Source organism: Pseudomonas sp. A25(2017), from assembly GCF_002001065.1.
GTDB lineage: Bacteria > Pseudomonadota > Gammaproteobacteria > Pseudomonadales > Pseudomonadaceae > Aquipseudomonas > Aquipseudomonas kilonensis.
The window spans coordinates 1-44,144 of sequence record NZ_MUOA01000082.1 but is presented as its reverse complement, the minus strand read 5'-3'; the positions used below and the strand labels follow the sequence as shown (position 1 = coordinate 44,144).

Here is a 44,144-nt window from a genome sequence, read left to right as displayed (position 1 = left end):
TTTGAACACTTGAAGGGTTCACCCAGAGGCGCAGGCTTGTTCCTATCGTCGGTCTAGGCCAGATGCATTCTTTATCGGCGCTTGGGTGAAAGGAGGAGGGGTGAAATCTCCCACGGTCTGTACTGCGCGAACAGTCAGAATCGAGCTTTGTCCCTCCTCCTCCCTTCAAGTCCTACCATACAAGCGAGCTTGCGAAGGGGCCTTCATATCCAACATCCATGCAAACTGACCCACCGCTATCGCGAGCAAGCTCGCTCCCACATTAATTGGATCGGGGTACGACCGGGAGAGCCAGGTCGGCTGTCAGGCCGCCTCGCGAGCAAGCTTTGCTCCCACAGATCTGATGGTCCCCACAGATCTGATGAGGTGTACAACCGGGAGAGCCAGGTCGGCTACTAGGCCGCCTCGCGAGCAAGCTTTGCTCCCACAGATCTGATGGTCCCCACAGATCTGATGAGGTGTACAACCGGGAGAGCCAGGTCGGCTACTAGGCCGCCTCGCGAGCAAGCTTTGCTCCCACATATCTGATGGTTCCCACAGATCTGATGAGGTGTACAACCGGGAGAGCCAGGTCGGCTACTAGGCCGCCTCGCGAGCAAGCTTTGCTCCCACATATCTGATGGTTCCCACAGATCTGATGAGGTGTACAACCGGGAGAGCCAGGTCGGCTACTAGGCCGCCTCGCGAGCAAGCTTTGCTCCCACATATCTGATGGTTCCCACAGATCTGATGAGGTGTACAACCGGGAGAGCCAGGTCGGCTACTAGGCCGCCTCGCGGTGGACGTTGATCTCGGGCGCCCCGTTAACCACGATGGCCGAACGCAGGCATTGCGCAGTGGGCATCCCGGCATGGATGCCGGGATAGCCGCGCTGGGCCATGGATGGCCCTTCGCGGCGGGCCCACGGAGCAATGCCGGAGTGAGGGCATGCCGAGCCTAGGCGAGGCACCGAGTGGTGGGGCAGAAGCGTTTTGCTTACTTTTGCGCTTCTCAAAAGTGAGTCGCCGTCAGGGCGAAACCCTAAGCAGCCGTTACCGCAGCAATGGATATGTACTCACTCAACAAAATCCAGGCCCAACAAAATCCAGGCCAACTGTCAGGCCGCCATCGCGAGCAAGCTCGCTCCCACAATGGGACTGGGGGTGAACACAAGACTCATGAACACCCACACTGACCTACATATTCCCGAAAGCCCTGAACACACCGATCATGGCCGGACCAATGGCAACCAGGAAGAAGCTCGGCCACAGGCAGAAAATCAGCGGAAAGATCAGCTTGGTGCCAATCTTGGCGCCCATTTCTTCCGCAGCCTGGGTACGCCGGTCGCGAAACTCATCGGCGTAGATCCGCAGGGTATCGGCCACGCTGGTGCCGAATCGGATACTTTGCGCCAGCAGGCTGACCAGGCCCTGGATATCCTCCAGGCCAGTACGCACGGCCAGTTGCTTGAGGGCCTCGGTGCTGGTGATGCCCGCCCGGATCTGCGCATTGACCAGCGCCAGTTCCTCGGCCAGTTCGACCTGGCTGACCGACATCTCTTCAGCCACCCGTTCAATCGTTGTAGGCAGGGCCAGGCCCGACTCGACGCAAACCACCATCAGGTCCAGCGCATCCGGGAACGCGGCGCGCAGCCGGCCTTGGCGTGCCTGCTTGCGCTTGCCGACGTAGATCGCCGGCAGCAACCAACCGATGCCCGCCACGAGGGTCACCCCCAGCAAGCCGATAGCCACTGACACCTTGACCATCGGCAACAGCAACAACGCAACACCGACCAGCAACAGCGGCAGCATCAGGCGCACGGCCCAATACATCTGCACCGCCGAAGCAGAGCGGTAACCGGCGTGGGTGAGCAAGGTCTGGGTGGCCGACGCGTGGGCCTGGTCGGTCGAGGCAAAGCGCTGGCCGACCCGCTCCAGCAAGAGCTGCAGGTTACCGGGTGCCTCCTGCCCTGCGGTGTTGCCAGCATACCCGCGCTTGATCAGCGCCAGGCGCCGCTGCACCGGATCCTGCAGGCCCAACATCAACAGCAGGAGCGCGACGGCCGCCAACACTGCACTGAGGCCAATCGCGGCGATGAACAACAGGCGGGCCAGTTCTTCGTTGCCGGTAAACCGACTCAACAATCCGAGCAAAAAGTCCATGACTGATACCTCTCGGCGCGACAGCGCTTAAACCTGGATCCGGATGATCTTTCTTATCCAGAAAATCCCGATCAACATGGCGCAGAACGCGCCGATGATCAGCTTGTGCCCTATGGGGTCATTGATCAGCACCGGCATGTAGCTGGGGCTGGTGAGCACGATGGCGATCGCCAGCACGAACGGGATCGCCACCAGCACCCAGGCCGACATGCGCCCTTCGGCCGACAGCGTCCGAATCTTGCGCTGGAAACGAAAACGCCCACGAATCAAGCGGCTCAGGCGCTCCAGCACTTCGGTCAGGTTGCCGCCAGTCTCGCGGTGGATGAGGATCGAGGTCACCAGCATCATCACCGTCATGCTCGGCATGCGCTCCAGCAGGCCGAGCATGGCCCGGCGCACATCGTTGCCATAGTTGATGTCGGAAAACGTCATGCCGAATTCCTGGGCGACCGGCCCCTTATGCTCTTCGGCGACCAGACGCAGGGTTTCGTTGAACGGATGGCCGGCGCGCAGGGCCCGGCACATGGCGTCCAGCGCATCCGGCAAACCCTCCTCGAACGCAGCGAAACGCTTGTTACGGTCACGCAGGATTTTCAGCACCGGCACCCAGGTCACCGCGAATGCCGCCAGCAGCGCCATCCACCAGATGGGCGAGACCATCAGCACCAAGGCACCCGCCGCCACCCCCAGGGCCAGACCGAGCAGCATGACCCGATAAGCCCGGTATTCATGCCCGGCCTGCTCGATCAGTTGGGTCAGGTTGGCCATGAATGGCAGCTGTTCCAGGCGCGCTTCCAGGGGGGACAGGCGCGTCAGGTATTTCTGCCGCAACACGGTCTGCATGTTGGGCAAGTGGTTGGCTTTCTCCAGTACATGCAGGCGCCCGCGAATGCGCTTGCGCATCCTGCCGGCCTCGCCGAACACCGGCACCACCACGCCCTGGGACAGCAGGAATACGGCGATGAACACCATGCCAAGGAACATCAGGATGAATTCACTGGGGATATTGCTCATGACGTCCGGCCCTCCATCCACTCAGGGCGAAACAGAGTCAGCGGCAGTTCGATGCCGCGCTTGGCCAGCACATCGCGGAAGGCCGGGATCATCCCGCTGGGCCGATAATCCCCAAGCACCTCGCCATGCTCGCCGATGCCCTGGCGCACGAAGGAGAAAATCTCGGTCATGGTGATGATGTCCCCTTCCATCCCGTTGATCTCTTGCATGCTCACCACGCGTCGCTTGCCGTCTTCTTGACGCTCCAGTTGGATCACCACATCGATGGCCGAGGCAATTTGTTGACGCATGGCCTTGATCGGAAAAGTCGCCCCGGTCATCGACACCATGTTCTCGACTCGCCCCAACGCATCCCGTGCGGTGTTGGCGTGAATGGTGGTCAGCGAACCGTCGTGGCCGGTGTTCATCGCCGTGAGCATGTCCATCGCCTCGGCGCCACGCACCTCGCCAATGACAATGCGGTCCGGGCGCATCCGCAGGCTGTTGCGCACCAATTCCCGCTGGCCCACCTCGCCGCGCCCCTCGATGTTCGAAGGCCGGGTTTCCAGGCGCACTACGTGGGGCTGTTGCAGTTGCAGCTCGGCCGAATCCTCGATGGTGACGATGCGCTCGTTGTGGGGAATGAAACTGGACAGCACATTGAGCATGGTGGTCTTGCCGCTGCCGGTGCCGCCGGAGATCAGCACGTTCAGGCGTCCGCGAACAATGGCCTTGAGCAGCAAGGCAATGGCCGGGGTCATGGTGCCGACCTGGATCAGGCTGTCGGTGTTGAGCAGGTCCACGGCGAAGCGCCGGATCGACATGCTCGGACCGTCGATGGCCAGCGGTGGAATGATCGCGTTGACCCGCGAACCGTCCTTGAGCCGGGCGTCCACCAAGGGCGAGGACTCGTCGATACGCCGCCCCAGGCTCGAAACGATGCGGTCGATGATGTTCAGCAAATGCTGGTCGTCGCGAAAACGCACGTCGGTGCGTTGCAACTTGCCGAAGCGTTCGACGTAGACCGAGGCAAAGCCGTTGACCAGAATGTCGGACACGCTATGGTCAGCCAACAACGGTTCCAGCGGCCCGAGACCGAGCACTTCATCGGTGATCTGCTTGATGATCAATTGCCGACTGGCCGTACTCACCGGTGCCGAATGTTCCTCGAGCAGGCGCTGGCAGATATCGCGTATCTGCCGAGTGGCCTCGACGTGTTCGAGGGCATCGAGCAACGACAGGTCCATGACCTTGAGCAGTTGCTGGTAGATCTTCTCCCGCCATTCGGCCTCCACCGGCGTGACCTGGCTGCGGGTTTCGTAAAGCACGTCGGGGATGGCCTGCTCCCAGGCCATCAACGCGTCGGTCGGGTCCGGCAGGCCCTCCTCGGGCTGGGTGCCCGCTGAGGCGGCGGATTTGGCGGGCTGTTTGCGCAAGCGGTTACGAAAGTCGCTGATCATGGGTCATCCCCCGAAAAAACGGTTGAAGGCACGTTTAAGCAGGCCCTTGTCTGTGGCCATCTGGTGACCGACCAGGTCTTCGGTCAAATCGCGCAGGGCGGCGGTGATTGCCGCCTTCGGCGCATGCAGCCCCAACGGCACGCCAGTGTTCTGACTCTGGCTGACCAGGTTGAAGTCATTGGGCAATTTCAACAGGTTCGGGCAACGCAGGGCCTCGCCGATGTCCTTGAGGCTGACAGCGGCGTTTTTGTCATAGCGGTTGATCACGATCTGCAATTGATCCCCGCGCACGCCCAGGTCTTCGCGCAAGATCCGCACCAGGGCGCTGGCATCGCGCAGGTGGCTGACGCTCTGTTGCACCACCACGTACACCCGGTCCACCTGTTCCAGCACCGAGCCGGTGAGGTGATCGATCTGCCGCGGCAGGTCCACCACCACCCAGTCATAACTGGCGCGGGCCAGTTGCAACAGGGCGTCGAGCTGTTCGGGCTGGGCATCCTGGGGCAGGCACAACTCACCGGCCCGACCACCCAGCACATGCAGGGTCGGGCTGAAGTGGCTGCAAAAGCCCCGCAGCGCGACGCTGTCCATGTCGTCGACCTGTTGCAGTACTTCCAGATGACTGTGGGACTGCGCGACGTCCAGGTAATGGGTCACGCTGCCAAATTGCAGGTCCATGTCCAGCAGCAAGGTATTGCCTGCCCGGGCGCTGAGTTGCTGGGCCAGGTTGCACGCCACCAGGGTTCCGCCGGAGCCACCCTTGGCGCTGATCACCGCGATCAGCTTCCCTTCGTTGCCGCTGCCGAGGCGGACTTCCGTCACCAGGCGATTCAGGGCCGCCACCAATTCTGTATCGGCGATGGGCTCGGGCAGCACGTCCCGGGCGCCGGCCTGCATCGCCAGGCGCATGCCCTCCTGCTCACCCAAGGGACCACACACCAGCATCGGCGGACGTTCATGGGCCGGACGCTGCAGCAAGGCTGACAATTCTTCGCGCCACAGGTGGCTGACGCGCAGCAGCAACAGGTCGGGCATGCGGTCCAGGCCGTAGAGCGGGTCGACATGCCCGTTGCTGACCAGCCGCGTGCTGACCTCAAGGCCAGGCATGCGCTGGCAGACGCATTGCAGGTCGCGCAGGGACGTGGCATCGCGGCTGCTGATCAGTATCCGCAGCCCGGCTCTGCCAGTCGCGGTCGAAAGCGGAGTTTCCTTAGTGTTCAGCATGGTGTGATCTCCCCGGAATCGGAATGACGCCCAAGGCTTTCGCGTGGCAAGGTTGCCCTGAACGTGGGCAAGGTAATGGGCACGCCTAAGCCGGGAATGAACAGGTTGAAAACGAAGTTCTGCACGCTCAGCCGGACATAGCGGATGGCTCGAAAGCCGGTGGTGCCTGTGGTGTTGGCGGGGTTTGCCACCACGGCACCATTGACGTCCAGGTAGGTCAGGGCCAGGTTAGACGTCGCCAGGTTGCTGATCAGTTGACTGGTGCCGGCATCCGTCGCGGCGTTGAAGATGGCCCGACGCAACACCACCGGGTCGCTGACATTGCACACCGCTGCCAGGCGCGCACCGCGCCGCGCGGCTTCATCCAGCGCATTGACCGTGAAGTACAGCCGGCCCATTTCCACCACGCCGAACAGCAGGACGAACACCAGCAAGCCCACGAACGAGAACTCCACGATGTAGGTGCCGCGCATGTGTTTGTTATTCATCACAGCGCCCTCATGACGGTGGTTGCGACCAACTGGATGCCCAAGGGAATGGCATTGCCGAAAAGTCCTGGAATCGACCCCGTGCAGTTACCCGCACCAATCACCGGGCAGAAGGTGTAGGTAATAGTGACGCGCACATGATCGATGCCCTCCGCGGCGACCTGAACGTGAGTCGTGGTCAACCCTGACACCACGGCGGTGCCGGTAGCACTGGGAACGCCATACACCGCAACGTTTTTTGTCTGGGTCTGGAGCAGTACCTTGTTCACGTTAACGATGCCGTGGGTAGAATCCCACGCCTGGCTGGCGACGAAGCGCCCAGCATCGCGACTGGCCTGCAACAGCACGTTGTACTGGTAAAGCATGCGACCGAACTCGCCGAAGGCCAGCAGCAACAACAGCAGCAATGGCAACACCAGGGTGAATTCCACCAGCGCCACGCCTTGCTGGGCTTGCGCTGGTTTGAAATGAGAAAGTCCCATGACGCCTCCTACGAGTCAGTGCTCGGAGTGCCGCTGCCGTTGAGATAGGTTTTGTAGAGCTGGATGATCTGTGGGCCGGAGTCGGTGGACGGCGTCGGGCCAGGTACGTTGTCGCCCTCGCATTCCTGGACGAACTGGCCAAAGATGATCGACTCCGAACCACCGCCGTTCACCGGCTGCAGGACGAAATAGCAGCCGAACCCCAAGACCGGAATCGACGTCGAGCCGCTCAGCTTCCCGGCGCAATTGCCAATCACGATCTTCAGCATCCGGCGCTCGAAAACCCCGTTGCTTTCACAGCCGCTGGCGCCCCCCGCCACGCAGGCGGCGACCTTGGCCCGCCAGTCGTTATAGTCTTGTACCGCCTCGCCACCCGCCGAGAGATCGCCGTTGCTGGAGGTGATGAGCTGGCCTTTATATTGCGCCTGGGAGAGCGAATCGTTGTAGGTGATCGCCGGGGTGCCTGAGGACGTGACCAGGTCCGGTGGATAGTCTGAAGAACTGACCGGGCCGTTGTAGATACCGAAGCGCGTATTCAAGCCTTGGGAAGTTGGACCCGCTTTATTACCTGGCGCGGTCTGGACGTTGTCGCCGACGCTGCGGCAGACCGAGCCACCTCCGGCCAGGTCCTCCCGGACCGTTTTGCCGCCTGAGCCGAAATCCAGCAATTGGAAGTTGCCCGGGCCGACGGGCGAGGTGTTCCCCGCCGCCGTCTTCAAGACTTCCAGGTCGCCAAATTGATACCCCCAGAAGTTGCCGGCGGCCGGGTTGTATTGAGTGGGATCGCCACAGACCATCAACGGCGCCAGGTCACAAGGAGAGGTGGGGCTGGGACCGGCAGTGGCAATCGCCGCCACGCGCTTGTTGCCCAAGCCGACGCTGCCCATCGTTTGCACGAAGCTCCAGAAAAAACCGTTCAGTTGATAACTGGCCACCGACACCCGCACATATTTGGCATCGGCAGGCCCGGGGTAGGAGAACGGACCGTAGACGCTGCTGGACAGCTCCACCACGGCCAACGCACCCGGGTTGCCGGCGACCGCAGTGGCCAGCTCGGTGTTGCCCAAGGCATTGGCATTTCTGTTGAGCGTGTCCAGGGCCGCCGCGCGGGTGGTGCTGGCCATGTTGACGCCGCCACTCACCTGGCTCAGGGTCTTGGCACCGCCCAAGGCGGCGGCATCCACCGCATTTTGCAGGCGCGTCTTGTTCAGTAGCATGTGCCCGCCGTCGAGGGCCAACGCCGCCATCATGGAGATCGCCACCAGGGCAATCACCATCAGTACACTCACCGCCCCTCCCTGGCGCCGGATATTGGCATTCATCATCGAGCCCTCATTTACAACGTTTGAGGATCGGTATCGCCGCGGCCCGCAAGGGCCTGGCATGGAGGGTATTACTCAGCGGACATTGATCACACTGCTTTCAACTCCGCGGATCAGCGTGATCGCCCCGCCTTGCGGCTTGGCACTGCGCTGCACCGCAGGTTTTGGCGCCGGGGCGGCCGCCATGGCGATGACTGGCGCCGGGGTTGGCGGTGCAACGGCCACGGCCTTTTTTTCCAGGTTCAACGGGTTGCGCAAGGCCAATTGCAGTTTGCCCTCGGTCTGTGCAGTGACCAGCGCTTCCGCTTCGGTGGCCGACATTTCCAGCGTCACCGCCCGCACCACGACCGGCTGGGTCTTGTCGGTGCCCGCCGTCTGGTCCACCGCCAGCACCCGCAGGTTTTCCAGGATGGTCCGGGAGGTCGCGCTGTTGCTGCCGGCGCTGGTGGTCTTGGTGGCCAAGACATCGACCCGGTTGCCCGGCAAGAGGAAGCCGCCCACGCCGACCACATCATCCACGCGTACCGATATGGCGCGTTTGTCCGGCGCAATCAGCGAAGCCAGGGTGCTGCCACCCAAGTGCTCGCTCAGCCGCGCACCCCGCACGATGTCGCCACGCAGGATGTCGAAGGTGGCGATCTTGCCCACGGCCTGTTCGCTGGCATCGAAGGCGTCGTCCGGGATCGTATCCATGGGCATGCGCACGGTCGTGACTTGCTGGGCCTCGACCATTTGCCCGAAGGGGATTTCCACCGTGGCGACCACCACGCTTCGCAAGTGGTCATCGGGGGTCGCGTTGAGTCGCGCGCTCAACCAGGAGTCGGCCATCCATGCGGCACCAAGGCCCATTACCAGGGAAACGCCTATCAGCGGAAGCGTACGAGAGCTCATGTCGGTATCTCCAGATCAAAGGAAGTCGAGCTGAACGAAGTAGTTGTGCCAGGCCCATTCCAGCTCTTGCGCCGACAAGGGCCCGGAACCGCCCAGGTAACGCTGGCGGTCGAGCGCCATGTTCAACAGGTCACGGGGATGGCAAGGCACCAGCGGCATGCCTTCGCCTGCATACAGCCGCTGCAACACATAGCGCACCAGCAGCGGGTCATACGGGATGCCCAGGCGTTCGCACTCCTGGCGCCAGATTTGTTCGTATTCCTCAGGCTTGAGGTAGCCGAACTGCACTTTGTAGCCAATGCGCCGCAGGAAGGCCTCGTCGGCCAATTCGAGGGGATTGAGGTTGGTGGAAAACACCAGCACCAGGTCGAACGGCAGCTCGCAATGCCGCCCGCCGCCCAGGTTGATGAAGTCGCGCTTCTCCTCCATGGGCACGATCCAACGATTGAGCAACTCGGCCGGGGCCATGCGCTGGCGCCCCATGTCATCAATGATGAACAGGCCGTTGCTGGCCTTGAGCTGCAACGCCGCCTGGTATTGCCGGGTGAAGGGGTCGTAGCGCACGTCCAGCTGTTCCATGTTCAGCTCGCCGCCGGTGATGACGATCGGGCGTTTGCAGCACAGCAGCCGGCGGTCGATGCCTTCGTTGAGCATGAGGTTGTTCGATTGGCCGTTGTCATCCAGGCGCTGGTGCACCTGCGGGTCGTAGATCTCGATCACCGACTCGTTGATGACGATGGCATGGGGCACCCAGATCGCCTCGGCGAACAGCCGGATCAATCGGCTGCTGACATAGGTTTTGCCCGTGCCCGCCGGGCCGTAGATCATGATTGCCCGCCCGGAATTCAGAGCGACGCCCAACTGGTCGAGCATGCCTTGGCTCAGTACCAGGCCGGCCAGGGCCTGGTGCATGTCCTTGGCGGTGATGCGACCATGGTGAATGGTCTGGATCTTGATCAGCGAGCGATAGGTGCTCACCGGGAATGGCGCTGCGCCGATGTAGCCACTGCGGGCCAGGGCGTCACGCGCCGAACTGCGGCCGCGCTCGGTCAGGCCATAACGCAGCGTCTGTCCGCCCGGTTGCCCCAACTGGCCCAGCACTTCGACGCGACCGTCCTTGCGCAGGAACGCCAGGACTTCTTCCAGCACCGCGCCGGTCAGGGCCAGGCGCTCTACCAGCCGCGTCATGTCCAGCACACCGGCGTCGTGCAGGTGCTTGCACACCAGCTCACCGAGGAAACTGTCGCTCAGGCCGGTGTCGCGAATGGTGCAGGGCTGTGGCGCCAGGCGTTGTACCGCTTCCCGTTCGCTGGGGTAGGCATCGCTATCGTTGATGACGTGCATGACTAGACTCCCCAGCCGCCGGCAACCAGTTGCCAGTAGACGCTGTTCAAAGTACCGATCAGGATCGCAATCGAATAAGGAAAGGGTTTGCCGGCCACTTCATCGGAAGTCGGCGCCAGATAGGACTGGGCTCGCACAATCAGCCAGTAGCGCCCCAGGGTCTGGAGCAGTTGGCCACGGGCCAGGACGATCAGGAAACCGCACACACCGCCGGCGATCAGGCTGAACAGCGCCGCCCACAGTGCGTAATGAAAAGGCAGGAAGCTGCCGACCATGGTCATCAGCTTGACATCACCGGCAGCCATGCCACCGACCGCATACATGGGCAGGAACAACCCGAAACAGATCAGCATGCCCAACAGGCTGTCGCCCAGGCCGCCGAGCCCACCGGTATAAACCTGGCCGGCCAACCCCAGGGCAAGGCCCAACAGGACCAGCGTGTTGGGGATGCGGTGGCGACGCAGATCGCTCACCACCGCCACACCCAGCAGTCCTACCAGCAGTACCGTCGACACCAGCAATTCCATGGACATGATGCGTCTCCCTAGGGGTGGTTAGGCGCAGGCAGAGCCTTTAACTGCGGCGCAGAGTGCGGTGATCCGAGCGTTCACCTCAGTGCCCAATAGAACGAACATCGCCGCAACCGCCACCGTAATCAGCCCACCGGCCACGGCATATTCCACAATGGTCAGGCCATCTTCATCGTCGATAAACTTAACTATCGAAGTTCTGAGTTTTTGAACTTTCATATCATTTACCTCATTTCAAAGGTGATAAAACAGGCTGATAAAGAACAACGTGAAGCCCATTGAGCAATTACTTCGAAGCGTTATCAGACAATGCTGAAAGCGGCGCCTTGATGGGCTTCATCCCATTCCCAAAAGGGAGCGGTTGTCAGCAGGCGCCGCCCTTGACCGCGGCGCAGAGTGCGGTAATCCGGGTGTTCACAGCGCTACCCAGCAAGACGAACATTGCCGCCACAGCCACCGTGATCAACCCACCGGCCACGGCGTATTCCACAATGGTCAGGCCGTCTTCATCTTTGGCGAACTTCAGTACCGAAGCCTTGATTGTTTGAAGATTCATTTCGCACACCTCATCGGGATTGTTTTCTCAAGGGGCAGTGCATTGCGAACTGCCTGATGCAACCCTAGTCAGCAGGTGGTCATAGCCGTTAGGAGGATTTTGCACATCGCTAGGATTTTTTTGCGGGGATGGAAAAGGCGCCAGGGGGCGGGAAATCCATCCGTGCCGCAGCGCAAACGGGCGCTCGCCGGCATCCCGTGACGAGGGTGGCGCTAAAAGATCGAATTTTTATAAAAAATTATTCGGCGAAGTGATGGCACAGTGACAATACTGCTAGCTAAAGGGCAGTAAGCACCTGTGAGTAGTCGTCCTATGACGTTCAATCCGACTGGAAAGCCAAAGCTGTTATGGTTCGATCTGACCCATGATCGGTCCACCAAGGAACTCGCCTCCCAGTTTCAGGACACGTGCGACTGCACGCTGGCAAAAAACGCCATGCTGCCCAGCGGGGAACAGGTCGACATGATCTGCATCCACTTCGATCGCCCGGACACACCAGGCTTGCGGCGCCTGCTGGAGATCAAGCGAACCGTTCCGACCATCCCCATCACCATGTTCACCGTGCAGCACTCCGAAGAACTGGCGGTGTGGGCCATGCGCTCCAGCGTCTGGGAATACATGGTGCTGCCCCTGACTACCGCCGAGAGAAAGCGCTACCTGACAGCCGTGGTGCAACTGTGCGAGCTGCGCCGCAATACCCATGGCCGGGGAAAGACCTCGCAGATCGACCACTCCCCGACCCTGCCGGACAGCATTCGCCTGACCTCCGGGCACCAGAAGCACCAGGCCCTCAGCCACATCATGCTGTACATCGACCAGCATTTTCGCGAAAGCATCGATCAGCGCGATCTGGCCAAGCGCTGCGGCATGACCACATTTCGCTTCAGCCGGGTGTTCAAGGAAGCCAATGGGCTCGGCTTCACCGACTACGTGCTGAACAAACGCATGAGCTTTGCCAAGGAACTGCTCGACAACAGCCAGATGCCCATCACCAGCATCGGTTATGAGGCTGGCTTCAAGGACCCGTCCTACTTCGCCCGCGCCTTCAAGCAATACGCCAGTTGCACCCCCAGTGAATACCGTCTCGCGTACCAGATGCGCAGCGCAAGTCCTGCACCGGCGCCTGCGGATGAGGCGGCTCTGGAAGCGATTGAAAACCTGGTGCACAGCCTGAGGGGTGAGCGTGTTCAGCAAAGCACGTAGTCAGTGCGCAGCACCCAGGCTCACGGGGCGAGCTTTCTTCTCTCGATAGGAATGGACAGGACAATGCTGGTACGCGTCTCTCCGTACGCGTTGATTTTCGCAATAATGTCTTCGATCTCAGCCATGGATCTGGCGTAGATCCGGATCAGGTAGGAGTCGTTTCCCGTGATGTGCAGGCACTCAACGACTTCGGGTATGTCGGTGAGCGTCGCGATCAGTTTGGATTTCGCCGGCTTGAGGGTGGTGATGCCGACGACAGCCGATATGCCGTACCCCAGTTTGGTGGGATCTAACTGAGCGCAATAGCCCTTGATGACCCCTGAGTCTTCAAGTTTGCGCAACCTGTCATTGGTGGCAGGAATAGAAAGACCCGCGTGCTTGGAAAGCTCTGTGATGGAAATGCGACCACAGTCCTGTACCTTACCCAGGATTTTGACGTCTATACGATCCATGTGCGTTTTCCCCGGTTAAAAGTATAAATTTTAATGAAAAGACCGCGTTTTTCATTAAAAAAAGCATGCACCAAAATAAAGCAGGACGCTAGTCTATTTCCAGCCTGAAAGCCTGAGGGCAATCAATAGCCCTGCTCTTTAGCGTGACGCACTCATAATAAAATATTCTCTCCAGGGATGGTATTCGCATGGAAGATGAAAAGATAAAGTGTGAAAAAAAGTCATACTCTTTCACCCAGCACATTGGCACGCAAGTACTAAATCTTCGCCGCTTCAAGAAGGACCAGATCCTGATGTACTTGACGGGTGTCGGTTTCTTTTCGCTGGGTGCCAAGTGCTTCATCATCAGTCAACTGGGCACCGATCCATTAGACGTCTTGATCATTTCTATCGATAAAATACTTATGCTTGGCATGGGCATTTGTTCGGCTATCGTGTCCCTCTTCTTCCTCACATGGTGGATGCTCTGGAACAAAAAATACCCGCCGATAAGTCCCTTTATTACAACAACACTGACCGGTCTATTGATTGATCTCTGGTCATGGTTGGGGCTCGGAGAGTATTTGATCGCAAGAATGAATGAGTACACGTTATTGGCGACGGGGCTGATGTTATGCGCCTACTCCTCCGCGCTGATCATCATGAGCGGTATTGGAATCAGAATCATGGACCTCGTGGTCCTGACCATGGTCTCCAAGTGGGGCTGGTCATTCACCAAAGCCAAAATGATCATTGAAATCGGCATCTTTTCGAGCGGATGGCTTTTAGGCGGCCCGTTCGGCGTGGGAACGATTGCATTCCTGCTAGTGATCGGCCCGCTTATTCAACCCTTCATGAACATGAATGCCAAGCGCTTTTCTCTCAAGAACTATGGATTGATTCGCGCTTCATCCGCCTACTAATACCCATAAAAATAGTTGCCATCCATGGCAGCCGGATTGTTTCGCCTCGACTTTTTCAACCGATGATATTGATAGCAACTTCCGTGATGAGGAGTGAGAAAGATGGACACTACAAAAAATAAAAACTGGACCTTGGAAAGCAGCCCGGCAAAACTGGAAGAAATACTTCCGGGGGGCGTCGTCAAGTGTCATCTCTCCCCGCGAAATTGTGTCATACAGGAGGGCAAGGTAGGTTTTTGCAAAGTGCGCGGAAACCGCGGCGGCAGACTCGTTACATTGAACTACGGCAAAGGCGTTCACAGCACAGAAGAAACGATAGAAACCGAAGCCGTTTTCCACTTTGCCCCTGGAGAGCGGATCCTGTCCCTGGGCAATATCGGCTGCATGCTCAACTGCGGTTATTGCCACAACTGGAAGACTTCACAAGCCAAGTACGTCACCGACAAAGACGTTTACTACTACACCCCTGAACAAGTTGTGGAAACCGCACTCAAGCACGGAATACGCGTCATTTCCTGGACGTATAACGATCCGGTTGTCTGGCATGAATTCATTCTCGACACGGCAAAGCTGGCCAAGGAAGCGGGCCTGATCAACCTGTATAAATCGGCGTTCTTTATCAGTGAAGAAGCCATTGATGAATTATTGCCGGTCATCGATATTTTCTCGATTTCGCTGAAATCCATTTCCCCGGAATACTACCGCAAGGTCACCACCGGCTGGGTAGAGCCAGTCCTCGCCGGCATCAAGAAAGTCTATGACGCTGGCAAATATGTTGAGGTCAGCACCTTGATGGTGACCGACATCAGCGACGACGAGGAAACGGCCCGGAAAATCAGCCAGTGGGTCTTGGATGAACTGGGCCCGAATGTGCCGCTGCACTTCGTCAGGTTCCACCCCGATTACAAGATGAGCAACAGCATCCGCACCCCTGTGGACCGTCTGCTGAAGGCTCGGGACGTTGCTCGGAGCATGGGCGTTGAGCATGTCTACCTGGGCAACGTGAATGACGTCGAGGGAACCAATACCAGCTGCAACAACTGTAACGCCCTGCTCGTCACCCGTTATGGCTTGAACGCTGAAATCATCGGGCTGGACAGCAAGGGTTGCTGCTCTCAATGCGGGCACGACGCGCATTTCAAATTACTCGGCGAGCATCAGGCGAACGCCCCCGTCGAGCTGCGAGAGGACGCGCTGGCCGCTTACGAGAAACGCAAGTTCGAGTGGCATGGGGATATCGTGTCGCTGCATGCCCAAGTGCTGAATACCGAAGATTTCGAACAGACCGTCTACCTGCGGCGCAATTATACGGACGGGCACAACAGCGATTGGAAATCACTGACGCTGCGGCCGCATGAAAGCTATCGATTCATTATTGCCAAGGCACGCATCGATGAAACCGGTCCTGAGGTCTGGCTTCCCAACGGCGTGAACTCGAACCTTCATGAAGTATTCGACAGGGCTCACTTCCCGACGGAGTCGATTGAAGAGATTGGTATTTCGCAAAATGACATCACCCCGACCATTGGTTATGAGGGCAAGCAGAACATGTATGAACAGGTCATCAAACTGGTCAGCCAAGCATGAAAGTGTCTACTGAAATACTTCATATCAAGGTCGATGACCGGGACGCTCGCCCTTCGGTAACGCCCATTTATCAGTGCAGTGCTTTCAGTGCTGACTCAGCCTTCTTCTACTCAAGGAAGGCCAATCCCAATGTGACTGAACTGGAGCAGGTCGTCGCCTCCCTGGAGGGCAGCGAATATGCCCTGGCCTACAGCACCGGGATGAGCGCCATCTACATGGTGTTGGAACTGTTGAAACCGGGTGCTTCGCTGGTCATCAACAAATACATCTATGGCTGCTCTTATAAACTGTTCCAGCGGTATGCGGCACGCATTGGCGCAGACCTGACGATTCTGGATCTCACCACGGCAGACGGGTTGAAGGCATTGCCGGCGAACGTCGACATGGTCATTTTCGAAACACCGACCAATCCGTTCCTCAAAGACATTGATATTCATGCGGTCAGCCGGGCCGTCAAGCAAATCAACCCGCAGGCGCTGGTGGTCGTTGACAATACCTGGGCCACGCCGATATTCCAGAAGCCGTTGAATTTTGGCGCCGACATTTCCCTATACAGCGCAACCAAATACTTCTCTGGGCATAGCGATGTCATGGGCGGCCTGGTGCTGGTCAACAACGAGAAGATTTATAACCGCCTGCTTGAAGGCCGCTTTTATTCAGGCACGATATTAACCCCCAATAGCGCATGGCTGCTTCGCAGAAGCATGCAGACATTCAACCTGCGCATGGAGAAACACAGCCAGACGACATCCAGCATGCTCAACTATCTGCGCGAGCTGCCTTTTATTGAGCATGTCTATTACCCACGCGTGGATGGCAAACAGCTGACCGGTTATGGCGGCATTGTGTTTGTTGATATTCGGCCCGATCTGGTTCCCTTCTACAAAACGTTCACCAGCGCGCTCAAATGGTTTGGCACAGGCACCGGAATGGCCTGCGTGACGTCGATGGTCGCCCAGCCCTTCAGTGGCAGCCATGCCTCGATGACGGATCGGGAAAAAGCGGACATGGGCATCGAGAAAGGCCTGGTTCGATTGTGCTTTGGCCTGGAGGACCTGGATGACCTCAAGGAAGACCTGCTGCAGGCATTCGAAGCCATGGAGAGCCAGGTCGATCAAGAACGCTCACTCGATCCTGCGTAGCGGGTGTTGATCATGAGCAACGGGCCTTCAATGGCTCGTTGCTTTTTTTATGGAGAAGCGAAGTGTCCAGCGCATTCGAAAACATGATATTCGACGACCCCATCCTGAACGTCATCCACCTACTAAACTCCATTGCTCAAGAAAACCCGGAGGCCATTTCACTGGCCTCCGGTCGACCCGATGATGAGCAGTGCGACCCTTTGCTCATCGACAGGGGCCTGGCCCAATACAAAAATCACGTTGCCGGCACCGAACAGTCACTGGCGACGCTGCTTTGCCAATATGGAAAAACCTCTGGAATCATCAATGAAATAATCGCCAGCCATTTGCAGGTGGATGAAGCGATCAACGTATCCAACCCTGAAAGCATTGTGGTGTGCATGGGCTTTCAAGAAGCCTGCACCTTGACGCTCCTGTCCATTTTTGACGGCGGTGGGGTTTTATTGGTACCTGACCCGGTGTTTTCCGGGATCACGGGGATCGCAAAATTGCTGGGGATAAAAATAGTCCCCGTCCCCATGACGGTCTTTCTTGATCCAATCGCCCTGCGCAGGCTCATCGAAGCACTGGAATCCAGAGGTGAAAGAATCAAGGCACTTTATGCAATTGCGGACTTTAGCAATCCTACCGCCGACAGCCTTTCCCATGACGGCAGGAGAGCCATGCTCTCCCTGGCCGATGAAAAGAACTTTTTCATCCTCGAAGACACTGCCTACCGTTACTTCAGGTACGAAGGCGATGCCATTGCGTCCATGAAGTCCATCGACAGCCGTCGGGTGTTCTTGCTGGGCTCCTTTGCCAAATCGATTTTCCCGGGCTTGCGCATGGGCTATGTGGTCGCCCCAGAGGGCGCTGGGGTCATGTCCTTCAGCGGCCGATTGTGCAAGGCCAAAAGCCTGATCACGGTGAATACCCCGGCCCTGTGCCAAGCGGTTGTCGCAGGCTTGCTGATCGAGCACGACTACTCGTTGAAAGGGCTGAACCAACCCAGGGTGTTGTCTTACACAAAGAAAAGAAATCACATGCTTGAATGCCTTGAGCGCGAATTCCCATTCAAGGTCGGCGCCCAAAGAGCGGTCAGCTGGAATCACCCGGCAGGCGGCTTCTTCATCAATGTGCAGCTGCCTTTCGTCTTTGGATATTCTGAAATGCGCGAATGCGCCAGGCTGTTCAAGGTGATTGTATTTCCCACCAGCTTGTTTTCACTGATGAATGAGGCCACCACCCAGGTCAGGCTGTCGTTCAGCAATGCAACCACCTCGCAAATCACCCAGGCGATAAGCCGTTTCAGGGCGTACGTCGAGTTCAGGTTGCAATAAAACGTCTGCATGCATTGCAGGGGGATACCAAGGCTTATGCCTCGCTCAGCGAGGCATAAGCTCCGGGTCAGGTTGCCGTGGCCAGCATGACGCCAGTGGCGACCTGGTAGGCCCCCAGGATGGTGATGGTTGCCCCTGAAAAGTAGTTGATCAGCCTTAGCTTTGATTCGGCAATCCGCGCCTTGAAAATGGAGGAGAACCCACTCAACCCCAGCCACCAGGCAGCCGAGCCCAGGAAGATACCGGTCACCATCGGCAGCAAGGCGTGCTGGCCGCCTTGGTCACTGGCCATACCATCACTCAACGCGGCAAATATCGCGATAAACGACAAGATGGTCATGGGGTTGGACAGGGTCAGGAACAGCGTCGTGGAGTAGGCTTTGAACATATTGGCCCGCTCACCCGCCATGGCCGTCGAGCCGCCCTTCGATCGTATTGTCTGATAGCCAATGTAGGCGAGGAACAACCCACCAAAAATACACAACCAGGGTTTAAAGCTGATAAGCGTCGCAATGATGGCCGTGACACCCAGGGCACCGATGAATCCATAGATCGAATCGGCTGTGGCCGCGCCCAATCCCGTCGCGAAACCGGCTCTCCACCCAAGCATCAGACTTCGCTGTATGCACAACAGTCCAATGGGTCCTACAGGGGCTGCAATGCACAGCCCAATGACCATCGATTTAACGAAAATCAGCATAAATGCATCTCCAGAAGGGGTACTGGAAGGTTAGGAGAAGTGCATTTCTTTAGGAATGAACTATTAATCTTCCTAGACGTTTTCCCTTAAGTTTTGCAGGAAGTATTCCCCACCCCCCTTCAATATTAAGGAAAATCGTCACCAGCCCCCTCAGACAAGGCAAATCGCTGGTTAAAGGCCCTTGAGCGCCGGAAACATAACCTTGGGCATTGAGACGGCTTTTTTACGCGCATAAAAAAACGCCGCTCAAATGAGCGGCGTTTTTTTGAATTTGGAGCGGGAAACGAGACTCGAACTCGCGACCCCGACCTTGGCAAGGTCGTGCTCTACCAACTGAGCTATTCCCGCAAATGGCGTCCCCTAGGGGACTCGAACCCCTGTTACCGCCGTGAAAGGGCGGTGTCCTAGGCCACTAGACGAAGGGGACACGCTGCCCGGAACACATGGTGTGTGTTCCAGTGCCCAGATCCACCTCCGAAGAGTGGGTTCTGGTTTCACTCAGCCCTGCCCGAAAGCAACGCTGTTTAAAATTGGAGCGGGAAACGAGACTCGAACTCGCGACCCCGACCTTGGCAAGGTCGTGCTCTACCAACTGAGCTATTCCCGCATTGGCGTCCCCTAGGGGACTCGAACCCCTGTTACCGCCGTGAAAGGGCGGTGTCCTAGGCCACTAGACGAAGGGGACACACGTACAACATTCACTACTTATAGCGTTTTGCTGAGTGCTTTACGCTGTAAGTGGCGCGCATTCTATGGATGGATTGAAGGGTCGTCAACCCCCAGATATAAATTTATTTAAATCAATGACTTCGCCCGGTTTGGGAGCGATCCGGACATTTTGCCCGCTCGGTCTCTGACGCCTATATTCTGTCACCCGCCGAGACGCTATAGTCGCGCCCGGCAAATGATGGCAATGTGCACTCACCCGGTTATGCTTCCTATAAACAGCACGACGCCCGTCTAATCGCGTCGCTCGGGCCTATGCGCTTAAAAGCCAAGCCACTACACTCATGACATGCGTACCACAATAAAGAGGTCTTACCGGTGACACCACTCATGATCACCCTGCTCGTCGTAGCCGGGATCGCCCTGTTGATCGCCATTGGCTACATGAACCACGTGGTGGAAAACAACAAGCTGGAAAAGGCCCGCACCAAGGTGGAACTCAACGACCGCATGCGTCGCTGTGGCGAGCTCACCGAAACCTTCCCCGGGCAGTTGATGACCCCTGCCCTGAAGTTGTTGATGACGCGCCTTGAGATGAACGTCTGTCAGCGCCTGCTGAACCTGGAGAAAACCAATCCTGCGGTCAAGGCACGCCTGGACGAATTGAGCGCACTGGCCGCCCAAGGTGAATCGATCCCGGTGAACAATCCACCGGCACCGATCCTGACCGAAGCCAAGGCCAAGGACGTACGTTTTCTGCTCGAGGCCTTGCACGGCCAGATCACCCGCGCTGCCCAGGACGGTTTCCTGCCGTCTAACGAAGCCAAGCGCTGGATTCGCGAAGTGCGGCACATCCTGGTGCTGCTGCACATCGAGTTCTTCAACAACCTCGGCCAGCAAGCCCTGCAGCAAGAACAACCCGGGCAGGCCCGCCTGGCCTTCGAGCGCGGCGTGCAGTACCTGCGCAAGCAACAGGAACCCCAGGTCTACGCCGAACAACTGGCCTACCTGGAGAAACTCCTGGCCCGCGCCAATGCCCAGGTCCTGGCCAGCACCCAGCCGGTCGAAGGCGAGGTCAACCAGTTGACCGAAGGGCTGAAGGACGCCGAAGTCAACGACGAGTGGAAGAAGAAGAAGGTTTACGACTGAGGATTCTTTGTCGGATACACCGCCCCGCTGGGCTGTACCCTGTAGGAGCTGCCGAAGGCTGCGATCTTTTGATTTTCGACTCAAGCGCCAGCGCAAAGATCGCAGCCTCGTTGCACTCGTCAGCTCCTACAGCCCAGCGGGGCGGTGCGACGTTTCGCTAAATCCCCTCGCCACAAGGGTTTGCGTCGTCTTCGTCACAACTTGAAATGCCCCACCATCCCTTTCAGCTCAACCCCCAACTGCGCCAGCTCAATGCTGGAAGCGGCATTGCCGCGCATCGCCAGGGACGATTGATCGGCGCTGGCGCGAATGCTGGTGACGCTGCGATTGATCTCCTCGGCCACTGAACTCTGCTGCTCGGCCGCCGCCGCGATCTGTTGGTTCATCTGCTGGATCAGCGATACCGCCGCCGCAATACTGCCCAAGGCGCTTTCGGTCTGCAGTGCATCGCTGACCGCCATCTTCACCAACTCGCCGCTGCTCTGGATTTGCTGCACGGAAGCCTGGGCCGCTGAACGCAAGGCGCTCACCAGTCGCTCGATTTCCTCGGTGGACTGTTGCGTACGCTTGGCCAGGGCCCGCACCTCGTCGGCCACAACCGCAAAGCCCCTGCCCTGCTCACCGGCCCGGGCTGCCTCGATAGCGGCATTGAGCGCCAACAGGTTGGTTTGCTCGGCCACGCTCTTGATCACACTCAGCACCGTGCCGATGTTCTGGATCTCGGCGCTGAGGCTTTCGATGCTGGAACTGGCCGACGTGGCCGAATCGGCCAGTTGTTCGATGCGCACCATGCTCTGACGCACCACCTGCTGGCCACTTTCGACCTTGTCGTCGGCAGTCTGGGCCGCTTGTGCGGCTTCTTCGGCGTTGCGTGCCACATCATGCACGGTGGCCGTCATCTGGTTCATCGCCGTGGCGACCTGCTCGGTTTCTTCTTTCTGGCTGCTGACTTCCAGGTTGGTCTGTTCAGTCACGGCCGACAGCGATTGGGCCGAATTGGCCAATTGCTCGATACCGGCCTGCAAGCCGCTGACGATACTGCTCAGCCCCGCGCCCATCTGTTGCATCGCCTGCATCAACTGACCAATTTCGTCCCGGCGCGTCACCTCGACCGTAGCGCTCAAGTCGCCCGCCGCAATCTGCTGGGCCACGCGAATGACACTGCGCAGCGGCGTCACGATCAGCCGGGTTATGACCCATGCCGCGATCAATCCCACCAACAACGCCAAGGCCGACGAACCGATGATCAGCAGCGAATTCTTCTTCAGTTCGGTCTGCATGGCATGGTCTTCGGCACTGAAGGCCTGGTCAACCCGCGCCACCACTTGATCGGCCCGCTCGTGCAGTTGCTGGTAGACGACTTTTTCCTTCGCCAGCAGGCCGGTGTATTCGGCCAATTGTTCATTGAACCCGGCAATATGCCCGGCCACCTCATTCAGCACGGTCTGGTAACCCGGGTCCTTGACGGTGGTCTTGAGCACGTCGGCCTGTTTCATCGCCTGCTCGGCCTGTTCGATGTTGCCTTCTCCGGCACCTTCAACATTGCCTTTGCGGCTCTGGTCCAGGCGGACCCGCGCTTCGTTCATCGCCTGCAACATCAACCGCGAGACTTCGCTGACCTGGTTGGCCTGCTCGATGAACTCGGCCCCTTCCTTGCCTTCGGTGTCTTTCAAGGTATAGGCGCCGTCATCCGCCAGCCCGGCCTGCAACACGTCCAGGTTATTGGCGACGCTGGACACCGACCAACTGGCCATTTCCAGCGCCAGGTCCTTGCTCTGGCTCAACCCGACAAATTCGTCGAACGCCTTGCGATACGCGGCCAGCGCCTGCTCCACGTCGTTCATCACCGGCACGTTGGCAGCCGACTGCACCTTGAGTTCGTTCGCCTGGGCCACCAGCCCATCGACGCCCTGGCGCAAAGCATCGGCCGTTTTGGGATCGGAGCGCGAAGCGTACTCCTGCTCCAGCAGCCGGACCTTGAGCAATCCGCTGTTGAGGGCCGACATCTGTTTCAGGCCATCGAAGCGATAGCTGATGGTCTGCAGGGACCAGACACCGATGGCAGCGACCACGGCGGTCAGCAGCAGCACCAGGACAAATCCGATACCCAGTTTCTTTGCCATACCCAGGTTGGCAAAACGTCCTTGCACGGCCGAAATCATTGCGCTCAGTCCTCTGCCAGTGTGTGTTGATTGCAGATTCGCAACGAGACGCCCTGCAACACAAGATGCTGGCGTCGGAATAATGGCAAAAAGCTACAGTCGCGTCGTTTTCAGGACACTCGAGGTCGATCCAGAGCCGCGGCCCGGAAGAACGCCAGCGCCCTGGGGTCACAGGCATAGGCCACATTGATCCGTAGCCAGTCGCTGTCGGCGCCCGAAGGGCTGAACGCGGTACGCGAAGACAACAGCACGCCGAACCGCCTGGCCAGACGCTGTACTCCAGCGTAGTCACACAATGGCGGTCTTGCCCAGATGAACAGCCCCCCTGCCGGTTTGCCAAAGACCTCCCAATCGGCATCCTCCAGTACCTGCAACAACGCCGCCATATCGGCGCCCAGACGCTGCCGCTGGCGCTGTACCAGCTTGCGATAGGCGCCATTGGCCAGGAGGCAGGCAAGGACCGACTCACAGAACCGCGAGCCACCCATGCTGGTAATGCCCTTGACCTCACTCAGGCGCGCGATGATAGACGGCCCGGCCACCACGAAACCGACGCGCAACGAACTGCTCAGGGTTTTCGAGAAGCTGCCCACGTAGACCACCTCGGGATCCAGTGCCGCCAGCCGGGTCCGTGCCGAGCTCTGGAAATCGCCATAGGCATCGTCTTCGATCACCCGTACGCCGTGTTCCTTCGTCAATTGCAGCAGCCGTTGAGCAACGGCCGGAGCCAGGCTGCTGCCGGTCGGGTTATGGCAGGCGCTGTTGACGAACAGCGCAGTGGGCCGGTGCCTCGCCAGCAGGCCTTGCAGCGCGTCGACGTCCGGACCGCGCGGGGTCCTGGGCAGTTCGATCATGTCGATGTTGTGCAACCTGAGCAGGTCGAACAGGCTTGAATAACCGGGACTCTCCACCACCACGCAGGAACCCGGCGGCAACAGGGTCCGTACGATCAGGTCCAGCCCATGGGTCGCCCCGGTGGTGGTCAGGATCAGGTCTTTACCGGCCTCGATATTGAATTGCTTCAGGCGCCTGGACAGTTGCTCACGCAGGGCGGGCAACCCCAACGGCGTGCTGTAGTTGAACAATCCCGCCATGTCGGTGCGGGTGACCTGACGGATCGCATAGCCCAGGTCATCGCTTTCACGCCAGCTCTCGGGCAGCCCGCCACACCCCAGTTTCAATTCCCATTGCGGGCTGTCGCCCCCTTCAGCGAGCGTGTCCTGCTGTCGATTCTGATCGGTGGGCTCGGGCCCGGGCGGAGGGGGTGGGGCGACAAAAAAGCTGGAGCCATGGCGGGACGCCAACAGGCCTTGGGCGACCAGGCGTTCACACGCCTCATTGACGCTGGACTGGCTGAGCAGGTTCTCCCGCGCCAGTTGGCGGACGGACGGCAGCCGAGTCCCCGGTTGCACCGCATCCTGTCGGATCCAGCCGGTCAGCGCGTCGACGATTTGCTGCACGACAGGCACCAGGGCCTGTCGGTCGATTCTCAACTCCATGAGTAACCAAACTCCTAAGCGTTTGTTTTATTTCCGGAAACAGTTAAGCACAGGCCGCTAGGGGACGATGTACGCCAACGCCGCCAAAACCGCCGATTCTCACCCTTTGAAACACAATGAGGGGCTGTTCCGAGGCTTTTTCGGCCCCACACGAAAAAGCCCGCAACCAGTGCGGGCTTCGTCCTACAAGCTGAGGGGCATGTCCTCAGAACGCTGTGACGCCGCCGTCCACCGCCAGGGAATGGCCCGTGGTGAAGGCCGCGCCATCGCTGCACAAATACAGCACAGCGCTGGCGATTTCCTCGACTTTGCCGATACGCCCCACCGGGTGCATGGCATTGGCGAACTCGCCTTTTTTCGGGTCCGCCTCATAGGCACGACGGAACATGTCGGTGTCGATCACCGCTGGACAGACCGCGTTCACGCGGATTTTCTTCTTGGCGTATTCGATGGCGGCCGATTTGGTCAGGCCGATCACCGCATGCTTGGACGCCGCATAGATGCTCATCTTCGGCGCGGCGCCCAGGCCAGCCACCGAGGCCGTGTTGACGATCGCGCCGCCGCCCTGGGCCAGCAGCAATGGCAACTGGTACTTCATGCACAACCAGACGCCCTTCACATTGACGCCCATGATCGCGTCGAACTCGTCGAGGGTACCGTCGGCCAACTTGCCCTTCTCGATCTCGATCCCGGCGTTGTTGAAGGCGTAGTCAAGACGCCCGTAGGTCTTGATCACTTCGTCCATCAACTGCTGCACATCGCTTTCCAACGTCACGTTGCAACGCACGAACACCGCTTCGCCGCCCGAATCACGAATCGATTGCACCGTGCCCTCGCCGCCCGCCACGTCGAGGTCGGCCACCACCACTTTCAGGCCCTCTGCCGCGAACGCCAAGGCAGTGGCCCGGCCGATGCCAGCGGCAGCGCCGGTAACCACGGCGACCTGTCCGGAAAACGTCATGCTCATTGTCTGTTCCTCGAAGAATGCGGGAGATGACGCCAGTCTAGTCACAGGTCCCGGGGACGCGGCAGCACTATCCAATTGCCGTTTGAGCATTCATGGGCGCCAGTGATAAAGCCACTGGGCGAACTATCACTGTGTTGGATCGAACTGCATTCGCTATGTCAGCAAACCTTGCGGCAAGCGCTTCGAAGGTCTATCAACAAGACTTCATTCATCTTGAGTGCCCGTCATGACTGCCCAGACCAATCGCCAGTTCCTGCTCGCCAAACGCCCGGTAGGCGCCGCGACCCGCGAGACTTTCACCTATCAGCAAGTACCGGTGGGCGAGCCAGCAGCCGGCCAGATCCTGGTGAAGAACGAATACCTGTCCCTGGACCCGGCCATGCGCGGCTGGATGAACGAGGGCAAGTCCTATATCCCACCCGTCGGCATCGGCGAAGTGATGCGGGCATTGGGTGTCGGCCAAGTGATTGCCTCGAACAACCCGGGGTTCACGGTCGGGGACTACGTAAACGGTGCGTTGGGGGTGCAGGATTATTTCCTCGGCGAGCCAAGAGGTTTCTACAAGGTCGACCCGAAACTGGCACCGTTGCCCCGCTACTTGTCCGCACTCGGCATGACGGGCATGACGGCCTATTTCGCCCTGCTGGACGTCGGCGCACCCAAGGCGGGCGAGACGGTGGTGCTGTCAGGTGCCGCCGGTGCAGTGGGCAGCATCGCCGGGCAGATCGCCAAGATCAAAGGCTGTCGCGTGGTGGGCATTGCCGGCGGGGCCGACAAATGCAAATTCCTGGTCGATGAACTGGGCTTCGACGGCGCCATCGACTACAAGAACGAAGACGTCCACGCCGGCCTCAAGCGCGAATGCCCCAAGGGCGTTGATGTGTATTTCGACAACGTCGGGGGCGACATCCTCGATGCCGTGCTCAGCCGCTTGAACCTCAAGGCCCGCGTGGTGATCTGCGGCGCCATCAGCCAGTACAACAATAAAGAAGCGGTAAAGGGTCCTGCCAACTACCTGTCGCTGCTGGTCAATCGGGCGCGCATGGAAGGCTTCGTGGTCATGGACTACGCCGCGCAGTTCGCCGCCGCTGGGCAGGAAATGGCCGGCTGGATGGCCAAGGGGCAGCTCAAGAGCAAGGAAGACATTGTTGAGGGGCTGGAGACATTCCCCGAGACACTGACCAAATTGTTCAGTGGGGAGAACTTCGGGAAGCTAGTGCTCAAGGTCTGATACACATCAGCTGTGGGAGCTGACCCTCAAGGCCAGACACAAAACAACTGTGGGAGCGGGCTTGCTCGCGAAGGCGGAGTGTCAGGCACCATTTATGCCTGCAGACCCACCGCATTCGCGAGCAAGCCCGCTCCCACAAGGGGTTATCAATGTTTGCTCAGGCCAGTTCGGCCACGACCGCCGCCAGCGCCTTGGCCGGATCGGCGGCCTGGCTGATCGGGCGGCCGATCACCAGGTAATCGGAACCGGCATCCAGCGCCTGGCGCGGGGTCAGGATGCGACGCTGGTCGTCCTGGGCGCTGCCCGCCGGACGAATCCCCGGGGTCACCAATTGCAGCGACGGGTGGGCCGCTTTCAGGGCGCCGGCTTCCAGCGCCGAACAGACCAGACCGTCCAGGCCGGCCTTTTGCGCCAGCGCCGCCAACCGCAGCACCTGCACTTGGGGCTCGATGTCCAGGCCGATCCCGGCCAGGTCCTCGCGCTCCATGCTGGTCAACACGGTCACGCCGATCAGCAACGGTTTCGGGCCGTTGCGCTGATCCAGCACTTCACGGCAGGCCGCCATCATGCGCAGGCCACCGGAGCAGTGCACGTTGACCATCCACACGCCCATCTCCGCGGCAGCCTTGACAGCCATGGCGGTGGTGTTGGGGATATCGTGGAATTTCAGGTCCAGGAATACTTCAAAACCCTTGTCACGCAGGGTCCCGACAATTTCCGAAGCGCAACTGGTGAACAGTTCCTTGCCGACTTTGACCCGGCAAAGCGTGGGGTCCAACTGGTCGGCCAGCTTCAGGGCGGCGTCACGGGTGGGGAAATCCAGGGCGACGATAATGGGCGTCTGGCAGGCGGACATGAGCGGGCTCTCAGGCAAGTCGAAATCGGCGCGCATTGTAGCGGAACGAGCGCCCGTGCGGGACCCGATGATCGGTAAATCTCATCGTCCCTGTGCAGCATGGACGATACCGGTCTTTGTGTCGAAGCCGATACACTCATGACATGCGTACAACACGTCGACACGCTACCGTCCGCCACCGCACCCCGCCCTTTCAGCGCTTCACGCCCCGCGGCACGACGCCTATGCTGAAGCCTCACCCTCGCCGCCTTCTTTGCGGTTGGCAGCCTACCTGGCAGATGATGCATCCATGCAGAACACCCCTGTTGCAAATTCTGACGATCAAAAAGTCCCCGACGATGACAAGCGCTGGAGCACCCGCGCACTGATCGTCGATGACGACGTGCCGATCCGCGAGCTGCTGATTGATTACCTGGCCCGTTTCAGCATACGGGCCAGCGGCGTGACCGACGGCGCGGCCATGCGCCAGGCGATGCAGGCCGAGCACTTCGACGTGGTCGTGCTCGACCTGATGCTGCCGGGTGAAGATGGCTTGCAGTTGTGCCGCTGGCTGCGCGCCGAATCGGACATCCCGATCCTGATGCTCACCGCCCGCTGCGAGCCCACCGACCGCATCATCGGCCTGGAGCTGGGCGCCGATGACTACATGGCCAAGCCGTTCGAACCCAGGGAATTGGTGGCGCGTATCCAGACCATCCTGCGCCGGGTGCGCGACGACCGCAGCGAGCAGCGGGCCAATATCCGTTTCGACAACTGGCGGCTCAACAGCGTGCTGCGCCAACTGATCTCGGCCGACGGGCTGGTGGTGCCGCTGTCCAATGCCGAGTTCCGCCTGTTGTGGGTCTTCATCGAACGGCCACGCCGGGTGCTCAGCCGCGAACAACTGCTGGACGCGGCTCGCGGGCGCTCCATCGAGGCCTTCGACCGCAGCATCGACCTGCTTGTATCACGCCTGCGCCAGAAGCTGGGCGACGACCCCAAGGCCCCGCAACTGATCAAGACCGTGCGCGGTGAGGGCTATTTGTTCGACGCGCGAGACATCGGTTGATGCAACTGCGCCTCGACTCCCTGTTCGGTCGCCTGTTTGGCGTGCTGTTGCTGGCGATTGTCCTGGCGCACCTGTTGGCGTTTGCCTGGTTTTCTCACTACGACAGGCCGCCTCCCGGGCCTGCGCCGGAATTTTCCCGACAGGCCGAAGGCCCCCCGCGCTTCGGTCCGCCCCCCAACCGCCCTCCGCGGCCCTGGTTCGGCGGCCCGGTGGTGCCACTGACCTTTCAGTTCGTGTTCCTGATTATCGCAGCCTGGTACGGCGCCAAGCTCCTGACCCGACCCATCCAGCGCTTGAGCGATGCCGCCGAGCGCCTGAGCGAAAACCTCGACAGCCCGCCGCTGGATGAAAACGGCCCCCGTGAAGCGCGGCAGGCGGCCCATACGTTCAACCTGATGCAGAAGCGGATCCGCGAGCAGGTGCAGCAGCGTTCGCGCATGCTAGGCGCAGTGTCCCATGACCTGCGCACGCCGCTTTCGCGGCTCAAGCTGCGCCTGGAGCAGATTGATGACATCAAGCTGCAAGGCCAGATGCGTCAGGATCTGGACGACATGATCGGCATGCTCGACGCCACCCTCACCTACTTGCACGAACAGCGCACCAGTGAAGCGCTGCAATGGATGGACGTGCAGGCCTTGGTGGAGTCGTTGAGCGAAAACGCCCAGGACCAGGGTGCCGATGTGCAGGTCAGCGGTACCTGCGCGCCGCTGCAGGTGCAACCGATGGCGCTGCGTTCGTGCCTCAACAACCTCATCGACAATGCCCTGCGCTACGCCGGCCATGCCTTGATTAGCCTGGAAGACCAACACAAGCAGGTGCTGATTCGAGTCATCGACCATGGTCCCGGTATTGCAGCGGACAAACGCGAGGCGGTGTTCGAGCCGTTCTTTCGCCTGGAAGGCTCGCGCAACCGCAACTCCGGCGGCGTCGGCCTGGGCATGACCATCGCCCGGGAAGCCAGCGAACGCCTGGGCGGGCAATTGACCCTGGAAGAGACACCGGGGGGTGGGTTGACGGCGGTGATCAGCCTGCCTCGTCTCTAAGCCTTCTTATCTCCCCTGTGGGAGCGAGCTTGCTCGCGATGGCGGTGTATCAGTCCACCTTGATGTGCCTGACAGGCCGCTAACGCGAGCAAGCTCGCTCCCACAGGGGCGAACGCTGTGTATTTCTCTCGGTACAAACTCCACACACCCACGACAACTGCCCCGCCGAGGCTGCATAAGCCGGTGCACCCACCGGCTATCCCAGCCCAAGGAGAGCGCCCATGATTGGTAGCGTCAGCAGTTACTCGACCTATACCAGCACCAGCAGTACCACCACCAGCAGTGCCCGTAGCCAGCAGTTTCAAAAGGAACTGCTGAGCAAGCTCGACAGCGACGGCGATGGTTCGGTCAATCAGGAAGAGTTGAGCAGCGCCCTGTCGCAAAAAAGCGACGATGGCATCCTGGTCAGCCTGAGCGACAACTTTAGCGACCTGGACAGTGACGACAGTGGTGACCTGAGCAGCGAGGAAATGGCCGCGATGGCGCCGCCTCCGCCGCCAAGGGACCAGGCGCCGAATACCGAACTGGCCGATGCGCTGCTCAGCGCCCTGGACGCCGACGGTGACGGCGTGGTCAGCAGCGATGAGTTGAGCAACGGCCTGGCCAGCACTGGCAGCGATGCCGACAGCCAGCAAGTGTTCTCGGCGTTGGACAAGAATGAAGACGGCACCGTCAGCCTTGACGAACTCGCCGCCAGCCTCGCACCACCGCCACCGCCGCAACAGGCCTCCAGTGAAGAGCTGTTCAGCCAGCTCGATGCCGATGGCGACGCCACCGTCACCGCCAGCGAACTGAGCAGCGCCTTGCAGGCCAGCGACAGCAGCGCCACGAACACCGACCAGGCCAACGTCAGCGAAGCGTTGAACAGAATGATCGCCAACCTCAGCCGGCAATACTCGCTGGATAACGTCGCCACCGTGGGGAAACACCTGAACATGGCGACCTGATTCACCGGTAAGCCTGGCCTTTCAGAGCCAGGCTTACCTGCCTGGATCGACGCTCACTTTGTGGCGAGGGGATTTATCCCCGCTGGATTGCGCAGCAGCCCTAAAATCAGACGACCCGGAGTGTCAGGCTGACCGAGCCGGCAGTTTTTGGGGTCGCTTCGCAACCCAGCGGGGATAAATCCCCTCGCCACAAAGGTTTGTGCTCGCCTCAGGAGGGGGTTATCGCGCCTGGCTTTTGCTCCAGTCCGTCAACAGGCTGTACGCCACCGCCAACAGGGTCGGGCCGATGAACAGGCCGATGAAACCGAAAGCGATCAACCCGCCGAACACCCCCAGCAGCACGATGACCAAGGGCAGGTTTCCGCCACGGCTGATCAGATAGGGCTTGAGCACATTGTCCACGCCGCTGATGATGAACGTGCCCCAGATGCCAAGAAACACCGCCATCCCGTACTCACCCTTCCACGCCAGCCACGCCGTGGCGGGGATCCACACCAAGGGTGGCCCCATGGGGATCAGGCTGAGCAGGAATGTGACGATGCCCAGCACCAGCGCCCCCGGCACCCCGGCGATCAGGAAACCGATCAGCGCCAGCACGGCCTGGGCCGCCGCGGTGCCAATCACACCGTTGACCACTCGTTGCACGGTACCGGCCACCAGTTCGATGTAGTAACCGGCACGGTCGCCGATCAGACGCTCCAGCAACCCGTGGACGAACACCGCCAGGCGCGGGCCGTCGCGATAGAAAAAGAACACGAACACGATGCTCAGGGTCAGCTCGAGTATGCCACCGCCAATCTGCGCACTGCGCGCCAACAGCCAGTTGCCGACTTGCCCCAGGTAGGGTCTGATGGACACCATCATTGCCGCACCCTGCTGGTCGATGCTGTTCCAGATGCCGACCAGCCGCCCGCCCACCAGCGGCACGCCGGCCAGCCAGTCGGGGGCTTGCGGCAAGCCGTCGACCTGCACATCCTTGATGAACGCCGTGGCATCGCGTACATGGTCGGCCAGGTTGAACCCCAGCCACACCAGCGGCACCGCCACCAGCAGCATCCAGCCCATCGTCAGCAATGCCGCCGCCAGGGATTCGCGGCCATTGACCCAACGGGTCAGCAGGCGCATCAGCGGCCAACTGGCGAAAGCCAGCACTGCCCCCCAGAACAGCGCCGACCAGAACGGCGCCATGACCCAGAGGCTTGCGCCGAACAACACCAGGAGCAGGATCTGCACCAACAGCCGATCGTTATTGAGCATGTAGGGTCTCGAAAAAATGAACAGGACCGGGGCAACGGTGTGAACCCGCTGCCCCGAGACAGCTTAGCGCAGCAGCTCCAGGTGCAATCCCGGCGCCTCGCCGCTGGCGGCCTCCATACGCGCCGCCCGGACGCCCTGGCCCGCCAGCGCCTCAAGCCAGTCCTCGGCCCGGGGCCCGGCGATACTGACCCGCAGGCCCGTGTCCAGGTTCAGCGCCCGGGACAATAGACGCAACCAGCTGTCGTCTGGCTCGCCGGCAAGACGCGGCAAATCCAGGACCCCGGTGTCCTTGAGCTGGCGCAACAGCGTGGCCGATGTCGGCAGCAAGTCCCCCAGCGGTGCGTTCGCCTCGAACTGCTCGACATGCAGGTAGGCCTTGCGATTGCCGCGGGTGATGGCATACAGCGCAACCAGTGTGTTGTCCGCCGGTGGCGCCAGGCGCAGCAACAGGAAGGCCTGGCCATTGTCGGCGCCATAGAGCTTGGCATTGCCGAAGACCTCGTTGGCCCACAGGCTGCTTTCGCCGCAATCGCGGGCCTGGCACCAGAACAACAGCTCGGCGCCCTGTTTCTGCAGCGCTTCGCGCGCCGCGGTGAAGGCCTGGGTGGCGGAATGTTCCGGCGGCAGTTCGTAGGTGACCGACGTGACATTCCCACGGGCATCGACCTGGCCGTCGAAGCGCAGTTGGCCGCTGATCTTGCGGATCGAGCCCATGGGGTAGACGCGTTCCAGGTCGCTGGTTTGCCGGTAATCGACAATCTGCGCGTCGGGCATGCGCGGCACACGCTCCAGATCGCGACTGCCCGCTACATCGACGGCGAACGACGCCGGGCTGAAGCAGGCCAGCACCAGCAGGACGAGTGAGTGAACGGATAATTTCATCGGATCGGCTTGGCCTTGGAAGCATGGACGCAACGGGCGCCGTCGATGCACCGCGAGGCTGGCAAACAGAGGTCTGTCATGGTTGTCTCCCTTTCAACCCGCCCAGCCTCGACAGTTGCCCGACACAAGTCAAGGAGCGGCGAAGAACCGATTGAAACAGTCTGCTACAAGCGCGGCGCCGACCTCATCGTTCAGGTGTAGATGATGGCCGCCGGGCAACTGCTCATGACTGAAGGGTAGACGCTCCAGCAACTCCGGGTGCTGAGCCAGCATGCCGTCGGCTGCCACCACCAGATGCGCCGGACAAGCGACCCGCGCCACGAACGCCATGGCCTGTTCATCGGTCAGGCGCAAAGGCGATGGCAGGGTCAGGCGGTTATCGGTGCGCCAGGTATAGCCCCCGGGCACCGGCATCAGGCCGCGCTGGGCCAACAATTCGGCGGCCTCGCGGCTGACCGCCACCAGCCCTTTCATCCGCGCTTCGATGGCCCGCTCGAGGGTTTTGTAGACCGGCTTGCGTTTTTGCTGCAGATCCAACTGGGCTTGCAGGGCCATGCCCATGCGTTCGGCCGCGTTATCGCCTTTGGCTGTAGGAGGAATCACCCCGTCGATCAAACCCAGGTGCGTCACCCGCTCCGGCAGAGAGCCGGCCAGCACCAGCGAGACAATGGCGCCCATGGAATGCCCCAACAAGGCAAAACGCTTCAAGCCCAGTTGTTCGGCGACTTGCAGCACATCGTGGGCGTAGTCCCAGAGGGCATAACCGGCACCGGGCGGCCGATGCCCGGAGTGACCGTGGCCAGCCATGTCCAGGGCAATCACCCGCAGGCCCTCGAGCCTGGGCGCCAGGCGGGCGAAGCTGTTGGCGTTGTCCAGCCAACCGTGCAGGGCAATCACCGGCAGTCCGTCTTCCGGCCCGAACAGGTGGGCCGCCAGTTCGATGTGCGGCAGGCTCAGGCGGACCTCCTCGACCCCACTCATGCGCTGCGCCCTTCCCAACGCTGGAACAGGTTCTTGAGCAGGTTGGCGGTGTCTTGTGGGCGTTCAAGGGGGAACATATGGCCGCCGGGCATGCTCAGGGATTCGCCATGGAGCATACGCCCCACTGATCGGGTGTGATGCCGCATCACCACGCGACTCTGCCGGCCGCGCACCACGGCCAGCGGCACCTTGAGCTTACGGGGCCGGCCGGGACTGGTGTGCGGCACGCCACGGTAGATGCTGATTTCAGTGGCCGGGTCGAAGCGCAGCCGCAGCCGGTCGCCGACTTGTTGCAGGCCGTGTTGCAGGTAGGCGTCGAAGCAATCCGGATCAAAACCGCGAAACAGAGTCTTGCCAGCAAAATACTGCCGGGCCGATTCCAGGTCAGCGAACTCTTCACGCCGCCCCAGGGTGCGGCCCGCCGGCGTCAGGCGGTCGATGAAGCCCAGGCGTTTGGCGGCCAGGATCACCCACTGGTCGGTACGGGTCAGCAGCGGCGAATCGAGCATGACCACGCCACGATACAGCTCGGGGCAGCGCAACGCCGCGTGCAGGTGCAGCACGCCGCCCAGTGAGTGACCGACGCCCCACACCGGCGCCGGTTGCTGCTCCAGGTGATGGATCAGTTCGTCCACCAGGTTGTGCCAGTTATCGTCCACCGGGAAACGCGGGTCATGGCCGTGCAACTCCAAGTGCGCGACCTGGTACTGCGGCGCCAGCGCGGCGAACAGCTTGCCGTAGGTGGCCGAGGGAAAACCGTTGGCGTGGGCGAAGAAAATCTGTTGCGACATGACAGCCGATCCATTGGGGGAACTGGGGCAGATTGTCCGCAGAACCCGACGGCACGGCAATGACCGTAACTGACAGGAATGATGACAGTCGGGCTTGGGCTATGGGTTTATGAAACTGTGAGCACATACCCTCCATGTGGTTAGGAGATTTGTGGGAGCAAGGCTTGCCCGCGATGGTGGCGATGCGGTCTTTCAGAAATCGAGTCGCCTGTATCGCGGGCAAGCCTTGCTCCCACAGAGAATCCCCTCGCCACAGGGGCCGGGGTCAACCCCATCTCAACGCGCCGGCGGCTGCTCGCCCAGCGGTACCACGGCCATGGTCAGGCGCGACACGCAGTTGACCTTGCCCTCATCATTGACCAGGCGGATGTCCCAGACCTGGGTGGTACGGCCCAGGTGAACCATCCGGGCCGTGGCGGTTACCCGTCCGCTGCGCACGCCGCGCAGGTGGTTGGCGTTGATCTCCAGACCCACGCAATAGAACTTGCTGGCATCGACGCAGAGATAGGCGGCCATGGACCCGACCGTTTCGGCCAGCACCACCGAAGCACCGCCATGCAGCAGGCCGAACGGCTGGTGGGTGCGATGATCGACCACCATGCTGGCGGTCAGGGATTGGTCGTCGAAAGACTCGAAACGAATGTCCAGCACTTCGCTGATGGTGTTTCTACCGGCGGCGTTCAGTTGCTCGATGTTGGGGGTGGTGCGCCACAGACTCATCGTTGCCCTTCCTGTGTGATTATTGTTTTGCCCAGTCCTGCAACCGACCGGTTCAGGGATGCCTGATCCCTTTGAGCTTCAGCGCCCCGGCCAGCGCCATGTCGCCTTCCAGCTCGGCCAGCCCGGCGGTTTGCACTTGCTCGGGGTGCTGCAGGTGGCCGTGCTGCAGAAAGCCCAGCAGGCTGCCCACCAACGGGTTATGGCTGACCAGCAGCACGTTGTCCTGATCCTCGAGGCGTTCCAGGACTTTTTGCGGCCGGGTTTCTGGCGTGAGCCAGTCAACTGTTCTCAACTCCGGCTCGAAACCCAGCGCTTCGCGCACCAGTTGCGCGGTCTGCTGGGCGCGAAGGTAGGGGCTGACGTAAATGGCGGTCAGGGGCTGGCCGATCAACTGCGCGGCACTGCGCAACACTTCTTCGCGACCGTGAGCCGTCAGGGCCCGCTCCGGATCGGGACGGGAACCGTACGGCTCGGCCTCACCATGACGCAACACCCACAATTTCATAGCTTCGGCTCCTCGTCCCGGACAGGATGTGCGGCCGGCGCCACGGCGTGAGGCGCTTCACCTTCCGGCGTGCGCGGGGTCGGCCAATCGGCGAACGGCCAGGGTTTCTGGTCGCTGTGGAAGGTGCCGAAACGGCCGATCTGGGCCAGGAACTGGCTCAGGCTGTCGCCGAAATTCATCAGGCTGGCACTGGGTGCGCCGTAGATCAGCCGATAGATCAACTGCACCAGCACCACGGCGCCGAGGATGAACTGCGCCACCTGCCAGACCAGCAGATAAATCACCATCCACAGCACACGCAGCAGGATGGATTCGTATTGGGGTTGCCCTTGCGGATCGTTCATGGCTCGCTCCTGCTTGCGGTCAATAGCGGTTCAGTTGAAACCGCTGGTGGAAATGAAATCGACGTCGGTCTTCGGTTCGCCACGCATCAACAACTCGATCACCTGCTCAAGCGTGCGCCCTTCGAACAGGATCGCATGCAGCCCGGCGACCAGCGGCATGTACACCCCGGCCTCCTGGGACTTGGCCTTGAGCACCTTGAGGGTATTGACCCCTTCGGCCACTTCACCCAGGCGCGACACGGCCTCCTCAAGGCTCAAGCCTTGGCCGAGGGCAAAACCGACCTGATAGTTGCGGCTCTTGGGTGAGGAACAGGTGACGATCAGGTCACCCACGCCGGCCAACCCCAGGAAGGTCATCGGATTGGCGCCCTGGCTGACGGCAAAGCGGGTCATTTCCGCCAGCGCGCGAGTGATCAACATACTCTTGGTGTTCTCGCCCATGCCCAGCGCCACCGCCATGCCGGCGATGATGGCATAGACGTTCTTCAGCGCCCCGCCCAGCTCCACACCGAAGCGGTCGGCACTGGCGTAGACCCGAAAGGTGCGGCCATGCAGCGCCGCCTGGACCCGTTGGCACAGCTCCTCATCTTCACTGGCGACCACGGTGGCGGTCAGCGCGTGCTCGGCGATTTCCCGCGCCAGGTTCGGCCCGGAGATCACACCGATCCGAGCCTTGGGCGCGATTTCTTCGAGAATCTCGCTCATCAGCTTGAAGGTCTGGGCTTCGATGCCCTTGGTCAGGCTCACCAACAGCTTGCCGCTCAAGCGCTCGGCGTAGGGTGCCAGCACCGAACGCAAGGCGCTGGACGGCAAGGCAACGAAGAACAGGTCGCTGCCCTCCAGGGTTGCCTGCAAGTCAGTCACCGGTTCCACTTCCGGGCGGATCTTGATGCCCTTGAGGTAACGCGGGTTCTCGCGGTTGACCCGGATGGCCTCGGCCTGCTCCGGGTCACGCATCCACTGGCGCACCGGGTGACCATTCTCGGCCAGCAGGTTAGCCACGGCGGTACCGAAACTCCCGCCTCCCAGGACCGCAATCGGGCGCTGTTCAGTCATATGCAATCCGTTCTTCCATACCAAGTGGCAATGCGGGGCATTATACGGAGCGGCCAGAGCGCGACCAGCCCCGGCAACAATTACCACCAGCTGTAGCAAGCTGACCATCAATTCCTAGGAAAATGCTGTCAACGTAAATGGAAAAGTCGCTCAGCTCGGTTAACATGCCCGCCATCCACCCCTTCTCAAAGGCTGTGCCGTGTCCATTGGCCCTTCCCGTCCAGGCTCGTCCCTGCTATTGGCACTGATCATCAGTCCGCCATTGCTGGGCGACGATCTGTTCGTGGACAGCCAGTCCATGCCCCAGGTGCTGACGGCCACGCGCCTCAAGCAATCACCAGCGGCAGTGCCAGGCAGCATGACCGTGCTCGACAGCGAGTTGATCAAGGCCAGCGGCGCCCGCGATATCAGCGAACTGCTGCGCCTGGTGCCGGGCATGATGGTCGGCAACATCAGCGGCAACCAGGCTGCCGTGAACTACCACGGCACCAACGCCAGCGAAGCCCGCCGCATGCAAGTGCTGATCGACGGCCGCTCGGTGTACCGCGCCGGCCTGGCCACGGTGGACTGGAGCGATATTCCGGTGGCCATGGAAGACATCGAGCGGATCGAGGTCTTTCGCGGCCCCAACACCGTCAGCTACGGCGCCAATGCGCTGATGGCGGTGGTCAACATCATCACCCGCGCCCCGGCCGACAGCCACGGCACCCGGCTGAAAATCACCCGTGGCCAGCGCGGCATCAGCGACTGGTACGCCAGCCAGGGCAGCGGCTGGGAAGGCGGCGACCTGCGGCTGTCGTTGTCCGGCCAGGAAGACGATGGCTTTGACAGCGACCGCAACGGCGCCGATTACCGCGACAGCCGCCGCCTGAACCGCGTCAACCTGTCCGTCAGCCAGACGTTGAACGAGCAGCAAAGTATCGACTGGCAATTGAATGCCAAGGACGGGACCAATCAGCGGCCCTACACCTACCACCCGGTGTTCGCCGGGATTACCGCCGCCGGCGACAACTCTGACGTCATCGCCAAGGACTATGCCGGTTCGCTGCGCTGGAACCTGGACCTGGACCCCAACCACAGTCTTTATGTACAGGGCTCGATCCAGCACTGGGATCGCCAGCAGACCTGGCGCGCCTGCGACGCCGAGGTGTCCTTCAGCCCGCAATTGACCGATCTGTGGCAGCTCAACCCCTACTATGCCGAGAGGCTGGCACGCAATATCCCCAGCTACGTCAGCAGCGGCGCGCCAGCCGGCACGCCACAGGAACAGGCGCTGGCCAATCAGGTGCTCGACCAGTGGCGCAACGGCGCCTCGCAAACCCTGTGCGGCGACATCGACCAGAGCGCCCGGGAATCGCGCTACGACCTGGAGATCCAGGATACCCTGAGCCTGTCCGACAGCCTGCGACTGGTCACCGGCGCCAACTATCGTTATGACCGGGCTGACTCGCAGACATACTTCAACGGCACCCTGGACGACACCACCTGGCGCCTGTTCGGCCAGCTCGAATGGCGGGCCACCGAACATTGGTTGTTGCAGGGCGGCGCGATGTTCGAAGACACCCGCCTGACCGGCAGTTCGCTGACCCCGCGGGTCGCGGTCAACTACCTGATCACCCCGCGCCACGGCCTGCGGGCGGTGTACTCCGAAGCCGTGCGTTCCCCGGACATGTTCGAGAACAACGTCAACTGGAGCTATCAGGTCACCAACGTGCAACCCGCCGCCTTCGGCCAGAGCAGTGCCCGTTATTTCGTCCGGACACGCGGCCCGGGCAACCTGGAACAAGAGCACATGCGCTCCCGGGAACTGGGCTACAACGGTTATTTCGTGGACCTGGGGCTGGCGGTCGACGTGAAACTGTTCCATGACGAAATCACCGGCATGATCAGCGAACCGTTGCGCAACAATCAGTACATCGCCAGCAACAGCAACGAATCGCAATTCTCCGGGGCCGAAACCCAATTCGACTGGCGTGTGACCAGCGCCGACCGCTTGCGCCTGACCTATGCCTATGTCGACGCCCTGGCCAGCAACCCCCTCGACGAACAACTGACCGCCCGCAACAGCGGTTCGGCCGGCTGGCTACGGGACTGGGGCCAAGGCTGGAACAGTGCGTTGTTCTATTACGCCGCCGACGCCCTCAATGGCTATCGCTACGAACGGGTCGACACCCGTCTCGCCCGGCGCATTGCGCTGGGCAAGGCCAGCCTGGAACTGGCGGGCGTCCTGCAGCAGCGCCTGGACAACCAGCCCACCACCTTTATCGACAACCGCTACGACTCCCGCCATGTCGTGTATTTCAGCGCGGAGTTGTCTTTCTAGATGTCCCGACGCCCACCCCGCAAGACGCCATTTCATGGCCGCCTGACGCTAGCCTTATGCCTGGTGTTTGCCGGTTGGCTGGCGACCATCGAGGCTCGGGCCGCCGAGGTCCTGTTGACCGGTGCCGAGGACAGCCCCGGCGTGCAATCTTTCACCCAGGCCCTGAAAACCCTGCGCCCCGAAGACAGCGTGCGGTTTACCCCGCTGGCCAACCTGCCGGCGCCGGACAAGTTGCCAGGCAACGTCCGCCTGGTCCTGCTTGACCTGCCCAGCCTCGACTGGCGCCTGCAAGACGCCCGGGGGCCGGCCACCCTGGTGCTGCGCATCAGCCGCCAGCAAGCCCACGATCGCCTGGGCGAAGCAACGCCTGCGCACCTGAGCCTGCTGTGGAGCGATCCGCCGATGGCGCGGCAATTGCGGCTGATCCGCACCATCCTGCCGCAAGTGCGACGGGTCGGCGTGCTTTACGACACCCACAGTGAATTCCTGCTCAAGGACATTCAACAGGCCGCGGCACCGCTGGGCCTGGCCATCGTCAGCGAACGCTGGGACGACACCAACGACAGCCGTCCCCTGCAAAACCTGCTGGGCCAGAGCGACGTACTGCTGGGTCTCGATGACCCCGACTTGTACAACCCCAAGACCGTGAAGAACCTGTTGCTCAGCAGCTACGCCCGGCAACGCGCCCTGATCGGGCCCAGCGCCGCGTTCGTCAAGGCCGGTAGCTTGGCCAGCACCTATAGCGACCAACAAGACTGGCTGGCGATTCTCGACGAGCTGCTGGACCGCCCCGCCACGACCTGGCCGCGCACGCTGTATCCGGACCGCTTCAAGGTCCTGGGCAACCGGCAGGTCTCCCGCTCACTGGGGATCGAACCGATTGACGCCGAATCCGTCGCGGCAATGTTGGCCGAAGGAGAACACCGCCCATGACCTTGCGTCGCCGTTGGGACATCAACACCCGTACCCAGCTCATCGCCCTCGGCCCGGCGTTGCTGCTGACCGTGCTGCTGATCAGCTTCTTTACCTTCGTACGGATCCAGGACCTGCGCCAGGAACTCAATCACACCGGGCAGCTGATCGCCAACCAACTGGCCCCCGCCACGGAATACGGGGTGATTTCCGGCAACAATGAAGTGCTGGAAAGCCTGCTCACCGCCACCCTGGCGACCCCGCACGTGCGCTTCCTGGAGGTCCAGGACAGCACCGACAAGGTCCTGGTGTACGTCGAACAACCCGAGCAAACCCGCAGCCGTGCCCAGCAGATCGAAGTCTTCCAGGCCCCGGTGCGCCTGCAGCGCATTGCCCTGAACAATGACTTCCTGCAAGGCAACACCACCTCCGGCGAAGCGGCCGGCGAAGATTACCTGGGCCGCGTGATCGTCGGCATGTCCAGCGACGCCTTCAGTCAGCGGCAGCAGGAAATCCTGTTCAAGGCCGCGATCCTGGCGCTGTTCGCCCTGCTGTTCACCTTCCTGGTGGCGCGCCGGCTGGCGACCAACCTGTCCCGGCCGATCCGCGACATCGGCAACGCGGTCAAGGCCATCCAGCAAGGCGACTACAGCACCCCGCTGCCCATCGTCGATGATGCCGAACTGGGGGCCTTGTCGCGGCACATCAACAACCTGGCCGGCGGTTTGGAACAAGCCAGCCGCGAACAGCACCAGGCCATGGCGCAGTTGATCAAGACCCGCGAAGAAGCGGAAAAAGCCAACAGCGCCAAGTCCGAATTCCTGGCAATGATGAGTCATGAACTGCGCACGCCCATGAACGGCGTGCTGGGCATGCTGCAGTTGCTGGAAACCACCCGCATGACCGACGAGCAGCACGAGTACACGGCGCTGGCGTCGGAATCCACCGAACACCTGCTGAAGGTCATCAACGACATCCTCGACTTCTCGCGCATCGAACGCTCGGCCCTGGAACTGGAGCACATCCCGTTCAACCTGGCCGAGCTGGTGGGCAGTTGCGCGCAGTCGTTCCAGCACAGCGCCGCGCAGCGCAAGCTGGGCCTGGACCTGCTGGTCCCGGACGACATGCAGGCCTTGCAGGTCCAGGGCGATCCGACGCGGATACGGCAGATCCTGGTGAACCTGATCGGCAATGCACTGAAATTCACCGAGCAAGGCCGTGTCACCGTGCAATGCCAGTGGCAAGCCCTGGACCACGAACTGCTGTGGTTCACCTGCACGGTGCGCGACAGTGGCATCGGAATCCCGGCCGAGAGCCTGGAGCGCATGTTCGACGCCTTCCAGCAAGCCGACAATTCGATCTCCCGGCGCTACGGCGGCACTGGCCTGGGCCTGCCGATCGCCCGTACCCTGGCCGAGCGCATGGGCGGAACACTGCGGGCCCAGAGCGAGGAAGGCCAGGGCTCAGTGTTCACCCTTGAGATCCCGCTGGCCCTGTCGCGCCAGACGCCAGCGACCCTGGCGCCGCGCCTGTCTATCGGCAGCGGCAGCGGCGATGGCGGAGGCCGCAACGTATTGCTGGTGGAAGACAATCCGGTCAACCAGACGGTGGTCGAAGCCATGCTGCGCAGCCTGGGCTTCACCGTCAGCATCGCCACCGATGGCGCCCAAGCGGTACGCAGCGCCGAAAGCCTGATTTTCGAAGCGATCCTCATGGATTGCCGTTTGCCCATCATCGATGGCTACGAAGCCACGCGGCAGATTCGCCAGTTGCCGGGCTGCGGCGAGGTGCCGATCATCGCCCTGACGGCCAACGCCTTGCAGGGTGACCGCGAAGCCTGCCTCGCGGCGGGCATGAACGATTACCTGGCCAAGCCGTTCAAAAGGAACGACCTGCAGCAGATTCTGCAGCGCTGGGTGAATTAGAACAGGTCACTGGACCATCTGTGACTGGCGTGAAAGGCGAAAGTGCGGCAGTCTTAGGCACCCGAACAAGTCTCGATTGGGGCTTGAATAAAAATTTCAGTGCACAGGTGTACATTCATTTCCCGTGTGCTGTGACTTTCACTACAACGCAATAGTCTATGAGTAGGCTGTCGACTCGAGGCATGAACGCTTCGGTCGGCCGGGAAGATTTGCCCCACCCTGCCGCATGGGACTATTGAGGAGCTCGCATGACCAAACAAAACGCCTTTACCCGGGAAGATCTGCTGCGCTGCAGTCGCGGTGAGCTGTTCGGCCCAGGTAACGCGCAACTGCCCGCCCCGAACATGCTGATGGTGGATCGCATCACCCATATCAGCGAAGAGGGTGGCAAGTACGGCAAAGGTGAATTGGTCGCCGAGCTGGATATCACTCCGGACCTGTGGTTCTTCGCCTGCCACTTCGAAGGTGATCCGGTCATGCCGGGCTGCCTGGGCCTGGACGCCATGTGGCAACTGGTCGGTTTCTTCCTCGGCTGGCAAGGCCTGCCGGGTCGCGGTCGCGCCCTGGGCTCGGGCGAAGTGAAGTTCTTTGGTCAGGTCCTGCCGACCGCCAAGAAAATCACCTATAACATTCATATCAAGCGTGTCCTCAAGGGCAAGCTGAACATGGCCATTGCCGATGGTTCGGTCGCCGTGGATGGTCGCGAGATCTACACCGCCGAAGGCCTCCGGGTTGGCGTTTTCACCTCCACTGACAACTTCTAAGGGTTATCCGCATGCGCCGCGTCGTTATCACTGGTCTGGGCATCGTTTCGTGCCTGGGCAATGACAAAGAGACCGTCTCCGCTAACCTGCGTGCAAGTCGCCCTGGCATCCGGTTCAATCCGGAATATGCCGAAATGGGTCTGCGTAGCCAGGTTTCCGGCTCCATTGACCTTCCCCTCGAAGAGCTGATCGATCGCAAGATCTACCGTTTCGTCGGCCATGCGGCGGCTTACGCCTACCTGGCCATGAAGGACGCCATCGCTGACTCCGGGCTGACCGAAGAGCAGGTTTCCAACCCGCGCACCGGCCTGATCGCCGGCTCCGGTGGCGCCTCCACCTTGAACCAGATGGAAGCGCTGGACATCCTGCGCGAAAAAGGCGTCAAGCGCGTTGGCCCGTACCGCGTCACGCGGACCATGGGCAGCACCGTTTCCGCCTGCCTGGCCACGCCGTTCAAGATCAAGGGTTTGAACTACTCGATCTCCTCCGCTTGCGCCACCAGTGCCCACTGCATTGGTAATGCGGTCGAGCAGATCCAGATGGGCAAACAAGACATCGTGTTCGCCGGTGGCGGCGAAGAAGAACATTGGAGCCAGTCGTTCCTGTTCGACGCGATGGGCGCCCTGTCCAGCAAGCGCAACGACACCCCGGACAAGGCTTCCCGCGCCTACGATGCAGACCGTGACGGCTTCGTCATCGCTGGCGGCGGCGGCATGGTGGTGGTCGAGGAGCTGGAACACGCCCTGGCCCGTGGCGCCAAGATCTACGCGGAAATCGTCGGCTACGGCGCCACTTCCGACGGCTACGACATGGTCGCACCCAGCGGTGAAGGCGCCGTGCGTTGCATGCAGATGGCCATGTCCACCGTTGACGCACCGATCGACTACCTGAACACCCACGGCACCTCGACTCCGGTCGGCGACGTCGCGGAAATGAAAGGTGTGCGCGAAGTGTTCGGCGACAAGGCCCCGGCCATCAGCTCCACCAAGAGCCTGTCGGGTCACTCCCTGGGCGCCGCCGGCGTTCACGAAGCGATCTACTGCATGCTGATGATGGAAGGCAATTTCATGGCCGGTTCCGCCAACATCGACGAACTGGATCCGGAAGTGGCCGACCTGCCAATCCTGACCAAGACTCGCGAAAACGCCACCATCAATACCGTGATGAGCAACAGCTTCGGCTTCGGCGGCACCAACGCCACCCTGGTCATGCAGCGCTGGCAGGGCAAGTAAGCCCCGCCGCTACGCCACACACAAAAACGCCCCGACTGGTTCGGGGCGTTTTTTTGCCTGGCAAATATGCGTGGGTTCATTGTGGGAGCGGGCTTGCTCGCGAATGCGGTGGGTCAGCTAGCAAATGTGCCGTCTGACCCACCGCATT

The 44,144-nt window shown here is 60.8% G+C and carries 41 protein-coding genes, 4 tRNA genes and 1 pseudogene; 15 read left to right on the top strand and 31 right to left on the bottom strand.

Annotated elements, in window-relative coordinates; genetic code table 11:
* Positions 1 to 1,175: 1,175 nt before the first annotated feature.
* The 12 genes from B0E42_RS21605 to B0E42_RS21550 all read right to left on the bottom strand — a co-directional run bounded on the left by B0E42_RS21605 (position 1,176) and on the right by B0E42_RS21550 (position 11,431).
* Positions 1,176 to 2,141 carry a type II secretion system F family protein gene (locus B0E42_RS21605; protein WP_046063665.1) on the bottom strand — a complete coding sequence of 322 codons (966 nt, stop codon included), beginning with the start codon at positions 2,139 to 2,141 and terminating at the stop codon, positions 1,176 to 1,178.
* A 27-nt stretch (positions 2,142 to 2,168) separates the two neighbouring features.
* Positions 2,169 to 3,155 carry a type II secretion system F family protein gene (locus B0E42_RS21600; protein ID WP_053181006.1) on the bottom strand — a complete coding sequence of 329 codons (987 nt, stop codon included), beginning with the start codon at positions 3,153 to 3,155 and terminating at the stop codon, positions 2,169 to 2,171.
* Positions 3,152 to 4,594, bottom strand: a complete 1,443-nt coding sequence (locus B0E42_RS21595; RefSeq protein ID WP_077507290.1) for a CpaF family protein — start codon at positions 4,592 to 4,594, stop codon at positions 3,152 to 3,154. Before B0E42_RS21595 ends, B0E42_RS21600 begins: the two co-directional genes overlap by 4 nt.
* Positions 4,595 to 4,597: 3 nt before the next feature.
* Positions 4,598 to 5,818 carry an AAA family ATPase gene (locus B0E42_RS21590; RefSeq protein ID WP_053181012.1) on the bottom strand — a complete coding sequence of 407 codons (1,221 nt, stop codon included), beginning with the start codon at positions 5,816 to 5,818 and terminating at the stop codon, positions 4,598 to 4,600.
* Positions 5,812 to 6,306, bottom strand: a complete 495-nt coding sequence (locus B0E42_RS21585) for a TadE/TadG family type IV pilus assembly protein (RefSeq protein ID WP_053181014.1) — start codon at positions 6,304 to 6,306, stop codon at positions 5,812 to 5,814. Before B0E42_RS21585 ends, B0E42_RS21590 begins: the two co-directional genes overlap by 7 nt.
* Positions 6,306 to 6,788 carry a TadE/TadG family type IV pilus assembly protein gene (locus B0E42_RS21580; protein WP_053181018.1) on the bottom strand — a complete coding sequence of 161 codons (483 nt, stop codon included), beginning with the start codon at positions 6,786 to 6,788 and terminating at the stop codon, positions 6,306 to 6,308. Before B0E42_RS21580 ends, B0E42_RS21585 begins: the two co-directional genes overlap by 1 nt.
* An 8-nt stretch (positions 6,789 to 6,796) precedes the next feature.
* A complete protein-coding gene (locus B0E42_RS21575) occupies positions 6,797 to 8,113 on the bottom strand; it encodes a TadE/TadG family type IV pilus assembly protein (RefSeq protein ID WP_077507289.1) in 1,317 nt (438 codons plus the stop codon).
* A gap of 72 nt (positions 8,114 to 8,185) precedes the next feature.
* Positions 8,186 to 9,001, bottom strand: a complete 816-nt coding sequence (cpaB, locus tag B0E42_RS21570) for a Flp pilus assembly protein CpaB (protein WP_077507288.1) — start codon at positions 8,999 to 9,001, stop codon at positions 8,186 to 8,188.
* A gap of 15 nt (positions 9,002 to 9,016) precedes the next feature.
* Entirely contained in the window at positions 9,017 to 10,345 is a 1,329-nt protein-coding gene (locus B0E42_RS21565) for an AAA family ATPase (RefSeq protein WP_053181023.1), read from the bottom strand.
* Between the two features lie 2 nt (positions 10,346 to 10,347).
* On the bottom strand, positions 10,348 to 10,878 hold the full coding sequence (locus tag B0E42_RS21560; protein ID WP_014339542.1) for a prepilin peptidase: 531 nt from the start codon (positions 10,876 to 10,878) through the stop codon (positions 10,348 to 10,350).
* A 21-nt stretch (positions 10,879 to 10,899) separates the two neighbouring features.
* Positions 10,900 to 11,094, bottom strand: a complete 195-nt coding sequence (locus B0E42_RS21555) for a Flp family type IVb pilin (RefSeq protein WP_077507287.1) — start codon at positions 11,092 to 11,094, stop codon at positions 10,900 to 10,902.
* Positions 11,095 to 11,239: 145 nt separating this feature from the next.
* Entirely contained in the window at positions 11,240 to 11,431 is a 192-nt protein-coding gene (locus tag B0E42_RS21550; RefSeq protein WP_053181029.1) for a Flp family type IVb pilin, read from the bottom strand.
* Positions 11,432 to 11,743: 312 nt separating this feature from the next.
* On the opposite strand from B0E42_RS21550, the gene B0E42_RS21545 reads away from it, so the two are divergent.
* Positions 11,744 to 12,634, top strand: coding sequence for a DNA-binding response regulator (locus B0E42_RS21545; RefSeq protein ID WP_077507286.1), 891 nt, complete (start codon positions 11,744 to 11,746; stop codon positions 12,632 to 12,634).
* A gap of 20 nt (positions 12,635 to 12,654) precedes the next feature.
* Here B0E42_RS21545 and B0E42_RS21540 read toward each other — a convergent pair whose 3' ends face one another.
* Entirely contained in the window at positions 12,655 to 13,086 is a 432-nt protein-coding gene (locus B0E42_RS21540) for an Lrp/AsnC family transcriptional regulator (protein WP_003204346.1), read from the bottom strand.
* A 188-nt stretch (positions 13,087 to 13,274) separates the two neighbouring features.
* Here B0E42_RS21540 and B0E42_RS21535 point away from each other — a divergent pair, with 188 nt between their 5' ends.
* From B0E42_RS21535 to B0E42_RS21520, 4 genes are all read left to right on the top strand, one after another.
* A complete protein-coding gene (locus B0E42_RS21535; protein ID WP_077507285.1) occupies positions 13,275 to 13,988 on the top strand; it encodes a YitT family protein in 714 nt (237 codons plus the stop codon).
* A 102-nt stretch (positions 13,989 to 14,090) separates the two neighbouring features.
* A complete protein-coding gene (amrS, locus tag B0E42_RS21530; protein ID WP_077507284.1) occupies positions 14,091 to 15,575 on the top strand; it encodes an AmmeMemoRadiSam system radical SAM enzyme in 1,485 nt (494 codons plus the stop codon).
* Positions 15,572 to 16,717, top strand: a complete 1,146-nt coding sequence (locus B0E42_RS21525; RefSeq protein WP_053181039.1) for a PLP-dependent transferase — start codon at positions 15,572 to 15,574, stop codon at positions 16,715 to 16,717. Before amrS ends, B0E42_RS21525 begins: the two co-directional genes overlap by 4 nt.
* Before the next feature lie 62 nt (positions 16,718 to 16,779).
* The gene (locus tag B0E42_RS21520) at positions 16,780 to 18,036 is read left to right on the top strand and encodes a PLP-dependent aminotransferase family protein (protein ID WP_053181042.1); all 1,257 of its coding nucleotides are present in this window, start codon (positions 16,780 to 16,782) and stop codon (positions 18,034 to 18,036) included.
* 67 nt (positions 18,037 to 18,103) lie between these two features.
* On the opposite strand, the gene B0E42_RS21515 is transcribed toward B0E42_RS21520, so the two are convergent.
* The 5 genes from B0E42_RS21515 to B0E42_RS21495 form a co-directional block, all read right to left on the bottom strand.
* Positions 18,104 to 18,736: a LysE family translocator gene (locus B0E42_RS21515; protein WP_018610160.1), complete on the bottom strand. Its 633-nt coding sequence runs from the start codon at positions 18,734 to 18,736 to the stop codon at positions 18,104 to 18,106.
* 272 nt (positions 18,737 to 19,008) lie between these two features.
* Positions 19,009 to 19,084 (bottom strand) — tRNA-Gly (locus B0E42_RS21510).
* Between the two features lie 3 nt (positions 19,085 to 19,087).
* Positions 19,088 to 19,163, bottom strand: a tRNA-Glu gene (locus tag B0E42_RS21505).
* A gap of 104 nt (positions 19,164 to 19,267) precedes the next feature.
* Positions 19,268 to 19,343, bottom strand: a tRNA-Gly gene (locus tag B0E42_RS21500).
* A gap of 2 nt (positions 19,344 to 19,345) precedes the next feature.
* Positions 19,346 to 19,421 (bottom strand) — tRNA-Glu (locus B0E42_RS21495).
* Positions 19,422 to 19,792: 371 nt separating this feature from the next.
* On the opposite strand from B0E42_RS21495, the gene B0E42_RS21490 reads away from it, so the two are divergent.
* Positions 19,793 to 20,551, top strand: a complete 759-nt coding sequence (locus tag B0E42_RS21490; protein ID WP_018610157.1) for a hypothetical protein — start codon at positions 19,793 to 19,795, stop codon at positions 20,549 to 20,551.
* Positions 20,552 to 20,745: 194 nt separating this feature from the next.
* Here the strand turns inward: B0E42_RS21490 and B0E42_RS31830 are convergent, their stop codons facing one another.
* The 4 genes and pseudogenes from B0E42_RS31830 to B0E42_RS21475 all read right to left on the bottom strand — a co-directional run bounded on the left by B0E42_RS31830 (position 20,746) and on the right by B0E42_RS21475 (position 25,179).
* Positions 20,746 to 21,609: a methyl-accepting chemotaxis protein gene (locus B0E42_RS31830; RefSeq protein ID WP_371914669.1), complete on the bottom strand. Its 864-nt coding sequence runs from the start codon at positions 21,607 to 21,609 to the stop codon at positions 20,746 to 20,748.
* Positions 21,607 to 21,831, bottom strand: a pseudogene (locus B0E42_RS31825) (HAMP domain-containing protein); the annotation flags it as partial. The pseudogene B0E42_RS31825 and the gene B0E42_RS31830, both read right to left, overlap by 3 nt.
* Before the next feature lie 992 nt (positions 21,832 to 22,823).
* Complete coding sequence (locus B0E42_RS21480; protein ID WP_077507282.1) at positions 22,824 to 24,212, bottom strand: PLP-dependent aminotransferase family protein; 1,389 nt, start codon at positions 24,210 to 24,212, stop codon at positions 22,824 to 22,826.
* A 205-nt stretch (positions 24,213 to 24,417) separates the two neighbouring features.
* Positions 24,418 to 25,179, bottom strand: coding sequence for an SDR family oxidoreductase (locus B0E42_RS21475; protein WP_018610151.1), 762 nt, complete (start codon positions 25,177 to 25,179; stop codon positions 24,418 to 24,420).
* Between the two features lie 226 nt (positions 25,180 to 25,405).
* On the opposite strand from B0E42_RS21475, the gene B0E42_RS21470 reads away from it, so the two are divergent.
* A complete protein-coding gene (locus B0E42_RS21470; RefSeq protein ID WP_018610149.1) occupies positions 25,406 to 26,410 on the top strand; it encodes an NADP-dependent oxidoreductase in 1,005 nt (334 codons plus the stop codon).
* Positions 26,411 to 26,567: 157 nt separating this feature from the next.
* Here B0E42_RS21470 and pyrF read toward each other — a convergent pair whose 3' ends face one another.
* On the bottom strand, positions 26,568 to 27,266 hold the full coding sequence (gene pyrF / locus B0E42_RS21465) for an orotidine-5'-phosphate decarboxylase (RefSeq protein ID WP_168188532.1): 699 nt from the start codon (positions 27,264 to 27,266) through the stop codon (positions 26,568 to 26,570).
* Positions 27,267 to 27,555: 289 nt separating this feature from the next.
* Between pyrF and B0E42_RS21460 the strand changes: the two genes are divergently transcribed.
* From B0E42_RS21460 to xopAW, 3 genes are all read left to right on the top strand, one after another.
* Positions 27,556 to 28,314: a response regulator gene (locus B0E42_RS21460; protein ID WP_018610143.1), complete on the top strand. Its 759-nt coding sequence runs from the start codon at positions 27,556 to 27,558 to the stop codon at positions 28,312 to 28,314.
* The gene (locus B0E42_RS21455) at positions 28,314 to 29,357 is read left to right on the top strand and encodes a HAMP domain-containing sensor histidine kinase (RefSeq protein ID WP_077507281.1); all 1,044 of its coding nucleotides are present in this window, start codon (positions 28,314 to 28,316) and stop codon (positions 29,355 to 29,357) included. Before B0E42_RS21460 ends, B0E42_RS21455 begins: the two co-directional genes overlap by 1 nt.
* Positions 29,358 to 29,578: 221 nt before the next feature.
* Positions 29,579 to 30,304 (top strand): EF-hand domain-containing protein, encoded by a 726-nt coding sequence (gene xopAW, locus B0E42_RS21450; protein ID WP_077507280.1) that lies wholly within the window; start codon positions 29,579 to 29,581, stop codon positions 30,302 to 30,304.
* 219 nt (positions 30,305 to 30,523) lie between these two features.
* On the opposite strand, the gene B0E42_RS21445 is transcribed toward xopAW, so the two are convergent.
* The 8 genes from B0E42_RS21445 to B0E42_RS21410 form a co-directional block, all read right to left on the bottom strand.
* Positions 30,524 to 31,561, bottom strand: coding sequence for an AI-2E family transporter (locus tag B0E42_RS21445; protein ID WP_018610138.1), 1,038 nt, complete (start codon positions 31,559 to 31,561; stop codon positions 30,524 to 30,526).
* A 63-nt stretch (positions 31,562 to 31,624) separates the two neighbouring features.
* Positions 31,625 to 32,443, bottom strand: a complete 819-nt coding sequence (locus B0E42_RS21440; protein WP_077507279.1) for a DUF4892 domain-containing protein — start codon at positions 32,441 to 32,443, stop codon at positions 31,625 to 31,627.
* 129 nt (positions 32,444 to 32,572) lie between these two features.
* Positions 32,573 to 33,424 carry an alpha/beta hydrolase gene (locus B0E42_RS21435; protein ID WP_077507277.1) on the bottom strand — a complete coding sequence of 284 codons (852 nt, stop codon included), beginning with the start codon at positions 33,422 to 33,424 and terminating at the stop codon, positions 32,573 to 32,575.
* Positions 33,421 to 34,215: an alpha/beta fold hydrolase gene (locus B0E42_RS21430; RefSeq protein WP_024617122.1), complete on the bottom strand. Its 795-nt coding sequence runs from the start codon at positions 34,213 to 34,215 to the stop codon at positions 33,421 to 33,423. Before B0E42_RS21430 ends, B0E42_RS21435 begins: the two co-directional genes overlap by 4 nt.
* A 276-nt stretch (positions 34,216 to 34,491) precedes the next feature.
* Complete coding sequence (locus B0E42_RS21425) at positions 34,492 to 34,935, bottom strand: hotdog fold thioesterase (protein WP_018610131.1); 444 nt, start codon at positions 34,933 to 34,935, stop codon at positions 34,492 to 34,494.
* Between the two features lie 52 nt (positions 34,936 to 34,987).
* Positions 34,988 to 35,440: a phosphohistidine phosphatase SixA gene (sixA, locus tag B0E42_RS21420; RefSeq protein ID WP_077507275.1), complete on the bottom strand. Its 453-nt coding sequence runs from the start codon at positions 35,438 to 35,440 to the stop codon at positions 34,988 to 34,990.
* A complete protein-coding gene (locus B0E42_RS21415) occupies positions 35,437 to 35,784 on the bottom strand; it encodes a DUF4389 domain-containing protein (RefSeq protein ID WP_018610128.1) in 348 nt (115 codons plus the stop codon). The genes sixA and B0E42_RS21415 overlap by 4 nt, the downstream gene beginning before the upstream one ends.
* A gap of 30 nt (positions 35,785 to 35,814) precedes the next feature.
* The gene (locus tag B0E42_RS21410; protein ID WP_018610127.1) at positions 35,815 to 36,840 is read right to left on the bottom strand and encodes an NAD(P)H-dependent glycerol-3-phosphate dehydrogenase; all 1,026 of its coding nucleotides are present in this window, start codon (positions 36,838 to 36,840) and stop codon (positions 35,815 to 35,817) included.
* Between the two features lie 199 nt (positions 36,841 to 37,039).
* Here B0E42_RS21410 and B0E42_RS21405 point away from each other — a divergent pair, with 199 nt between their 5' ends.
* The 5 genes from B0E42_RS21405 (at position 37,040) to fabB (ending at position 43,996) form a co-directional block, all read left to right on the top strand.
* The gene (locus B0E42_RS21405; RefSeq protein WP_077507273.1) at positions 37,040 to 39,163 is read left to right on the top strand and encodes a TonB-dependent siderophore receptor; all 2,124 of its coding nucleotides are present in this window, start codon (positions 37,040 to 37,042) and stop codon (positions 39,161 to 39,163) included.
* On the top strand, positions 39,164 to 40,096 hold the full coding sequence (locus B0E42_RS21400; protein WP_018610125.1) for an ABC transporter substrate-binding protein: 933 nt from the start codon (positions 39,164 to 39,166) through the stop codon (positions 40,094 to 40,096).
* Positions 40,093 to 42,000, top strand: coding sequence for an ATP-binding protein (locus tag B0E42_RS21395; protein ID WP_053181057.1), 1,908 nt, complete (start codon positions 40,093 to 40,095; stop codon positions 41,998 to 42,000). The genes B0E42_RS21400 and B0E42_RS21395 overlap by 4 nt, the downstream gene beginning before the upstream one ends.
* A gap of 248 nt (positions 42,001 to 42,248) precedes the next feature.
* Entirely contained in the window at positions 42,249 to 42,764 is a 516-nt protein-coding gene (gene fabA, locus B0E42_RS21390) for a 3-hydroxyacyl-[acyl-carrier-protein] dehydratase FabA (RefSeq protein ID WP_003204400.1), read from the top strand.
* An 11-nt stretch (positions 42,765 to 42,775) separates the two neighbouring features.
* Complete coding sequence (gene fabB, locus B0E42_RS21385; protein WP_014339570.1) at positions 42,776 to 43,996, top strand: beta-ketoacyl-ACP synthase I; 1,221 nt, start codon at positions 42,776 to 42,778, stop codon at positions 43,994 to 43,996.
* Positions 43,997 to 44,144: the final 148 nt, after the last annotated feature.

Bases quoted from the DNA above. Each gene is read 5' to 3' on its own strand.
- B0E42_RS21605 (WP_046063665.1), bottom strand. From the start codon at position 2,141: ATGGACTTTTTGCTCGGATTGTTGAGTCGGTTTACCGGCAACGAAGAA.
- B0E42_RS21600 (WP_053181006.1), bottom strand. From the start codon at position 3,155: ATGAGCAATATCCCCAGTGAATTCATCCTGATGTTCCTTGGCATGGTG.
- B0E42_RS21595 (WP_077507290.1), bottom strand. From the start codon at position 4,594: ATGATCAGCGACTTTCGTAACCGCTTGCGCAAACAGCCCGCCAAATCC.
- B0E42_RS21590 (WP_053181012.1), bottom strand. From the start codon at position 5,818: ATGCTGAACACTAAGGAAACTCCGCTTTCGACCGCGACTGGCAGAGCC.
- B0E42_RS21585 (WP_053181014.1), bottom strand. From the start codon at position 6,306: ATGAATAACAAACACATGCGCGGCACCTACATCGTGGAGTTCTCGTTC.
- B0E42_RS21580 (WP_053181018.1), bottom strand. From the start codon at position 6,788: ATGGGACTTTCTCATTTCAAACCAGCGCAAGCCCAGCAAGGCGTGGCG.
- B0E42_RS21575 (WP_077507289.1), bottom strand. From the start codon at position 8,113: ATGATGAATGCCAATATCCGGCGCCAGGGAGGGGCGGTGAGTGTACTG.
- cpaB (WP_077507288.1), bottom strand. From the start codon at position 9,001: ATGAGCTCTCGTACGCTTCCGCTGATAGGCGTTTCCCTGGTAATGGGC.
- B0E42_RS21565 (WP_053181023.1), bottom strand. From the start codon at position 10,345: ATGCACGTCATCAACGATAGCGATGCCTACCCCAGCGAACGGGAAGCG.
- B0E42_RS21560 (WP_014339542.1), bottom strand. From the start codon at position 10,878: ATGTCCATGGAATTGCTGGTGTCGACGGTACTGCTGGTAGGACTGCTG.
- B0E42_RS21555 (WP_077507287.1), bottom strand. From the start codon at position 11,094: ATGAAAGTTCAAAAACTCAGAACTTCGATAGTTAAGTTTATCGACGAT.
- B0E42_RS21550 (WP_053181029.1), bottom strand. From the start codon at position 11,431: ATGAATCTTCAAACAATCAAGGCTTCGGTACTGAAGTTCGCCAAAGAT.
- B0E42_RS21545 (WP_077507286.1), top strand. From the start codon at position 11,744: ATGACGTTCAATCCGACTGGAAAGCCAAAGCTGTTATGGTTCGATCTG.
- B0E42_RS21540 (WP_003204346.1), bottom strand. From the start codon at position 13,086: ATGGATCGTATAGACGTCAAAATCCTGGGTAAGGTACAGGACTGTGGT.
- B0E42_RS21535 (WP_077507285.1), top strand. From the start codon at position 13,275: ATGGAAGATGAAAAGATAAAGTGTGAAAAAAAGTCATACTCTTTCACC.
- amrS (WP_077507284.1), top strand. From the start codon at position 14,091: ATGGACACTACAAAAAATAAAAACTGGACCTTGGAAAGCAGCCCGGCA.
- B0E42_RS21525 (WP_053181039.1), top strand. From the start codon at position 15,572: ATGAAAGTGTCTACTGAAATACTTCATATCAAGGTCGATGACCGGGAC.
- B0E42_RS21515 (WP_018610160.1), bottom strand. From the start codon at position 18,736: ATGCTGATTTTCGTTAAATCGATGGTCATTGGGCTGTGCATTGCAGCC.
- B0E42_RS21490 (WP_018610157.1), top strand. From the start codon at position 19,793: ATGATCACCCTGCTCGTCGTAGCCGGGATCGCCCTGTTGATCGCCATT.
- B0E42_RS31830 (WP_371914669.1), bottom strand. From the start codon at position 21,609: ATGGGCGCGGGGCTGAGCAGTATCGTCAGCGGCTTGCAGGCCGGTATC.
- B0E42_RS21480 (WP_077507282.1), bottom strand. From the start codon at position 24,212: ATGGAGTTGAGAATCGACCGACAGGCCCTGGTGCCTGTCGTGCAGCAA.
- B0E42_RS21475 (WP_018610151.1), bottom strand. From the start codon at position 25,179: ATGAGCATGACGTTTTCCGGACAGGTCGCCGTGGTTACCGGCGCTGCC.
- B0E42_RS21470 (WP_018610149.1), top strand. From the start codon at position 25,406: ATGACTGCCCAGACCAATCGCCAGTTCCTGCTCGCCAAACGCCCGGTA.
- pyrF (WP_168188532.1), bottom strand. From the start codon at position 27,266: ATGTCCGCCTGCCAGACGCCCATTATCGTCGCCCTGGATTTCCCCACC.
- B0E42_RS21460 (WP_018610143.1), top strand. From the start codon at position 27,556: ATGCAGAACACCCCTGTTGCAAATTCTGACGATCAAAAAGTCCCCGAC.
- B0E42_RS21455 (WP_077507281.1), top strand. From the start codon at position 28,314: ATGCAACTGCGCCTCGACTCCCTGTTCGGTCGCCTGTTTGGCGTGCTG.
- xopAW (WP_077507280.1), top strand. From the start codon at position 29,579: ATGATTGGTAGCGTCAGCAGTTACTCGACCTATACCAGCACCAGCAGT.
- B0E42_RS21445 (WP_018610138.1), bottom strand. From the start codon at position 31,561: ATGCTCAATAACGATCGGCTGTTGGTGCAGATCCTGCTCCTGGTGTTG.
- B0E42_RS21440 (WP_077507279.1), bottom strand. From the start codon at position 32,443: ATGAAATTATCCGTTCACTCACTCGTCCTGCTGGTGCTGGCCTGCTTC.
- B0E42_RS21435 (WP_077507277.1), bottom strand. From the start codon at position 33,424: ATGAGTGGGGTCGAGGAGGTCCGCCTGAGCCTGCCGCACATCGAACTG.
- B0E42_RS21430 (WP_024617122.1), bottom strand. From the start codon at position 34,215: ATGTCGCAACAGATTTTCTTCGCCCACGCCAACGGTTTTCCCTCGGCC.
- B0E42_RS21425 (WP_018610131.1), bottom strand. From the start codon at position 34,935: ATGAGTCTGTGGCGCACCACCCCCAACATCGAGCAACTGAACGCCGCC.
- sixA (WP_077507275.1), bottom strand. From the start codon at position 35,440: ATGAAATTGTGGGTGTTGCGTCATGGTGAGGCCGAGCCGTACGGTTCC.
- B0E42_RS21415 (WP_018610128.1), bottom strand. From the start codon at position 35,784: ATGAACGATCCGCAAGGGCAACCCCAATACGAATCCATCCTGCTGCGT.
- B0E42_RS21410 (WP_018610127.1), bottom strand. From the start codon at position 36,840: ATGACTGAACAGCGCCCGATTGCGGTCCTGGGAGGCGGGAGTTTCGGT.
- B0E42_RS21400 (WP_018610125.1), top strand. From the start codon at position 39,164: ATGTCCCGACGCCCACCCCGCAAGACGCCATTTCATGGCCGCCTGACG.
- B0E42_RS21395 (WP_053181057.1), top strand. From the start codon at position 40,093: ATGACCTTGCGTCGCCGTTGGGACATCAACACCCGTACCCAGCTCATC.
- fabA (WP_003204400.1), top strand. From the start codon at position 42,249: ATGACCAAACAAAACGCCTTTACCCGGGAAGATCTGCTGCGCTGCAGT.
- fabB (WP_014339570.1), top strand. From the start codon at position 42,776: ATGCGCCGCGTCGTTATCACTGGTCTGGGCATCGTTTCGTGCCTGGGC.